The organism is Lutibacter sp. TH_r2, from assembly GCF_033101135.1.
In the GTDB taxonomy this organism is placed as follows: Bacteria; Bacteroidota; Bacteroidia; order Flavobacteriales; family Flavobacteriaceae; genus Lutibacter.
In genome coordinates this window covers 287,536-331,515 of the sequence record NZ_JAWMPV010000004.1, presented here as the reverse complement: position 1 = coordinate 331,515, position 43,980 = coordinate 287,536, and the positions used below count along the sequence as shown (strand labels likewise).

Here is a 43,980-nt window from a genome sequence, read left to right as displayed (position 1 = left end):
ATTAAAATATTTATTTAGTTAGTTTTGTGTTTATTAAGTTATGAACAAATATTTTATTAAAAATATTTTGTTTTATTAAACGTTTTAGAAATAATTAGTTTTATTTTGCACTTATTAATGAAAAAAATAATTTACTTCATACTTTTAAATTCATGTTTACTTTCAGCTCAAGTAGGAGGAGAAAGTATATATAATTTTTTAAATTTATCTACTTCTGCACGTCAAGCTGCGTTAGGAGGGAAAGCAATCACTTTACTAGATGATGTCAATCAGCCATTATGGAATCCAGCGACCATAAGTAATAAAATTGACAATAAAATTGGATTGAATTATATGAACTTTTTAGCGGATGTGAACTTAATAACAGTTTCTTATGCGCATATGATAAATCGGAATGTTGGAACTTTTCATACAGGAATTTCATATTTAAGTTATGGAAAATTTATTGGTGCAGATGAAAATGGTACAGAAACGGGTACATTTAAAGCTTACGATCTAGCCTTTTCTTTAGGATATGCTTATAACATTTTATATTCAGATTTTTATGTTGGAGCAAATTTAAAAATGATTAATTCTGTTATAGATAACTATTCTTCTTTTGGTGTAGGTGCTGATTTGGGTTTACTTTTTTATAATGAACATTTACCATATTCTTTATCATTGGCTTTACGAAATATTGGCTATCAAGTTACTTTGTATGATGAAGAAAGAGAAAATTTACCTTTTGAAATTCAATTAGGTGCTTCATATAAATTAGAGAATGTTCCTATCACTTGGCATGTTACTATAGATAATTTACAGCAATGGAAAGTTGCTTATGCTAATCCATCTAATACTACTACAACTATAGATGGCGAAGAAAATGAAGAAAGTATAAATTTTTTAGATAATGCTTTTAGGCATTTATCTGTAGGTGCAGAAATATTTCCAGAAGGTTTATTTAATCTTCGAGTAGGATATAATTTTAGAAGAGCAAAGGAATTGCTGTTGAATGATAAACGTACTTTTTCTGGTTTTACAGCTGGGTTCGGTCTTCAAATGAGACGAATAAAGTTCAATTATGCTTTTGCTAAATATCATCCTGCTTCTAACTCAAGTACATTTAGTCTTATTATTGATTTAAATTAAAAAATGAAAAAAATTGTAATCGCTATTGATGGATTTTCATCAACTGGTAAAAGCACTATTGCAAAACAATTGGCTAAAAAATTAGGCTATATATATGTAGATACTGGTGCCATGTATAGAGCAGTAACATTGTTTTCCATGCAAAAAGGTTTTATTACTGAAACTAAATTTGATAAAGAGTTGTTAATAGCTTCATTAAATACTATTGAAATTGGTTTTATGTTTAATGAGGAACTAGGATTTTCTGAAGTAATTTTAAATGGACTAAATGTTGAAAAAATGATAAGATCTCTTGAAGTTTCAAATTTTGTGAGTCAGGTTGCTGAAGTTTCTGAAGTGCGAAGAAAATTGGTGGAACAACAGCAAAAAATGGGAGAGGAGAAAGGTATTGTAATGGATGGTAGAGATATAGGTACTGTTGTATTTCCAAATGCAGAATTAAAATTTTTTATAAATGCTTCTGCAGAAACTAGAGCTTTACGTAGATATGATGAACTTACTAAAAGAGGAGATGATGTAACATATAAATCTATTTTAGAAAATGTTCAAATGCGCGATTATATTGATTCTACAAGAGAAGATTCTCCTTTAATAAAAGCAGATGACGCTATTGAAATTGATAATTCAGATTTAGATTTAAACGAGCAGTTTCAATTAATTTATAGAATAGTCCAAAAAAAAATAGAAGTAGCTTAAGGTATATTTAAATACTTATGTGTTTGTTGTGAAATTTTCCATTGTGGATTTTCCATCACATACTCAACTATTTTAGAAGTCATTTTTTCGCGTTTACTCCATTCTGGTTGTAAATATAATTCACAGTTTTCAGAAACTTTAGAAGCTTGTTCTTCTGCAAATTTAAAATCGTGATTGTTAGAAATAATAACTTTTAATTCATGCGCTTTTTTATAAATAGGTGCTAAAGGAAGTTTTGTTTTTTTTGGAGATAGGCAAATCCAATCCCAAGTTCCTGATAACGGATACGCTCCAGAAGTTTCAATATGCGTTTTTAAACCTTCTTGTTGTAACTTTTTAGTTAAAAAATCTAATTGCCACATTAAAGGTTCACCACCAGTTACTACAACAGTTTTAGCATATTGTTTAGCGTTTTCAATAATTTTTTCAGCTAGTGTTGGTGGATGTAAATCTGCGTTCCAACTTTCTTTAACATCGCACCAATGGCACCCAACATCACAACCACCTATACGTATAAAATAAGCTGCTTTTCCAGTATGAAATCCTTCTCCTTGAATAGTATAAAATTCTTCCATTAAAGGTAGCATTTCACCTTTATTTATAAGTTTTTGTATTTGTGTGTCAATCATCGTGCAAATATACATAAACACAATTATTTTAAATAATTCAAACTAATTATCTGTTGAAATTTTTAATTTGAGTTTTATATACTATTTTTAACAAAAATTACAACTAATGAGTAGAAAGGAAACTTTTTTTAAGCATATTACTGAAGGGTATAAAACAAAGGGTAAAAGTTTAATTTTTGGTTCTGCTATTTTAGATGGCGAAACTATAAAAGATGCTTTTGTAAAAGTACCACTTAAAACACTGAACCGACATGGTTTAATTGCTGGAGCAACAGGTACTGGTAAAACAAAGTCGTTACAAGTAATGGCGGAGAACCTTTCAGAAAATGGTATTCCTGTTTTATTAATGGATATAAAAGGAGATTTAAGTGGATTAGCTAAAGCAAGTCCTGGACATCCAAAAATTGATGAACGTCATGCAGCTATTGGTTTACCTTTTGATGCAAAAAAGTTTCCTGTAGAAATTTTAACAATTTCAGAACAAGAAGGTACAAGGTTAAGAGCTACTATTTCAGAATTTGGTCCTGTTTTGTTATCTAGAATTATGGATTTAACAGAAGCGCAAAGTGGTATTGTTTCTATTATTTTTAAATACTGTGATGATAATAAATTACCATTACTTGATTTAAAAGATTTTAAAAAAATTCTTCAATTTGCTACTGATGAAGGTAAAGAAGAATTGCAACGTGAATATGGTAGAATTTCAAGTATGAGTACCGGAGCTATTTTACGAAAATTAGTTGAACTTGAGCAACAAGGTGGAGATTTGTTTTTTGGAGAGCGCTCTTTTGATGTACAAGATTTGGTTAGACAAGATGAAGATGGAAAAGGAATAATTTCAATTTTAAGGTTAACAGATATACAAGATAGACCTAAAATGTTTTCAACTTTTATGCTTCAATTGTTAGCCGAAGTCTATTCTACGTTTCCAGAGCAAGGTGATAGCGGACAACCTGAATTGGTAATTTTTATTGATGAAGCACATTTAATTTTTAAAGAAGCTTCAAAAGCATTGTTATCACAAATAGAGAGTATTGTTAAGTTAATTAGGTCTAAAGGTGTAGGATTGTTTTTTGTAACTCAAAATCCTAAAGATGTACCAGAAGATGTGTTAGCACAATTAGGTTTAAAAGTTCAGCATGCGTTAAGAGCATTTACAGCAAAAGATAGAAAAGCCATTAAATTAGCTTCAGAAAACTATCCAGATTCTGAATATTATGATGTTGATGAAACACTAACTCAATTAGGAATTGGTGAAGCATTTGTATCAGCTTTAAATGAAAAAGGAATTCCAACACCATTGGCTGCAACTATGATGCGAGCTCCAATGAGTAGAATGGACGTACTTTCACCAACAGAATTAAAATCTCAAATAGAAAATTCTAGATTGTATTACAAATACAATGAAACCATTGATAGAGAAAGTGCTTATGAAATTTTGAATGATAAGATTGAACAAATAAACGATAAAGAGGAAGTTGAAAAGAAAAAGAAAGCAGTTTCAAAATCAAAAAGTTCATCATCTAGAAGCAGTAGTACTCGTATGAACCCTATTTTAAAGGTAGTAACAAGTGCAACCTTTATTAGAGGTGTGTTAGGAATTTTAAAAAGAGTTATATAATAAACCACCTAGTTTTAAATAAATTTGAGAAGATTTCGTTAAAATTAGGTACGTTTAAACAAATAGAATTTATGTTGATGTTAAAAAGAATTGTTTATTTATTAGTTGTTGTATTATTAGTTGTTCAATGCACAAATACTAATCAGTATTTAATAGAGAAAGGTAAAGTTGGTTTACTAACTAAAGATACAAAAGTAAGTGAACTTGCTTTAATTTTTAAAAGTGATTCTTTAGTAGCTATTATGAATTCTGAAAAAGATGCCAAATTGTTTTCTAGTGAAAATGATGAGTATATTGTATATTCTAAAAATGGTAAAAAGGTTTTAGAAATTGAACCAGAAAATCAACAAGATTCTTTATCAAAAATTAAAAGTATTCAAATTTTTGATTCAAATTATATAACTGATAAAGGTGTTTCTTTAAAATCTACTTTTAGTGAGATTAATAAAAATTATAGAGTAAATAAAGTTGAAACAACATTAACTTCTGCAACACTATTTATTGATGAATTAAATGCAACTATTGCTATTGATAAAAAAGAATTAGGTCTTAATCAGTTTAGTAGAGAAGAAGTGAGTTTAGATCAAATTCCTGAAATAGCAAAAGTTAAATTTTTCACTATTTGGTTTAATTAATAATTTTTGAAACTCTATTTAATATATTTAGAATTAAACTAACGTATATGTTTTGTTCATTTTTGCTACAGTACAATTCCAATTTAAAGTAGTTCTAATTTTTGTTTTTAATGCCTGACTTTGATGAGGCTCTCCATGATTAATAAAGGTTAATTTAGGTGGAGACTTAAAATGTTGTAACCAATCGATTAATTCGCTTTGATCTGCATGACCCGAAAATGCATTTATTTTAAATACTTCAGCTTTAATTTTGTAATATTTACCAAAAAATTTAAGTTCAGAATCTCCTGAAAGTAATGCTTTTCCACGTGTACCTTCTGCTTGGAAACCGACAATTAGAATGCTGTTTTTTTTATGTTCAATATACTTATCTAAATAATGTAATATTCTACCTCCAGTAATCATTCCGCTTCCAGCCATTATAATTTTAGGGTTATTATCACTAACAACAGTTTTAGAAGCTCTAACATCACTAATAAGTTGTACAGTATCAATCATACTTTTAATATCTTCAGATGTAAGTTTATGATTGTTTTTATGTGAGAAGTAAACTTCAGTAGCATTAACTCCCATTGGACTGTCCAAATAAATTGGAATGTTTGGTAGTTTATTTTCTCGTTTTAATATACTTAATAAATAAATAATTTCTTGAGCTCTTTCAACTGAAAACGTAGGTATCATCAAAACTCCTCCTTTGGCGTAAGTTTGCTCAATACACTCTAATAATTTGTTATTAATAGAAGTTTTTTTGTGTAGTCTATTTCCATAAGTAGATTCTATAACTAGGTAATCTGCTTTATCAACATATTCATATTTAGGAAGAAGTATTGGATTTTTTCTTCCAATATCGCCAGAGAACACTAAAATTTCTCCGTTTATTTTTAATATTACAAAAACACTACCTAAAATATGTCCACTATTCAATAATTTTAATTCAATTTCATCATTAATTTTCAGCCATTTATTAGATTCAATAATTTTAAAATGTTCTAAAGTTTTTTTTACATCTGAAACAGTATATAAAGGAACAGGTTTTGTATGTTTAGAATAATTATATTTAGCGGCTCTTCTAGCATCTTCTTCTTGTATTTTTGCACTATCTAATAAAATTATTTTGGTTAAATCTCTTGTAGCTGAAGTGCAATAAATTTTTCCTCTATAACCATTTTTTATTAGAATAGGTAAATATCCAGAATGATCCAAATGCGCATGTGTTAATAACACTAAATCTAATTCATTTAAATCTAGAGGAAGTGGCTCCCAGTTTTTTAATCTTAAATCCTTTAATCCTTGAAATAATCCGCAATCAATTAAAATTTTTGTATAATTAACTTCTAGTAAAATTTTTGATCCTGTAACTGTGCCAGCGCCACCATAAAAAGTAAGTTTCATTTTTATAGTTTTTAGTGAATAAATTAACTGATGTAAGTATTGTATCTAATTTACAAAAATAAAATGAGATGAAATAATTGTTTAAGTTTGAAAACTTAATTTTATTTTTGAATAAATTAAAATTTTTATGATGAAAAAATATATAATTCAAAAATCACCTTTTGTGGTTCCAACAACCGATGGGAAGTTAATTGAAGAACATTTTGGTTTAGCAAGTATAGATTCTGAATTGAGTATAGCACATATGGTAGCTCCTGCAAAATGGAGTGAACCTTTTCAAACTCCTGAATTTGATGAATATACTTATATTATTAAAGGAAAAAAACAATTTAATTTTGATGGAGAAATAGTAGTTTTAGAAGCCGGACAGTCTATTAAAATTTTAAAAGGAACAAGAATTCAGTATTCAAATCCTTTTAATGAAGAATGTGAATATTTAGCAGTTTGTTTACCAGCATTTTCAATGGATTTGGTAAATAGAGAAGAATAAAAAAAGGCTTCAAATTTTGAAGCCTTTTTAAGTATATAATTTTAGTTTAATTAGTATTTACGTTCACAAGCTAATAATGTGTTTTTCATAAGCATTGCAATAGTCATTGGGCCAACACCACCAGGAACTGGAGTAATAAAAGCAGATTTTTGACTAACACTTGAGAATTCTACATCACCAGCTAAACGATAACCACGTTTTTTTGTTTCATCTTTAACTCTAGTAATACCCACATCAATAACAGTTACTCCGTCCTTTACCATATCTCCAGTTAAAAATTCTGGAATACCTAAAGCAGCAACTATTATATCAGCTTGTAAACAAAGTTCTTTTAAGTTTTTTGTTCTACTATGAGCAACAGTAACTGTTGCATTACCAGCTGGTCTTTTTTGACTCATTAAAATACTCATTGGTCGGCCAACAATATGACTTCTACCAATAACAACAACATGTTTTCCTGAAGTTTCAACTTTATAACGTTCTAATAATTCTAGTATTCCAAATGGTGTAGCTGGTAAAAAAGAAGGTAAATCTAACGTCATTCTACCAACATTTGTTGGGTGAAAACCATCAACATCTTTATCTGGATTTACCGCCATTAAAACTTTTTGTTCATCAATATGTTTTGGCAACGGTAATTGAACAATAAATCCATCAATATCGTTATTTGAATTTAATTTTTCAATTTCATTTAATAATACTTCTTCTGAAGTTTCTTCAGGTAAGTCAACTAATGTAGAATTAAATCCAACTAATTCACAAGCTTTAACTTTAGCATTTACATATGTCATACTTGCACCATCAGTTCCAACTAAAATAGCAGCTAAATGAGGTGTTTTTTTTCCTTGAGCTTTTATTTTTTTTACAGATTCAGCAATTTCAATTTTTAAATCTGCTGAAGTTTTTTTTCCGTCTAGTAGTATCATTTATAGAGTTGTTAGTATATAAAAAAAGCAAGCGTATTTAGCTTGCTTTATAATTTATTTTCCCATTCCTTTCATCATTTGCATCATTTTACGGCTACCGCCACCTTGCATCATCTTCATCATTTTGCTCATTTGAGTAAATTGTTTTAGTAATTGATTTACTTCTTGTATAGTAGTTCCAGAACCTTTAGCAATACGTTTTTTTCTACTTGCGTTGATTGTTCTTGGTTCTTCTCTTTCTCCAGGAGTCATAGAATGAATAATGGCTTCAATTCCTTTAAAAGCATCATCATCAATATCAACATCTTTCATCATTTTTCCAGCACCAGGAATCATTCCCATCAAATCTTTCATGTTACCCATTTTTTTGATTTGTTGAATTTGCTTCAAAAAGTCATCAAAACCGAATTGGTTTTTGGCAATTTTTTTCTGGATTTTTCTAGCTTCTTCTTCATCATATTGTTCTTGGGCGCGTTCAACTAAAGAAACAACATCTCCCATTCCCAATATTCTATCTGCCATTCGGTCTGGGTGAAAAACGTCAATAGCTTCCATTTTCTCTCCAGTACCAATAAATTTAATTGGTTTATCAACTACAGATTTAATTGATAAAGCTGCACCACCTCTTGTATCACCATCTAATTTTGTAAGTACAACACCTTCAAAATTCAAAATATCATTAAAAGCTTTAGCTGTATTTACAGCATCTTGTCCTGTCATAGAATCTACAACAAACAGCGTTTCTTGTGGATTTACCGCTTTATGAATATTAGAAATCTCGGTCATCATTTCCTCATCAACTGCTAATCGACCAGCGGTATCAATAATAACTACATTTTTACCTGTTTCTTTTGCATGTTTAAGGGCGTTTAATGATATTTCTACAGGGTTTTGGTTTCCAACTTCAGCATAAACTTCTACACCAACTTGCTCACCAACAACTTGCAACTGATTAATTGCAGCAGGTCTGTATACATCACAACCAACTAATAAAACTTGTTTAGTTTTTTTAGTTTTTAAGTAATTAGCTAATTTTCCTGAAAAAGTGGTTTTACCAGAACCTTGTAGACCAGACATTAAAATTACCGTTGGAGTACCAGATAAATTTACACCAACTGTTTCTCCACCCATTAGCTCTGTTAATTCATCCTTAACAATTTTAACCATTAATTGGCTAGGGTTTAATGATGTTAAAACATCTTGCCCAAGAGCTTTTTCTTTAACGGTATTGGTGAAATTTTTAGCAATTTTAAAGTTAACATCAGCATCTAAAAGAGCTCTACGAACTTCTTTTAAGGTTTCAGCAACATTAACTTCTGTAATTTTTCCGTGTCCCTTTAAAACGTGTAGGGCTTTATCTAACTTATCACTTAAATTATTAAACATATTCTGGCTTCAATTTTGAGAAATGCAAAGATAATAAAAATGTGCTAAAATGGTTTTTTTTAGACGTCATTTTATTTCATTCTTAATTTCAAAATTTAGGTGTTTTTAAACTAAATACTAATGTAATTCAACTAGATGTACTTTTAAAAACTATATTAATTTTGTTATTAATGTTACATAAGCAAGCTATAACGTTATAGTGATATTTATTACAATTTAACTCAAATTATTAGGTGAAATTTGCACAGAAATTTTAAGAAAATGAAAAAAATTATAGTTATAGGTGGTTTGTCGGCAGGTCCTTCTGCTGCTGCAAAAGCAAGAAGAGAAAATGAACAAGCTGAAATAATTTTGTTTGAAAAAGGAGCAAATATTAGTTACGCAACTTGTGGAATGCCGTATGCATTTTCCGGAGTTATAGAAAGTAGAGATAATTTAATGGTTGTGAAACCTGAATTATTACAGAACAGATTTAATATTGATGTTCATTTAAATGAAGAAATTGTTAAAATTGATACTCAAAATAAGTTAGTTTATTCTAATAAAGGCGATTATAAATATGATAAGTTAATTTTTGCTACTGGAGCAAGTTCAATTGTTCCACCAATTGGAAACATTAAGTTAGCAAATAATTGGTCTACATGCCGTTCAATGCCAGATTTTGACAAAATAATGTCTGAAGGTATGGCTACAAGCTCTAAACATGTAACTGTTATTGGTGCAGGTTTAATTGGTGTTGAAGTTGCTGAAAATTTAAAGGAAGCAGGTAAAAATGTTACTTTAATTGAAGGCTCTACACATGTTTTAAATATGTGGCAACAAAAATTTGGAAATTTTGCAGGTAATGTATTGTCTTCTGAAGGAATAGAAGTTTTAACTGAAAGTTTAGTATCAAAATTTGATATAGATGAAAATGGTAAAATTAAAGCAGTTGTAACTAAAGATGGTGGAAGTATACCAACTGATTTTGTTATTTTAAGTGTTGGAATTAGACCAAACACTCAATTATTACTTGAAGAAGGAGCTGAAGCTATTGGTAATGGAGCATTAAAAGTAAACGAGTTATTAGAAACATCAATTAGAGATGTATATGCAGCAGGTGATAATGTTTCTATTAAAAATTTACAAACTAATGAGTATGATTATTTTCCTTTAGGAACACATTCAAATAAGGCTGGTAGAGCAGCAGGAGCAAATGCAGTTGGAAGAAATATAGAGTTTAAAGGAGCGTATAAAACAGCTATTGTAAAAGTGTTTGATTATACGTTGGCTAGAACAGGTATGAATGGAACAGCATTAACGGAAAAAGGAATTCCATTTAAAACGGTATTAACAATTGCTGGTTCAACACCAGGTTATTACCCAGATCAAAAAGATTTAATTACTGAAATTTATTACAATCCAGATACTGAAGAAATTTATGGAGCAGAGTTATTTGGAGAGGTTGGAGTTGATAAACGTGTTGATGTTTTAAGTACTGCAATTTACGCTAAACTTAAAATAACAGATTTAGCACAGTTAGATTTAGCATACGCACCTCCATTTTCCCCAGCTAAAGATCCTGTTGTTGTTTCAAGTTATGTAACTGAAAATGTTTTAAATAATAGAAGTAAGCAAATTTCAGTTGAAGAGTTAGCAGAGCTTATTAAAGAGACTTCTAAAGATAATTATTTGCTAATTGATTCAAGAACAGTTGAAGAATATGAACAAGGTACAATTCCTGGAGCTATAAATTATCCTTTAGATCAATTAAGACAACATGTTGATTTTATTAAAAGTCAAGATAAAAAAGTAGTTATTTTCTGTCAGAAAGGATTAAGAGGTTATTTAGCTGAATTGATTTTAAGAAATAATAACTTAACTAATATAGTTAATGTAGCAGGTGGTTTTAAATTATGGTCAATGTTTAGTAAAGATATTGAAATTCCAGAATTAGTTTTAATCAAAAAATAAAGAATACAATTTAATTTTTAGAAATATAACAAGGAACTGTAAAATATACTACAGTTCCTTTTTCTTTTTCACTTTTAATCCAAATTTTTCCTTTATGAATTGTAATAAATTCTTTACAAAGTAAAAGTCCTAAACCACTTCCTTTTTCATTATTTGTGCCTAATTCTGTTATATTATTAATAAAAACAGAATCAATTTTATCAGGTTTAATTCCAGTACCATAATCTTTAATTGAAATTTGAATAAATTGATCTATACATTTATTTGCATTTATTTCAATCCTACTATTTTTATAAGAAAATTTGATACTATTAGTAATTAAATTTCTAAAAATTATTTGCATTAAATTAAAATCTATAAAAACATTAATATCAGAATTAATATTATTAATTATAGTTATTTCTTTTTGTAAGGCAATTGTATAAAAACTATCAATAATTGTGTTAACAATATTTGAAAGGTTATAAATTTTAAAATCTGGCTCTATTGAGTTTAATTGAGATTTAGACCAATACAGTAAATTATCAATAAGAGTTAATGTGTTTTTTGAACTCTGTTGAATTATTTCAGAGTATTTACGTTGTTTATCGTCTAAATTAGGCGATTCTACTAATAAATCTGAAAAGCCTATAATATTATTAAATGGGCTTCTTAAATCATGCGAAATAATTGAAAACAATTTATCTTTTGATTTATTTATATTTCTAATGTTTTTATTTTTTAACTTTAATTTATTTGAAAATTGTATTACTTGCTCTTTTGCAATTACTTGCTCTTTATAAATTAAATATACAACTGCGGTGTTAAATAAAATTAAAAAACTAAAAGAAAGAGATTTTATTAAAAGCTGATCATGTTTTTCTAATAAGTCAATGTTTAAAAAATAAATTTCTGGAATTATATAGTATACTAGTTGAAAAGCAATAATTTGTGAAACTGCTATTAAAAAATGCTTAAAAATATTCAAATCAAATAATGCAGCAATAGCTGGATAGGTTACTACAACAAGTAACGCATAAGACCAAACAAAATAATGTGTAGAGTGCGTTGAAAATAAAATGGCTGTGATAAAAAGTTGAATTTCAAAATAATAAATTCCTAAATTTTGAGCCACTTTTAATTTTTTGTTGGCTAATAACTTATATACATAAAAACAGACTAAAATGTTTATTGCTTCTAAAATTACAGCAAAATAAGTTTGGTAATAAAAGGATAAAATTAAACATGAAAATGCGATAATATTTGAGAAAACTGTTATTCCAGTAATCTGTCTATATTTTCGTTTTTCATCAATATCCCATTTAGAATCAACAAAAAAGTTTAATTTTTTATGAAAATAATTTTCTAGCAACACTATACATTATGTTTAAAATATTAAACGAATGGTATAGATTTTTTTAGTTATAAGCTAATATAGTGATTTAAAAATAAAATTAAAATATAATTATTATTGATTCTTAAATTTATGGTTTTATGTTTTTTTTAAATTTAAAAACTAATTATAGTTTAATTTTTAGCTTTAATAAATTTAATAGAAGAGGTATTTACACAATATCTTTTTCCAGTAGTATCTTTTGGTCCATCATCAAAAATATGCCCTAAATGGCTATCACAAGAAGCACAAACAATTTCAGTTCTAATCATTCCATGGCTAATATCTCTAATATAATTTACAGTTCCTTCAATAGCATCATCAAAAGAAGGCCAACCACAGTGAGATTCATATTTACTTCCAGATTTAAAAAGTTGTAAACCACAAGCGCCACATAAGTATGTGCCTTTTTCAAAATGATTTGTATATCCGTGTTCTCCAGGAGCATCAGTTCCTTTTTGTCTTAACACAAAATATTCTTGAGGTGTTAATTCCTTTTTCCATTCCGCTTCACTTTTTTCTACTTTTTTTATCATAATTGGATTCTTTTTTTGTTGAGAAAAAACACTAGTCGAAAGCAGTGTTACTATAATTAAAGTTTTAAATAATTTCATTTTTAGGTACTCTTTTAATAAACTCAATAACTCTATTAATAACTTGGTCATCTTTTAAAATTCTAGTATGCCCAAGTCCATTGGTGATCAGCAGTTCACCATTTATTAGTTTTTGACGAATATTTTGAGCACAACTTACAGCAACTTCTTTATCTTCTGTATCATGAATAATTAAAGTAGGAATTTTAACATCTTTTGCGGCAATATGTGCAGAGTAATTATCAATACTTTCTTTAAATTTCTTTAGATAAAATAATTTCATTTTATCAACAATAACTGGTTTCAATTTTAATTTTTTTATAAAATTTATAATAATGTCAGTTATAATATCACCAGCACCAATAGAAATTAATTTTTTAACTTTTAAGTTTTGCTTTACAGCATTTAATACAGCCATACCACCTAATGAGTGCCCAATGGCAATTTCAAAAGGTCCCAACTTTTTTTCTAATTGATGAATAGTAGCAATAAAATCTGGCATCATAGTAGCTTTTCCAGAAGATTTACCATGAGCAGGAGCATCAAAACTAATTGTCATATAACCATTTTCTAAAAGTTTATCGGCAATTTTATACAATTGAGTTCCTCTACCTGACCAACCATGAACTAAAAGCACTTTCTTTTTAGAATAGCCATAGGTATAAACCATAACATCTCTTTGAATACTATTGATATGGTGTATACTTTTTTGAGCACTTTTAGCCATTATTTTTTCCCTTTCAGGAGTTTTAAATCTAATAGGAGTTTTAAAAAGTTTTACTGCAAATTTTGTAGCCAAATTGTGACTGAAAAACTGTAATATGTGTCCTATAAATATTAAAACCTTTGGAACTTTAACTCCATTATTAATAGGTTTTTGTGAACTTTTTGCTTTATGCATTAAAAAATGTTTATTTTGTGCGTAAATATAGAATTTGTATTTTAGAAAACATTCAACCAATTAAAAAAACTGAATAATGAAAAATTTTATCGCTTTAGCACTACTAACACTATTTTTAGTAAGTTGTAGTACCGTACCAATTACAGGAAGAAAACGAATAAATTTAGTGAGTGATGCCCAAGTGTTACCTACTAGCTTTGCACAATATGATGCCTTTTTAAAAGAAAACAATATTTCTAGAGATGTAAAACAATCTTCTGAAATTCAAAATGTTGGGATGAAAATTTCAAAAGCCGTAGATAAGTTTATGCGAGCTAATGATATGGTAAGTGAAGCAAATAGCTACCGTTGGGAATTTAATTTAATAGAAGATGAAACGGTAAACGCTTGGTGTATGCCAGGAGGTAAAGTAGTTTTTTATACAGGTATTTTACCAATATGTGCAAATACTGATGGAATAGCTGCTGTTATGGGGCATGAGGTTGCTCATGCATTTGCTAAACATGGTCAAGAGCGTATGACTTCATCTTATGCTCAACAATTAGGTGGAGTAGCGGTTGCAATAGGTACAGCTAATAAGGATCCTAAAAGTAGTGAATTATGGAATTTAGCGTATGGAGTAGGTTCTACATTAGGAATGCTAGCATATAGTAGAACTCATGAAACTGAAGCAGATAAATTAGGAATGGTATTTATGATTATGGCTGGTTATCAACCACAAGAAGCAGTTAACGTTTGGATAAGAATGAGTGAGCGAGCAGGATCTAGTAGTCAGCCAGAATTTTTAAGTACACATCCATCAAACCAAACACGTATTAAAAATTTAAAAGCGTTTATGCCTGAAGCTATACAATTAGCAAAAAAATACAGTGCAGAATAGATTACTACTAGGTAAACAAATTAGAACTTAAAAAAAATGTATATTGAACCGTTCAAATTTTTGAACGGTTTTTTTATTTTAAAATATGTTACAAAAAGGTGATAAGAAATTAATTAATGCTTGGGCATTTTACGATTGGGCAAATTCAGTTTATTCTTTAGTAATTAGCACTGCAGTTTTTCCAATTTATTATAGTAGTTTAACTGAAGCCTTTGCTAATATTGAAGGAAAAATTACTTTTTTAGGCACGCAATGGAATCCAACAACTTTATATAATTACACACTTGCATTTTCCTTTTTAATTGTTGCATTTCTGTCTCCAATTCTTTCTGGAATAGCAGATTATACCGGTAATAAATTAAAATTTTTGAAAGCATTTTGTTTGTTTGGGTCTATTTCGGTAGCTAGTTTATATTTTTTTGAAGGAAAAGACACCTTATGGGTAGGTATTGTTGGAACTATTTTTGCAAGTATAGGTTTTTGGGGAAGCATTGTTTTTTACAATGCCTATTTACCAGAAGTAGCATATCCAGAAGATCAAGATAGAGTTAGTGCAAAAGGATTTATGTTAGGTTATTCAGGATCAATACTGTTATTATTGGTTAGTTTAATTGCAATTAATAAACCTGAAGTATTTGGTTTGGCTAATGCAGGTATTGCTTCTAGATTAACGTTTGTTCTTGTTGGAATTTGGTGGTTTGGATTTGCACAAATAACTTACAGAAGATTGCCTAATAATGTGTTTAAAAGAAAACCAGAAAAAGATTTTATTTGGAAAGGTTTACATGAATTAAAAATTGTAGCTGCAGAATTAAAACATCATCCAGAACTAAAATTCTTTTTATCTTCTTTTTTTATGTTCAGTGTTGGTGTTCAAACAATTGTTTTAATGGCTGGAATATTTGGTAGTAAAGAGCTTGGTTTACCTACACTTGATTTAATAGCAGTAATATTATTAGTTCAAGTTGTTGGAATATTTGGAGCGTTTGCATTTTCAAGGTTGTCAAAAAAAATAGGAAATTTAAGTTCATTAAAAATTACAATATCAATTTGGGCAGTAATATGTTTTATAGCATTTTTGTTAGATAAAAATCAAGAAAACGTACAATATTATTTTTATGCTTTAGGAGCATTAATCGGTTTGGTAATGGGAGCAATTCAATCATTATCACGTTCAACATATTCTAAATTATTACCAGAAACTAAAGATCATGCAACTTATTTTAGTTTTTACGATGTTGTTGAAAAAGTAGCCATAGTAGTTGGTATGTTTTTATTTGGTTTGTTAAATTCTATTACTAAATCCATGCAATGGAGTGTATTGTTTTTAGCAATTTTCTTTTTAATATCAGTTGTTTTGTTGAAATTTGTTGGAAAAACAAAGTATGTCCAATAAATCAGATTATATTGTTGTTGGAGGAGGAGTTGTTGGTTTAGCAACAGCCTATAAATTACAAGAAAAATTCCCAAATAAAACAATTACAATTTTAGAAAAAGAAGCCGAGGTTGGAATGCATCAAACAGGACGAAATTCTGGTGTAATGCATTCAGGTATTTATTACAAACCAGGAAGTTACAAAGCTAAAAATTGTAGAAATGGTCATGCTCAATTAGTTAAATTTTCAAAACAAAATAATGTAAATTTTGATGTTTGTGGTAAAATTATTGTTGCAACTTCAAATGAAGAAATTCCAGGTTTAGAAAATATTTTTCAACGAGGATTAAAAAACAAAACAGAAGGAATATGTTATTTAACTTCAGAAGAATTAAAAGAAAAAGAACCTTTTATTAAAGGTGTTAAAGCTATTTATGTGCCTACTGCAGGAATTATAGATTATGTTGGTTTATGTAAAACGTTTGTTGAAAAAGTTAGAGCTATAAACCTTAAAAGTCAATTTATTCCAAATTGTGAAGTAAACGAAGTTATTTCAGAAAAAAACAATTCAATTTTAAAAACAAGCATTGGTGATTTTTCAGCCGAAAAAGTTGTGTTTTGTACAGGTTTACAATCAGATAGAGTAGCTGAAAAAGATAATTTAGAATTAGATATGCACATTGTTGGTTTTAGAGGTGATTATTACGAATTAACTGCTGAAGCAAAACACAAAATAAAAAATTTAGTATATCCAGTTCCTGACCCAAAGTTTCCTTTTTTAGGTGTCCATTTTACACGAATGGTTGATGGTAGTATTGAATGTGGACCTAATGCTGTTTTTACTTTTAAGCGTGAAGGTTATAACAAAACTAGTTTCAGTTTAAAAGATACATACGAAGCGTTAAAGTTTAAAGGAACTTGGAAATTGTTTGGTAAGCATTGGCGCAAGGGAATTGGAGAGTATAAAAGAGCATTTTCAAAAAGGTTATTTATTAAAGAACTTCAAAAATTAATGCCTTCTATAACTGTTAATGATGTAAAAGTAGCTAGATCTGGCGTACGTGCACAAGCTATAGATTATGGAGGAAATATGGTGGACGATTTTAAAATAATGAAGCATAATGGAAATATTCATGTAATAAATGCTCCTTCACCAGCAGCTACTGCTTGTTTAGCTATTGCTGATGAAATTATAAAAGTAGTTGTAGAATAATATCAATGATATTCCTGCGGAGGTAGGATTTTAAATACCTATTTATTGTGAAATTTTTTCAAAAAGAAATAAAATTAAGTCCATATAAAAGAGGTTTTCATTTAATTACTTCTAAAATTGAAGATGCATTTCCAGAAATTAAACATATAAAAGTTGGACAGCTTCAAGTTTTTATAAAACACACATCAGCAAGTTTAACTATTAATGAAAATGCAGATCCTTCAGTTAGAGTAGATTTTGAAAGTCATATAAATAAAATGATTCCTGAAAATATGCCCTATTATATTCATACTTATGAAGGACCTGATGATATGCCTGCACACATTAAAGCTTCCCTTTTAGGACCTTCAATTCAAATTCCAATTACTAACGGAAACCTAAATTTAGGTACTTGGCAAGGAATTTATTTATGCGAACATAGAGATTATGGTGGTTCAAGAAAATTAATAATTACTGCTTTTGGTGTTTAGATTATGGAATAATTTAAAATATTCTATTTAAGCGGAATATTTATTATTATTCCTTTTAAAGGGAATAAATTTGCTTTATGTAGTTTAAACTATTATATTTGAATTATAAAATAGTTTAAAGTGTATGACTAGTATAATAACTGGCGATATAATTAATTCAAAAATGATAGCGCCTAGCATTTGGATGCCTTTATTAAAACAGGCGTTAAGTTGGTATGGTTCAGAACCAATGCAATGGGAAATTTATAGAGGAGATAGTTTTCAATTAGAAATAAACCCAGAAAAAGCTTTAGAAGCGGCTATTTTAATTAAAGCAACTGTAAAAAATGTGAAAGAATTAGATGTTAGATTAGCCATTGGAGTTGGGGATAAAATATATAATTCTGAAAAAATTACTACTTCTAACGGTACTGCTTTTGTAAATTCTGGCGAATGTTTTGAAAACTTAAAAAAAAGTACTTTAGGTTTTAAATCTGCAGATGAAAATTTAAATATTCAACTTAATTTATTGTTTGATTTAGCGCAGTTAACTATGAATAGTTGGACACAAAAATCTTCTGAAATAGTTAAAACAGTAATAGAAAATCCAAATTTGAATCAAAAAGAATTGGCTAAAATTTTGAATAAAACACAAAGTGCAATTAGTAAAAATTTAAAAATTGCTGGTTTTGATGAAATTATGAGAATGGAAACGTATTATAGAAAATTAATAACCACATTATGATTGCTTTAGTTTTAAAATTATTAATAGCTCATACAATTGGAGATTTTGTTTTTCAACCACGTAAATGGGTGAAAAGTAAAGAAAAAAAGAAACATAAATCTCCTTATTTATATTGGCATATTTTAGTTCACTTTATAGCTTTACTTACCGTTTTTCAATTTAAAACTGACTATTGGTTAGGAATATTAGTAATTATAATTTCACACTATATAATAGATTTAGTAAAACTAAATTTAAAAAAGAAATTAAACAGTAGATGGTTGTTTTTATGGGATCAATTAGCTCACATAGTGGTAATTGCATTTGTGGTTAATTTATACAAACCCTTTGTAATAGATGTAAATGTTTTGTTTTCTTCAAAAGTGCTATTGTTTGTTTTATCAATTTTAATGGTAACAGTTGTTTCATCTATTAGTATGAAAGTAATAATTTCTAAATGGGAAATTAAAAGTAATTCAACTAAAAAATCGTTAGAAGATGCAGGTATGTATATTGGAATTATAGAGCGTTTATTAACATTTGTATTTATAATTACCAATAACTGGAGCGCAATAGGTTTTTTGTTGGCTGCAAAATCTATATTTAGATTTGGTGATTTAACAAATTCTGATGATAGAAAACTAACCGAGTATATTTTAATTGGTACTTTAATAAGCTTTGGATTGGCAATATTTACTGGGTTAGCTTATAATTACGTTTTAAAAATACTTTAGTGTTAATTTACTAATTCAGAAAAAAAATACTGCTCAAAATGGTTTAAAGCATTGTTTAAATTTTGTGTTGCTTGTTCGCTTAACCCTATTTCAATATTCCATTTAAATCCTTCTATTTTTATTACGTAGGCTTTTGGAGTTTTATTGTAAATAGTTTCACATAAATTTAAAATCTGATTTGGTGGAACAGCATGTGTTGAAAATGTAACTTGTTCAGCAGGAAATATTTCTTCAATTAAAAACCCATTTTTAAGCTGATTTTTACAGGCATCAATAAATATAACCGTATTGTAATCTGCTATTATTTCGGCATCTTCAACCATTAATTGGTATTTGCAAAGTAAATTGTCTGAATTATAACCTTTCTCTTCTAATATATCTAAAAAGCACCAACCAAGTCCATCATCTTTACGTGTATTGTTTCCAATACCTATAATAAGTGTTTTATCTAACTTTTTCATCTATAATATTTCCTTTTGAATCTTCTAGTTGAACAATTAAAGGCATTTGACCTAAAGCGTGTGTGGCGCAACTTAAACATGGGTCATAAGCTCTAATAGCAATTTCTATTTGATTTAACATTGGCTCTGTAATTTCTGGCTTATTATTTAGAACATTTTGAGCAACCGATCTAACTCCTCGGTTCATAGCTTCATTATTATGCGTAGTAGAAACAATTAAATTACATTTTGTAATTAAACCTTTGTCATCGGTATGGTATTCATGAATAAGCGTTCCTCTTGGAGCTTCAATAATTCCAATACCTTTATTTCTTGGAGTACCTTCTCTAACTAAATCATCTCCCATTAATTCATCATCTAATAATAATTCTTTCATTAATTCAGCACAATGTAGCATTTCAATTAAACGTGCCCAATGCGTATGCATAGTCATATTATTAGGTTTGTTTTGAGTGTACAATTTGAAAATTTGTCGTTCTATTTCAGCTAAAGGTGTGTTTATATGCGAGCATGTATTTAATCTTGCTAATGGTCCAACTCTGTTCCAACCTTTTTCACGGCCATATTTGGTCATATAAGGGAATTTTAAATAGGACCAAGGTTCAACAGCTTCTTTAAAATGATAACTATATTCAATATCTTCAATATTTAATAATTCATTTCCTTCTGAATCTACAGAACGTAAGCGACCATCGTATAATTCTAAAGCTCCAGTTTCTTGATCTACTAAACCTAGATGATTTGAAGGATATTTAGCAAAATTATCAATCCATTCAGCATTATCAGTATGATAGGTTTTCATGAAATCTATAATTTCTTTAGACCATTCAATCATGGTATCTACATTTGGAATTTGTTTACCATCCAAAAAGTATTCGCGTTCTTCTTTTGTAAATGTTTTATGAACTCCACCAGGAACAGCCAAAATTCCATGAATTTTTTTACCAGCTAAAGCTTTGATAATTTCTTGACCAAATTTTCGCATTAAAATTCCTTTTTTTGCGAGTTCTTGATTAGATTCAGCAACAGCAACAATATTTCTTTTTTCAGCAGGAGCATTTATTCCAAATAACAAATCTGGTGAAGCTAAATAGAAAAAATGTAGAGAATGTGATTGAAAAACTTGACCGTAATGCAGTAATTTACGCAATTTTGTAGCTGTTGGAGATAAATTTTCTGGATCTACACCAACCAATTGATCAATGGCTTTTGCTGCAGCTATATGGTGACTTACAGGGCAAATACCACACAAACGTTGCACTAACACTGGAGCTTCCCAATAAGGATGACCTTGTATAAATTTTTCAAAACCTCTAAATTCAACAATGTGTAAAAAAGCATCGTCAACTTCACCGTTTTCATTCATTTTAATGGTTACTTTTCCGTGTCCTTCAACACGAGTAACAGGTTCTATAACTATTTTTCTTTTGTTCATTTGCTCAATTTTAAAGGTTAATCGTATTTAAATTCAGGATATGAAATAGAATATTCTTCTTCAAACAGAATATTTTTTACTACATTCCAAATATGATTAGCGTTTGGTGGGCAACCAGGAATGTGGTAATCTATTTTAACAACCTCATGATTGGCATATACTTTATTTAAAATTTTAGGAATATCTTCGTGATTAGGTATTAACGTTTCGCCTTCTTCGCTTGTAATAGAGTTTAAATACGCTTCACGTAAACATTCTTCTAAAGGAACAGTATTTCTAATAGCTGGAACTCCGCCCCAAATTGCACATTCGCCAACAGATACTAAAATATCGCAATTTTTACGGAATTCACGTAAAACTTCAATATTGTCGGTATTACAACAACCACCTTCAATTAGACCAATATCGCAACGCTTTGAAAATTTTTTAATATCGGTTATTGGTGATTTGTTAAATTCAACTAATTCTATAACATCTAAAATACCTAAATCAATATCTAATAGAGACATATGGCAACCAAAACAACCTGCTAATGATGTGGTAGCCACAACTTTTTTTTGTTGGTTGGTTGTTTTATGTTTTTTAATATCATGTAAAGGAATGTTTTTTCCTGCGTTTGAATTATCGAATTGGCGATCTCCAAAAGGTTTACCAAACGATTTTCCTTTGACTAAAATGGAGCCTGTTGGGCAAATTTGCATGGCATGTTCGGCTTGTGCTTCAGAAAGTTTAGCTTCTTGTTCATAATCTACTGAAACCAAAGTTTCGTTACCTCTATTGGTAAAGTTAAATACTTTAAATCCATCATTAGTTATTACTTCTTCAATACAGCGTTTACACTTTATACAACGGTTTTGATTTACAACAATACGTTCTGGGCGTGCATCTACAATTCTATCAACAAATAAATGTGGAAAACGTGTGTAACGTATTCCGGTTTCGTATCCTAAATTTTGCATTTGGCAATCACCACTTTTTTCACAAGAAGGGCAGAAGTGGTTTCCTTCAACAAACATCATTTCTAAAATAGCTTTTCTAGCATCTAATAATTCGGGTGTGTTTACTTCAATATCCATTCCATCATCAATAGAAACTGTACAACCTGCAATTGTTTTACCATTTTGTTTTACGGTACAAACTCTGCAACTACCAAGTGGATTTAAGTGTTTGAAGTAACACAATGTTGGAATAAAAATTCCGTTCTGTTTTGCTGCTTCAATAAGGTTTGCGCCTTTTTCTGCTTTACAATCTCTACCGTCTATTTTAAATGATACTTCTTTCATTTTTATTGTTTTACAGTTGTGTATCTTTAATTATACTATCAAATTCATGAATGGCATCTTCCATATCAAATTCTACATTTTGAAATTCGTTTGAAGGCGCAATTTTTAAATTGAAATAATCTTTAAATTTATCTATGGAATAGATTAGTGAATTTGGCGAAGATTTTCCTAAACCACATCTGCTTGCTAGTTTAATAACTTTTCCCCATTCTTTAATTTCATTTACATCGTCTTGTGAAGCTAAACCACGTTGCATTTTTTTAACTTTTTCGTTTAAAATAAAGTTTCCAGCTCTACATGGTGTACAAACGCCACAAGATTCTTCTTTAAAAAATTCCATAAAATTTCGAAGTATATGTAAAATATCTCTTGTGCGATTGAAAACCATAAAACTTCCACCACACATTATATCTTCCATACAGATTTTACGATCAAACTCGGCTGGGGAAATACACTCGCCTGAAGGTCCGCTAACTTGTATATAATATGGTGCTGTTGCTTGACTAAATTCTATTCCTAATAATTCTCGAATTGAAGTTCCGTATTCAATTTCATAAATACCTGGTTTTGCTACATCTCCAGAAATACTTATAAGTTTTGTGCCAGGAGTTTCTTTAGTTCCCATGCTTAAAAAGAAATCTTCACCTAGCTCAATTATACGAGAGGCATATGCTAAAGATTCCACATTGTTTACAACTGTTGGTTTATGGCGAAAACCATGTTTAGTTGCACTCCACATACGTACAGGTGGTTCGCCTCGGCGACCTTCCATAGATTCTATTAAAGCTGAAGCTGCTCCACAAACGTAAGAACCTGCACCTAATTGAATGCGTATATCAAAGTCAAAATCTTTAACACCTTGAATGTTTTTACCTAATAAATTTTGATTGTAAAACTCTTGAATTAAATCTTCTAATTTTTGTTTGAAGTATTGATATTCAGCACGTAAATAAATAATTCCTTCTTTTGCTCCGGTGGCATAACCAGCCAAAATCATACCTTCAATAACTAAACCTGGAGTATGTTGGAAAATTGCACGATCTTTAAAAGTTCCCGGTTCACCTTCATCTGCATTACATATAATATATTTTTCAGTGTCTTCGTTTCGTTTACAAGCTTGCCATTTGTAACCAACATCAAAAAATGCTCCACCACAACCTTTTAATTTAGATTTATAGATTTTATCAATTATTTGTTGAGAAGAGAATTTTAAACCTTCTTTTATACTTTTTCCTAATTCATAATTTCTAAAAATAACATTTTTGTCTTCTGGTGAATAGTGTATTTTACTAATTGTTTTACTAGCAAAGTCTTTTACATTTTCACCATTTCTAATTTTTTGAATAATATTTTTAACTTTAGTAGGCGTTAAATCTGTAAAAGGTTGAAAATTAATTAAAGCGGCTGGTTCTTGATCACTCATTCCAATGCATGAAGTTTCAAATAATGAAAATTCTTTATTTCCGTATTCTCCAAAAGTACAGCCTGTTTGTTTTTCAAAAGTTGCTTTTACATCTTCAAAACCTTTTAGGTCTGAAATAATGCTATTATTTAAGTAAATTACGTGTTTTCCCGTAGGTTTGCTATGGTAAAAATGATAGAAAGAAATAACACTTTTAATTTCTACTTTTGAAACATTTAATTCTTTAGAAATTTTTGAAATTGCTTCATCTGAAACATAGCCAAATTTATGTTGATATTCCCATAGTTTATTTAACAAAAATGTTCTGTCCATTTTTAATGAAATTAGATGTAACTAAAGTTACGAAGAAATTAAACGTTTTTTAACTATTTCAAACGTTTTCGAGCGATTTATTTAAAATAAAATAAAACCTAGTAACCATTTTTTATTTGTTAATATTTTTTTAATTAATTGATTTAGAATTGATAAAATTTTCTTTTTTTTTAGATATTACATTTATTAAAAAATTAATAATTGTACTATTTGAATAATATTTATGTAAAAAAATGTTTAAACATAGATTGTTTTTTAATTTTTATTTAAATTTTCTAACGTTTTTGTAAAGTGTTAAAATTGAGTGTTATGGATTAAATCATCATATTCAGTAACGGCTTTTTCCATATCAAATTCAATGTTACAATCTTCTCCACAAACAGAAACTTTAAGGTTAAAATAGTCTCTAAATTTATCTATTGCTGTTATAAAAGTAGTTGAAGCGTATTGACCAAGTCCACATCTACTTGTTAGTTTCATTAATTGTCCCCATTGTTTAATGTCTTCTAAATCTTTAGAGGTAGCAATTCCACTTTTAATTTTTTTAATTTTTTCAAGAAGTAGTTGATTTCCAGCTCTACATGGCGTACAGCTACCGCAAGATTCAATTTTAAAGAAATTTATAAAGTTTTCTAATATTTGAATAATACTTCTATATCTATTAAAAACCATTATACAACCACCACAAATTAAATCTTCTTTAGAAATTTTTCTATTAAATTCTGTTTTGTTGATACACTCACCAGATGGACCCGTAATTTGAACATAATGTGGGGCAGTTGCTTGACACATTTCTGCGCTTAAAATCTGGTTTATTGTTGTTCCCCATTCTATTTCATAAATACCTGGTTTTCCAATATCTCCAGAAATACTTAATAATTTAGTTCCTTTACTTTTAATTGTTCCAATGTTTTGGAAAAAGTCGCTTCCTAATTCAATAACTCTAGCAGCCATTGCTAGTGTTTCAACATTATTAACTACGGTAGACATGCCTAAATATCCAATTTGAGTTGGAAAATGTTTTCGTATACGTGGTTCTCCACGTTTACCTTCCATACTTTCAATAAGTGCAGTTTCAGCTCCGCAAACATAAGCTCCTGCGCCTAATTGTATTTCAATATCAAAATTGAAATTGGCAATCCCTAAAATATTTTTGCCGAGTAAATTTTCCTCGTACATTTTTTGAATTTGTTTTTCAATTATTTTAATTAAGTATTTATATTCTGCACGTAGATAAATAAAACCTTGTTCCGCACCAGTTACATAACCAGCAGTTACCATTCCTTCTATAACTAAACCAGGTAAATTATTTAGCAAAGCTTTATCTTTAAATGTTCCAGGCTCACCCTCGTCGGCATTACAAATAATATATTTTTTTGCAGTTTTAGCATTTTTAGAAAAATTCCATTTATTAGCGGTAGGGAAAAATGCACCACCTCGTCCCGATACATTAACCTTTTCAATTTCGTCTAATACCTCATAAGGTGATAAGTATTTTAATTTTTTTATACTATTACCTGTTGTATACTCTCTGAAAAAAACGGTTTTATTTTCTGGAGGTGTATATTGAATGGTACTTTTAGGATTGTCTTCAATTTCTGTTATGTCTTTACCATTTTTTAGATGCAGTATAATTTTTGAGACTTTTTTAGGAGTGAGTTTTGTAATTGGATAAAAATTTATTAAAGCTGCAGGCTCTTGATCGCTTAAACCAATACATGAAGTTTCAAATAGTGAGAATAATGAATTTTCAGAATATTTTCCAAAGCTACACCCAGTTTCTTTTTCAAAAGCATTTTTAACTTCTGAAAAGCCTTTAAACTCTGATACAATACTATTGTTGAGGTAAACAATGTATTTACCAGTTGGTTGCATGTGAAAGAAATGGTAGAAAGAAACTACACTTTCTATTTCAATTTTCGAAACTCTTAATCTTTGAGCAATCTCCGTAATAGCTTCATTAGAAATGTATCCAAATTTATTTTGAAATTCCCAAAGACGAGTCATTAGTTTTGCTCGTTCCATTAGAAATTAGATTAAAGTTTAACATTAGCTTCTTAAAGTTACAATATAAATGATTGATAATCAATTAGTTTTAATGGAATTGCGAATAAAAATAAAAAGCTAGGAGTGAATTATTATTTATTTAATAAAAATCTTATATAGCATTTAATATTTGATGAAATATGTTTTTTATTATGAATAATTTAAATTATTGATGTTTGTAGTGTGAATTTTAAAACTAAAAAATAGTTAATTTCTTGTTAATAATTCAATTACAAAAAAAGATAAAATGGTTTTATTAATTGTAAATTTGACGCTTAATTTTTTAAACAAACAACAACACAATGAAAAAACTAATTACACTTTTAACAATTTTAGTGACAGTTTCGGTTACTGCACAAAACTTTCAATTACACAGAGATTTGGAACGAGGACATTTTACAACAACGTTCGAAATGTTTAAACCAGATAAGTATGGTAATACATTTACTTTTGTGGATTTTGATTACAACACTGCAAATGGAATAAGTGGAGCTTATTATGAAATTGCTCGTGTTTTAAAAACTGAAAAAATGCCAGTAGGTGTCCATGTTGAGTACAACGGAGGTTTAGGAACTTTTGATTTAGGTGAAGGTTTTTCTGGAGGTTATACTATTAATGAGGCTTGGATTTTTGGTGCAAATTATGGTAAATCAAATGCTAAATGGGGATTTTCAACATATGCAGGTTATAAAGCTTTTACTGGAGCTGATGGAGAAGCAAATTTTCAAGTTACAGGAACTTGGTATTGGAATTTAATTGCAGATAAATTAACATTCACAGGTTTTGCTGATTTATGGACAGAAAATGGTTTAACCGATAATACAGTATTTTTAGCTGAACCACAATTATGGTATCATTTAAACAAAACTTTTTCAGTAGGTGGAGAGCTTGAAATTTCTTCCAACTTTGCAGTTGATAACGATGCTATTAAAGGAAGACCAACTTTAGCAATTAAATGGAACCTTTAAAAACTGAATTATGTTAGATAAATTTTTTAAAATAAGAGAGAATAAATCGACCTTAAAAACAGAGGTAATTGCAGGTATTACAACATTTATGACAATGGTGTATATTTTAGCAGTTAACCCAGGTATTTTAAGTGCAGCAGGCATGGATAAAGATGCTGTATTTACTGCAACGGCTTTATCTGCAGTAATTGCTACATTGGTAATGGCTTTAGTAGCTAAATTACCTTTTGCTTTGGCTCCAGGAATGGGATTAAATGCATTTTTTGCATTTACAGTAGTATTGGGAATGGGCTACTCTTGGGAATTTGCTTTAACAGCAGTGTTTTTGGAAGGTATCATATTTATAATTCTTACAGCTTTCAATATTAGAGAGCTAATTGTAAACTCCATTCCATTAAATCTAAAACATGCTGTATCAGTAGGTATTGGTTTGTTTATTGCTTTTATTGGTTTAAAAGGAACCGGTTTAATTACAGATAATCCAGCAACTTTAGTGCAGTTGGGAGATATGAAAAACCCAGCAGTTTATGTTGGTTTAGTAGGCGTTTTAATTATTGGTGTATTATTAACCAAAAAAATTAAGGGAGCTATTTTAATAGGTATTTTAGTGTCAACAATATTAGGTTTATTTGTTGGGGTTACTGTAATTCCTGAAGATTTTACATTTGTTAGTTTACCTCCATCTATAGAACCTATATTTTTTAAATTCGATTTTTCACAAGTATTTACTTTAGATATGTTAATTGTATTATTTACATTTTTATTTGTAGATATGTTTGATACCGTTGGAACACTTGTAGGTGTTTCTTCAAAATCGGGAATGTTAGATGAAAAAGGGAGAGTTCCTAGAGTAAAACAAGCTTTATTTGCCGATTCTATTGGAACTTTTGTTGGTGCAATTTTAGGTACTTCTACAGTTACAACGTATGTTGAAAGTGCTGCAGGAGTTGCTGAAGGTGGAAAAACAGGTATGACAGCCTTAACGGTTGCTATAATGTTTGCTTTATCGCTTTTCTTTGCTCCATTATTTATGATAATTCCTGCTGCCGCAACGGCTCCAGCGTTAATAATTGTTGGTTTGTTTATGATTTCACCAATTATGAAAATTGATTTGAATGATTATACTGAAGCAATTCCGGCATTTTTTACTATTGTTATGATGCCTTTAACTTATAGTATTGCTGAAGGAATAGTATTTGGAATGCTATCGTATGTTCTTTTAAAACTATTAACAGGTAAATTCAAAGAAATTAAACCTATAATGGTAATTATTGCTATTCTATTTATTATTAAGTTTTTTGTTTAAATAGAATAAAAATCATAAAAATAAAAAGGTGTACAAATTTGTACACCTTTTTATTTTTAAATTAGTAGAAAAAAATGAATAAAGTTCAAATTATATTTTTAATAGCAATTTTACTTATGAGTTGTAAAGAAAATTCAAAGCAAAAAAACACATTTGAAAAAGATTTAGAAATACTTCAAAATATTGAAGACTTAATTATTCTGAAAAATAATGAAGCTATGATAGCTGTTTCAGGTGCTTACCAAGGGAGAGTGTTTACAAGTTCATCAAATGGTTTAAAAGGGAAGAGTTATGGATATTTCAATAAAGCGTTAATTAAACAAGGTAATTCAAATAACAATTTAGCTGGTTTAGGTGGGGAAAGTAGAATGTGGTTTGGACCTCAATTTGGAAAGTTTTCTGTGTTTTTTGAACTAAATTCTCCACAAACGGATGAAAATATTATTATTTCTCCCGATCTGAATTCGGTATTATTTGAATTAATTGAAAAAGATGATGAATCTATTACTTATGGTAGTAACTTAAAAATTAGAAATTCGAATTCTTATGTTTTTGATTTAAAAGCAAAACGAAAAATCACAATTAAATCTACTGAAAAAATAAAAAAAGAATTAGACATAAATTTAAATGAATATATAAAATCTGTTGCTTTTAGTGCTGAAACTTGGATTCAAAATATTGGTAAAACACAATGGAGTAAAGAACAAGGGTTACTTTCAATTTGGGATTTAGGTTGTCAAAATACTTCACCAAATACTGTAGTTATTATTCCAACTAGAAACAATTTAAAAACTGTAACTAATTATTTTACGCCTTTAGAAAAGGATAGAATTAAAATTCAAAACAATGTAGTTTTCTACAAAGCTGATGCTTTATATATGAATAAAATAGGTATTTTACCTGAAAATTGCATGGATATGTATGGCAGCTATTCCCCTGAACTAAACCTACTCACTGTAGTTAAGTTTAATTTTGAAAATGAAGAAATGTATGTTAATTCTGAAAAATTTCAATCTAACCCATACAAAGGTGATGTAATAAATATTTTTAATGGTGAAGTAAATGAAGAATTAGATAGAAACTGGCCTTTTTATGAACTTGAATTTTCTTCTTCGGCAAAAGAGTTAAAGCCTAACCAGATAATGTATCATAATCAAACTATTTATCATTTTGAAGGAGCTTTAGAATATTTAAATGATATTTCAATTAAAGTTTTTGGTGTAAACATTGATGAAATAAAGATTTAACAAAAAAGACCTTTTAAAATTTTTTAAAAGGTCTTTTTTATTATTTATAAGGTAATTTTATTCTTCAATATGACTTCCTTTTATAGGAGTTGATTTGTTTGGTAAAATTAAGTTTAAAATTACACCAACTATAGAAGCTAATCCAATTCCAGCTAAAGAAAAATTTCCATAACTAATTTGCGCTCCACCAATTCCAATTGTTAAAATAATTGATACAATTACTTGGTTACGAGTTTTAGAAAAATCTGTTTTTGCATCTACTAATGTTTTAATACCAATACTAGCAATCATTCCAAAAAGTAATAGCATAATTCCACCTAAAACAGCTGAAGGGATAGTTTTTAATAGGGCGCTAATTTTTCCAACTAAAGAAAATACAATTGCAGTAACAGCCGCAATACGTAAAACTCTAGGGTCTACAATTTTTGTTAGAGCAACAGCACCAGTAACTTCAGAATATGTTGTGTTTGGTGGTCCTCCTAAAAATCCAGCGAATGCAGTTGCAACACCATCTCCTAATAAAGTTCTATGTAAACCAGGATCTTTTACAAATTCTTTTTCTGCTACACCACCAATGGCATACATGTCTCCAATATGTTCAATAATTGGAGCAACTGCAACAGGAATCATATAAATTATAGCTGCCCAATTAAATTCTGGAGTTGTAAAATCTGGTAAAGCAAACCAAGCAGCTTCATTTACAGATGAAAAATCAACCAAACCAATTATTATTGAAATAATATATCCAACAGCAATAGCTATAAAAATTGGAATTAACTTAATTAAACCTTTAGAGAAAACTACAATTACTATTGCTGTAGCAAGTACAGTTAAAGCAATTGGCCAATTACTTTTTGCCATATCAACTCCTACTGAAGCTAAAGACAAACCAATAATCATAATTACTGGTCCAACAACTATGGATGGAAATATTTTTTCAATAACTTTTAATCCCCAAAGTTTTATTATTGCTGAAACAATTCCATAAACTAGTCCAACAGCAATTAGTCCACCAAGAGTTCCGGGATAACCATAAAGTTTTGTGGCAGCTACAATTGGAGCTATAAATGCAAAACTACTTCCCAAAAATACAGGGACTTTTCCTTTAGTTATAATGTGGAAAATAAGTGTACCTACACCAGCGGTAAATAATGCTACAGCAGGATCAATATCAATTAATAAAGGAACTAGAACAGTTGCTCCAAAGGCAACAAATAGAAACTGGATTCCTACTAGTGTCCTTTTATAAGGGTTAGTAAAACTCTTTATAAGAGTTTTGTTTTCAGTTGATTTCATTTGGGTGTTTGTTTAAAAATTACGCTAAATTAATTATAAAAATAAAGCAACCTAAAATTTTACTTTTAGATTGCTTTAAAAACTGTAATTTATAATAATTCTATTTAGAATTTTACATGTACGCTTGCAATAAAGTTTCTTCCAATGTTTTGTATACCGTCTGATTTTAAACGAGATAAATGAGAAATATAGGCTTTATCTAAAGCGTTATTCATATTAAAATTAAAATCTAAATCAATTTTATTTAATGAAATAGAACTTCCAATTCCTAAATTTAATAAGTTGTAACTTTTTGAAGCTGTTTCAAATAAGCCAACATTGTCTTGTTCAAAAGTGTTTTCATACGTTAAAGAAATAAAACTATTCTTAAAATTCCCCATTGAATTAAATTCAGCTCTTAAAGTATTTGTTAGTTTATTAGCAGGGATTAAAGGTAAATACTCACCGTTATCTTGTTTTCCAATAACCATTTCAAAGTTACTGTATAAATGTAGCCAATCTAGTGGGTGAGGATGTATATGCAATCCAAATTCACCTCCATACAATTTTGCATCGTCTTGTACATATGAGTATACATTATAACCATCTTCAACTTCACCAGTTGGATTGATAAAAATATAATCTGATATAAAATTGTAGAAACCATTTACTGAAATTTCAACATGATCTGTTTTATATTCTAAAGCTAAATCACTTTGATAATTGCGTTCGCTGTCTAAATCATTATTTCCTAATTCAAAACGATTTGTTCCGTGATGAACTCCATTTGAAGTTAATTCAGATAGGTTAGGAGCTTTAAATCCAGAAGCTATGTTTAATCTAGTTTCAATAGTGTTAAATAATGTTGTTTTATAGCCTAATGAAGCTGAAATATTTTCAAAGCTTTTGTCTATAGCATTAAAAATATGTTCTTCGTCTTCGTGCGCAATAATATGTTGTTTGGTATCTAAATTTCTATAATCAAAGCGCACACCACCTTGTAAACTATGTATTCCACTTGTGTAAATAGCAGTTGCCATTACACCAATATCATTAATTTTAGCATCTGGTATTAAAATTTCTTCGCCATTATTTTTGTTTGTTTGGTGCATTCCTTGAACGCCAACAATAGCTTCAAATTTTTCAGATTTTGGTAAATGCCATTTTACATCATAATTATATGTTTTTAGTTTTAAAAGAATTGAAGGATCTAAAGCTTCTTCATGTTCATCATGCTCGTCATGTTCTTCATCTTCATCGTGATCTTCATCTTCATGTTCTTCTCCTTCTTCATGCTCATCATGGTCGTGTTCTTCAAATTCTTTTCGAGTATTAACTGTATAACCACCAATTGCAGTAATTTTAGACTTTCCTAAAAATATAGTATTGTCAAAACTTACTATTTTTGTTGTTAAATCTTGATAAGGTATTTCTAAATGTTTTTCGGTAGTTTGCTCTCCAATTTCTTCTGGAATACCAATTTTACTGTGATTGTATGAAAAACGTACTATACTTGATATAAACTTATTGTTATATCCAATTGCTGAATTAAAATTAGTTTCATTAAATCTAGTATTACTCACTCTGTAATCATCTCCAGTTTTGTAATCACTATGTTCACTTCTAGAACCATTTGCTAAAAATTTAAATGAATTAAATGTTTTTTTAAATCCGAATTGTGTTTTTCTTCCTTCAGTATTTGAATAAAAAGTATGACCAGCATTCACATCTAAAGCATCAGTTTTTGCAAATTTTGTTGGGTTAAAATACAAAACACCTCCCAAAGCATCAGAACCATATAGTAAGGAAGCAGGACCTTTAATTACTTCTAAACTTTCAATACTAGATTCATCAACGCCTAAACCATGTTCATCTCCCCATTGTTGGTTTTCTAATCTTATTCCTGCATTGTAAACTAAAACTCTGTTTCCTCGTAAACCTCTAATTACAGGTTTTCCAATTCCAACTCCGGTTGAAACTGTTTCAACACCAGGAATGGTATTTACACCATCACTTAATGTTACAGCACCTTGGTTTTGAATTTGTTGTAATGTAACTTTTTCAACCTTCATTACATTTTGACTTTGTAATTTGTTGAATGGTGTTGCTATAATTACTTCGTCCATTTTAAAAACAGACTCTTCCATTAAAAAGTTTAAAACTGTTTTTGTATTTGTTAAAGTAATTGTTTTTTGAATTGTTTTATAACCTAAATAAGCTACAGTAATTTCAATAGGTGTTGATGGTAAGTTATTTAATTCATAACTTCCATCTTGTTCTGTTGAAGTTCCTATTTGTAAATCTTCAATATAAATTTCAACATCAGCTAATAGATTGTTGTTAGCATCAGTAACAATACCAGACAGCGATTGACTGTTTATAATAGTTGTAAATCCTAAAAAAAGGATAAAAATTATTTTTTTCATGTTGTAGTTTGTTTAATTTTTTTAGTTCTATTTAATGGTAAATGGAATTTTTATTGTTGCCACAATATTTCTTCCAATATTATTATAGTTTAAATCTTTTAGAGTAGATAAATGATCTATATAGGTTTCATTTAATAAGTTATTTGCTTGAATGGAAACATTAATCATTTCATCTCCAATTTTAAGTTGAGTACCAATACCTGCATTTAAAAGGAAGTAGCCATCTGTTTCAGTTTCATAAATTGAAGGATTATTTTGATCTTCAGCTAATAAACCTCCAATTTTAAAATACGAATTGTATAATTTCCCTATTTTTTCTTTCTGAAGTTTTACATCAAAACGCACTTTATTTTGCGGAATGTAGGGTAAATAATTGCCGCTATCTTCTTTTCCTATTAAATACGAATATGTTGTGTTAATATTTAACCATTCAATAGGCGTATAGTTAACAATAAATTCTCCACCATACAATTTAGAATCAGTTTGAGAATATTGGTAAACAGTATCTCCATTATCTAAACTTTCACTGGTAGGAGCAATATAAATATAGTCGTTTATACGGTTGTAAAAACCTGATACATCTATCATTAATTGTTTTGTATGATAATGGAAACTCAAATCAGCTTCATAACTTCGTTGCGTATCCAAATCAGGGTTTCCAACTTCAAATCTAGTTCCGTGATATCCATTTTGCGTTAATTCTGCAATATTTGGAGTTCTATATGCTGAAGCTAAATTAGCGCGCAATAAAAAGTTATCGTTAATTGGATATGTTGCACCTAGAGAACCGCTAATGTTTCCATAATCATTATCAATTGCTTCTTTATTGGTTTCTTCTTCCGATGAAATTGAACGGTAATCGTATCTTAAACCAACTTGAGTTTTTAACTTTTCAAGAAACGTATGTTGTAACAATCCAAATACCGAGATATCGTTTACATCGGCATCAGGTATTACATGATTTGGCGCTTCGTGGTTTCTATTTGTTTGACTTGAACCTTGTAAACCAAAAACATATTCTGTTTTCTCTGTTGAAGGAAAATGAGTTTTAACTTCGTAAGAGAATGTGTTTAAATCCATATCAACCATTTCAAAAGCAGGTGTATTTTCATCAGTTTGTAACTTTCTGTTGTTTAATTGATATGCTAGGTTTACATCTACCTTATAATCACTTAAAAAAAGCGTATTTCTTGATGAAATTAAATGACTTGTTAAATCTTGATACCAGAAATCTATACCTCTACCTTTTTCAAAATTTTTAACATTTCCAACACTCATACCTAATTGCGGACGATTAAAATCGTAATACATATTAAAAACCCCAAACGATTTTCTCAAACCAATATTTGCTTTTAAAGATTTTTCTTGAAAACGTGTGTTAGGAATATAATCACCATTTCCATCTTCATAATCTGCATGATTTTTATACCCAGTTCTAATTCCCCAGTTTACTTGGTTAGAATTTCCTTTTACGCCAGCATTTAAAGAAAAACCATCGGTATTTGTATGGTATTTTGTGTTAAAATCGCCCGTAATTTTTCCATCTAAAGCTGGTTTCTCCTTAATTATATTAATAACACCACCAACGGCATCAGAACCATATAATAAGGATGCAGGACCTTTAATAACTTCAATATGATCAACACCAAATTCATCAACTATAAATGGGTGGTTTTCTGAAAATTGAAAATTTTCCATTTTAACACCATTATTTAACATTAAAACATTGGTAGCAGATAAACCTCTAATTACTGGTTTTGCAACACCAGTTCCTTTGGCAATCATATCTACACCTGGAATACTTGAAATAGCTTCGGTTAATGTTGTAGAACCACTGTTTTCAATTTCATTTAATTTTATTGACACAACTTTTATGGCGTTTTCAGATTGTAATTTGTTAAATGGAGTAGAAATTACAATTTCATCTATTTGATACGAAAATTCTTTTAATACAAAGTTTAGTTCAATTTCAGGCTTTGTAAAATTCACAGTTTTAACCTGTGTTTTATAGCCCATATAATGTGCTGTTACTTTTAATGTTGAGTTTGGAATGTTTGAGAGTTCAAAATATCCATTTTCATCAGTAGCAGTTCCTTTTTTAAATTTTTCAACATAAACTTCAACTCCTGTTAAAGGCTCATTATTTATGTCAGTTATAGTACCTGTTATTTTGTTTTGACCATAACTATAAAGGTTTAATCCTATAAATAGGATTACTAATATTTTTTTCATTCAAAATTTATTATTGTATAAATATTAATGGCTTATCCATTTTTAGAACAGAAGAAATATCTCTATATAATATAGTTTTTACATTATAATGAAAAGATTTTTCCATGATTTTTTGTTCAAAAAGGCAAGCGATTTTAAATTGCTTTTATTTATTACAATAATGTAGGCGGAGCTCTTGAAGATTTGTGTGTAAATTGAAATGAAGCTATTTGTGCTTCAGAAGATATAATTTTATCGTTTAATGAAGTTTTTTCTATTAAATGAACTTCAGAAGGAAAATCAATAGCATTTTGATCTACTTTAAAATGAAATACATCACAATCATGCTCATGATTGCCAATATGTAAATCAGATAGCAAACAAGCATGCTCATGATGGTGTTCAATATCATGAGCTAACTGTACCGCAAAAGGAAGCAGTACAGCAATAACTAATACATACGAGATTATATGTTTGCTAATGTTTTTAATATTCGAAAATTTTGAGCAAATCTAAATAATTAATCTTTAACTCCAAGTTTTCCTAGTATAATTTCTAGTAAACACCATTTTGTAAAACCACGTTGAAATAAGTTTGCACCTACAAATGCTGTAAACCATAGCCAATTCATATTAATTTTTAATGCTAATACTAAACTAATTAGTATAAAAGCACCCGGAATTATGTTCATTAATCTTGATTTCATTTTTTTAGTTTTTTAGTTAATTATATGTATTTTTCAATATCTACTACAACAGCTTTAATTGGGTTTGTAGTTGTTTTTTCTTTATTAAACTCTTCAATGTAATGTAGCATAGTATCTATTTTTTCTTCTAGCGCAAATGAGAAATATAATTTTGAATTATAGGTGTCTCTTTGTGCTGAAAACCAATTATCTTGAATATTTGTAGCTGAATAAAATTTATGACCTTGAACATCATTTGAGCTGTAGACTTCAATTTCAGATTTTTTAAAAAGCTGACAAATTTCTTTTTCAAATTCTAATATGCTTGTGACTAGTATAAGTTTCATTGTATTTAGTTTTTAGGTTTTTTAAGTGATGTTTTTTTTAAAATTCGTCATTGCGAAATTTTAGTAAAAGTTGAAGCAATCTATTTTTCAATAAGCAGATTACTTCAGTCGCTCTAGCTCCTTTGTAATGACGAATTAAAATTTATTACTCTCTGTCTTTGTATTTATGTTTTTCTGTCATATAATACACTAAAGGCACAACCAATAATGTTAATACTGTTGCTGTTATAGTTCCTCCCATTAAAGAGATTGCTAAACCTTGAAAAATAGGGTCAAATAGAATTACAAATGCTCCAATAACAACGGTTCCAGCAGTTAGCAGAATAGGAGTGGTTCTAACAGCTCCAGCTTCAATAGCCGCTTGTTTAATTGGAATACCTTCATCTAAACGCAATTCAATAAAGTCAATTAATAATACAGAGTTACGTACCATAATTCCTGCAAGTGCAATCATACCAATCATAGAAGTTGCTGTAAAGAACGCTCCCATAATCCAGTGACCTAAAATAATACCAACTAAAGAAAGTGGAATTGCAACCAACATAACTAATGGCGCTTTAAAGTTTTGGAACCAACCTACAATTAATAAGTAAATAACAAATATTGCTACTGCAAATGCAGCACCTAAATCTCTAAATACTTCAAAAGTAATTTGCCATTCACCGTCCCATTTTACGGTATAATCATCTTCGTGTGTTGGTTGTTGGTTAAATTCTTCGTTTAAAGTATAACCAGCAGGTACTTTAATTTCATTTAATCGATCGCTCATATTCAAAATTCCATACACAGGGCTTTCTAATTCTCCAGCCATATCTGCCAATACGTAAACCACACGTTTTTGGTTTTTTCTATAAATAGCTTTGGCTCTTGTTTTTTCTTCAACTTTTATTAAATCTCCAACAGGTACAGCAATACCCATTTGTGATATTACTTTTAGTTGCTTAATATCGCTTATTGAAGATTTTTCTTTTTCGTCTAAAGCCAACACAACACCAACTTGCTCATTTGCAGTTTCTTTATATAATTTTGAAATTGGATTTTCAGACAATGCCATATTCAATGTTTGCACAATTTGTTGAGGTGCTACACCATTTAACATTGCTTTTTCTTTATCAATAACAAAGTTATATTCTGTTTGGTTTGCTTCAACCATATCATCTACATCTACAACATCAGGTGTGGTTTCAATAATACCGCGTAGTTGTTTAGCAATATCCATTTGAGTTTCATAATCTGGACCGTAAACTTCAGCAACAATAGTTGAAAGTACTGGAGGTCCTGGCGGAACTTCAACTAATTTTACATTGGCATTGAATTTTTTTCCAATAGTTTGAATATCGGCACGTAATTTTCTAGCAACATCGTGGCTTTGTTCTGAACGTTTTGACTTATCAACTAAATTTACTTGAATATCGGCCATATTAGAGCCTCCACGTAAATCGTAATGTCTAACTAAACCATTAAATGTAATAGGAGCAGAGGTTCCAACAAACGTTTGGTAATTGTCCACTTCAGGTCTTTGAGATAAATAATTTGCAATTTCACCAGCTACTGCCGAAGTATTTTCTAAAGTACTTCCTTCAGGCATATCAATTACAACCTGAAATTCATTTTTATTATCAAAAGGTAACATTTTTACAGCTACACCTTTTGTATAAAATAATGCCATTGAAGCTAATAATAAAATAGAAGTAAAGCCTAAAAATGCCCAACGTTTCTTTTTATTTTCAATTAATGGTTTCTCAAATTTATTGTAAAGTTTGTAAATTTTTGAAGTCTCTAAACCTTGAGTTTCTTTATCTTCTTGAGTTTCTTTTTCACGTAAAATATAGTACCCTAAATAAGGTGTAATTGTTAAAGCTACAAACAATGAAATTAGCATTGCAATAGAAGCTCCAATTGGCATTGGACTCATATAAGGTCCCATTAAACCAGATACAAACGCCATTGGTAATACCGATGCAATTACAGTAAATGTTGCTAAAATAGTTGGGTTTCCAACCTCATTAATTGCATACAAGGCAGCTTGTTTAAACGGTAAGCGTTTCATTTTAAAATGCCTGTGCATATTTTCGGCAATAATAATGGAGTCATCCACCACAATTCCGGTTACAAATACTAAAGCAAATAATGTGATTCTGTTCAATGTGTAATCTAGCATATAGTAGCTAAACAAGGTCATAGCAAACGTAATTGGTACCGATAAAAACACTACCAATCCACCACGCCAGCCCATTGCTAACATAACTACAACGGTTACCGCTAAAATAGAACCAATTAAGTGCATTAATAATTCTGATACTTTATGAGATGCTGTTTCACCGTAGTTTCTTGTAGTAGTAATATGTACATCATCAGGAACTAAATCTTGACGTAAGTGTTCTACTTTAGCCAATATTTTTTCTGAAATTTTCATTGCATCAGCACCTTTTCTTTTTCCTATTGAAATAGTTACTGCTGGATATTCAGAATTGTAAGTATTTGAAGCTACGTTAGCTTTTCCATAACCAAATGACACGTATTCTTTTGGAATTTCTGGACCTTCTACAACCGAAGCAATTTGTTTTAAATATACAGGCTGATTTTGTTGTACACCAACTACTAAATTTTCTACATCTTCAACAGTTTGTAAAAAATTACCTGTATTTACTAAATATTCGGTGTTATTATTATCAAAACTTCCTGAAGTTAATTGCTGATTGTTTGCTTGTACTTTTTGAGTAATACTTAACAAATCAACACCACTTTCGGCCATTTTATCTTTGTCTAAAACAACTCTAACTTGACTATTTCTTCCACCAATTTGTTTGGTAATAGCAACATCGTTTATTTTTTCAATTTCGCTTGTTAACTCGCTTGCTATTTGCTTTAATTGATAATCGTCGTAATTTTCACTCCACAATGTTAAAGCCAGCATTGGAACATCATCAATTGCACGTGTTTTTACCAATGGAATAGAAACACCTTGCGGCATTTGATCCATATGTTTCATAATTTCGTTGTATAACTTTACAAACGAACGTTCAATATCTTCACCAACATAAAATTGTACAATTAGCATTGCTTGTTCATTCATTGAAGTTGAATACACGTATTCTATACCTTTAATGTTTGAAACAATTTTTTCTAATGGTTTAATTACTCTAGATTCCACTTCCTGTGGACTTGCCCCAGGATAACTCACAAAAATATCAGCAATTGGAACATCAATTTGAGGTTCTTCTTCACGTGGAATTAAAAATGAGCTTCCTACACCAATTACCATAAACATTATCATTAATAAAATGGTAAGTTTAGAATTGATGAATACTTTAGCTATACTTCCTGCTAATCCTTCTTTCATAATTATTGAATGTTTAGTTTAGCACCGTTTATTAATTTTTCTTCTGAAGAAAGAATAAATTGTTCATCAGCATTTAATCCTGAAAGTACTTCTATTTTATCTCCAAATGTTTTTCCTAATCGTAACCATCTCAATAAAGCTGTATTACTGCTGCTTACTACGTAAACACCAATTAGTTCACCTCTTTTTACCAACGCTGAAGTAGGAATTAAAGTGCTGTTTGATACAGCTTTAGCAACAGGAAATTGAACCGATGTAAACATACCCGATAATAATTTAACGTCGGTTTTGTCTAAAACAACTTTTACTAAATATTGTCCGCCAGTATTTTTTGCAGATGTGCTTACTTCTGTAACTTTTCCTTTTACAACTTTACCAGTAGATTTTATAGTTACATTTACGTTAGTTCCGCTTTTAATTTGTGTAATTTCAGATTCTGGAACCATAGCAACTACTTGATATTTTCCAGGAGCTTCTACACTAATTAAAGGCATTCCTGGGTTTGCCATATCACCTTTATTTATAAATTTTCCTGTTACAACTCCGCTAAAAGGTGCTGTAATGTTTGAGTAAGATAATTGTGCGTTTACTTGGTTTTTCATTTGATTAGCAGCTTCTAAACGTGCTTTTGCCATTTGGTAATTGGCAGTCATATCATCCATTTCTTTTTGCGAAGCACTTGCATCATTAAATAAAGCCTTAAAACGGTTGTAATCTTTTTCGGCATTTGTGTATGCTGCAGTAGCTTCTGTTATTGAAGCATTAACTTGTGCTTTTTGAGCGTTTATATCTGCACTGTTAATGCTTATCAATAACTGTCCTTTTCTAACTTTATCACCAACTTTAACAGGTATGTTGTTTACAAAACCCATCATTCTTGTACTTAAATTGGCATTTTGTACTGCTTCAACTTTACCACTTGCATTTAAAAAGTTTCCATCTAAAGCTGAAGGAGAACTTACTTTAACTGTTACAGTTGGTCTGTTATCTTGAGTTTCAGTTTTTTCTTTTCCACAACTTACTGTGAAAATTAGTATTGAAATTATTAATAGTTTACTAATTGCTTTCATATCTTTTTGTGTTAGTGTCTTATTTTGTTAGAAATTCAACAGTTGCTTTTGTAAAGTTGTAGTTGAATACAGTTTGTAAATAGGTTAATTGTTTTTGTAAATATTGGGTTTCAGAAATTAATAAATCTGAAGATTTTTCTAATCCTTGTTTAAATCTGTTGGTTCTAATTCTTAACGCTTCTTTAGATTGTTCAACAGCTAAATTTGTTAAATTTAAGGTGTTTTCAGCATCTTTTAATTGTCTTTTAGCTTGGTTAAATTGTAATTGACTTTGATTTTTATATTGTTGTAAGTTTAATTGTGCTTTTTCAAAATCGGCTTTTGATTTTTGGGTTTTACCTATGCGTTTAAAACCGTCAAACAAATTCCAAGAAAGTTGCGCGCCAACTATATAACCATTTGCGTCACCACTAAAAGCTTTGTCATCGTACAACTCATAACTTCCAAAAGCATTTAATCTTGGTAAGTAAGTCATTTTTGTGGCTTGATGCATATTTTTATACGCATCGGCACTATTTTCTAAAGCTTCAATATCTGCTCTTGAAGTAGATATTTGGTTGTTGTAAATATTTAAATCTAAATTTGGGTTTAAATCTTCAGAAGGTTTTAAAATATTTGTTGAAGTTTCGCCCATTAAAAATTGAATATAGTCTGAAGCATTTTGAACATTACTTTTTGCATTTAGTAATTGGTTTTTAACTTCAGTTACATAAACTTCAACAGATAATACATCAGATTTTTGCATATAACCTAGTTCAAAGTTTTTATCGGCTATTTTTTTGTTTTCTAAAGCAGCTTCTTGTGCTTTTTCTAATACTTCAACAGCTTTATAAGCCAATTGCAATTGCATATATGCTTTGGTAACTTCTAATTCCATTGCTTTTTTAGTACGATTTGTTTGCAACTCCATTGCATTCATTTTTGCTTTGGCAGCTTTACGCATAAAAATTCCATCAACATTAATTAATGGTTGAACAACTTCAATTTTTGTAGTAAAGTTTTCAATGTTATCTGGATCGTTTAGTAGATCAGGATTAAAGTCGTTAGCAGTTAGTATTTCTTGATTTAATTTTGAACCAAAAGCCATTAAAGGATTGTTGGTTGAAATACCAGAATGTGAAACTGAAATTGATGGTAATAAAATGGAATTAGTTTGATTAAATTCTGCTTTGGCAGCGTTAAAATCTTGTTCCGAAATTTTTACGGTATAGTTCTGTTCATTCACTTTTTGTATAACTTCATTTAAAGTAATTGAAGTATTGTTTTGAGCAAATGAAAATGCTATAGGTAAAAATAATGTAACAAATACTAAATAAATTCTTTGCATAGTTAGCTTTTTTAATTTGTGACAAAAATAGATGAGGTGTAGTGTTTACTATGTAATCATATATACAGACTTATGTAACTTTATTAACATAGTGTAAAAAATATTAATTATTAAAATTATAAATACATGCATTGAATTAACATGATTTATATCAGTTCTAGGAATTTATATTAGGTTTTAGAAAAAATTATATTAAAAAGAGGCAGTATAAAAAAGCTGAATTTTTGTGAATAAGGACTTGTTTTAGGCTCTCATAACAATTGACTATTTGTATGATGAGATATTTAAACAAGTTTAATATAACAAATTCCTAGACTTTTATACCGCCTCTTTTTAACAATAAAATAGAATAGTCTAAATTTTATTATTTATCTAATATATTAGTGTCTTTGAGTTTTTCATCAACAATTGTTGAATTGCGTAATTGTACTGGTTTTTTGCCTTTTTTCATTTTTAAATTGATAAATTCAACAAATAATGAGAAGAAAATAGCAAAATATAAATAGCCTTTAGGTATACTATGAACCGCATTTCCAAAGAATTCAAAATGTGCTAAATGTGAACCTTCGGCTAATAACATTACACCTATTAATAGTAAAAATGATAGTCCTAATATTTGTATAGTTGGGTGTTCATTCACAAATTTACTTACTGGTCCAGCAAACACGAGCATTATAATAATTGATACTATAATTGCAATAATAATTATAGTCATTCCACCAAAATAACCAAAGCCAGCAGGTGCAGCGTCAAAGCTTACCAATCCAATTGCGGTTAAAATACTATCAAACGAAAAAACTAAATCTAAAACTACAATTTGTAAAATTGCATTTGCTACAGTTTTACTTGCTTTTGCTTTAGCGTTATCTTCTTCACCTTCTAATTTGTGGTGAATTTCGGCAACACTTTTATACAATAGAAAAATACCTCCAGCAATAATTATTAAACTTTGTCCAGTTACCCCAGCTTGAAGCCAACTTGTATCTATACTAAAAATAACTGTTTGTAATTTTAACACCCATGAAATTCCAAATAGTAAAGCAATTCTAAAAACCATAGCTAATAAAAGACCTATAGTTCTTGCTTTTGGCCTGTCTTTTTCTTCTAATTTGTTCGAAACTATTGATATAAAAACAATATTATCTATACCTAAAACAATTTCTAAAAAAATTAATGTTAATAAAGCTATCCACGTAGAGGCTTGTAAAAAAATTTCCATAATTTATTTTGAAGTTTTAATTATTTCTCCTTTTTGAACATAGTTAGAAAAACCAATTACAGCTTCAAACTCGTATGAGTTTTTTTCTAAATTGGTAATTTTAACATGAATAGGATCTTCATCAATTGCAGTTTTTGGATTGATCATTTTTAATGTGTAATTAAAATTGTTTTTCCATGAAATGGATAAAGTGTCTATTCTGTCAACGTATTTTTCAATTTGTATTGAATCTTGTCTAATTATAATAGTTTTTTCATATCCTTTACCTTCAGGAATTTCAAAAGTTCCAGATTTAAATCTATCAGCATCCAAAGGTTCGTTTTTACAACTTAAAATAAGTGTAAATACAGCAATAATTAGAACAATTTTTTTCATTATATATTATTTTAAATTCCAGTGTAGTTACTTGGAGTAATTGCTTTTAATTCGGCTTTAATTTCGTTTGAAACTTCTAAAGTGTCAATAAAATCAGCCATTGATTTTTGAGTAATTTTTTCAT

At 29.2% G+C, this 43,980-nt stretch carries 39 protein-coding genes (1 of these 39 only partly in view); 15 read left to right on the top strand and 24 right to left on the bottom strand.

Features of this window, described 5'->3' with window-relative positions; all coding sequences use genetic code 11:
* Positions 1-117: 117 nt before the first annotated feature.
* A complete protein-coding gene (gene porQ, locus R3X25_RS13250; RefSeq protein ID WP_317675402.1) occupies positions 118-1,128 on the top strand; it encodes a type IX secretion system protein PorQ in 1,011 nt (336 codons plus the stop codon).
* A 3-nt stretch (positions 1,129-1,131) separates the two neighbouring features.
* On the top strand, positions 1,132-1,824 hold the full coding sequence (cmk, locus tag R3X25_RS13245) for a (d)CMP kinase (RefSeq protein ID WP_317675401.1): 693 nt from the start codon (positions 1,132-1,134) through the stop codon (positions 1,822-1,824).
* Here cmk and R3X25_RS13240 read toward each other — a convergent pair.
* Entirely contained in the window at positions 1,821-2,468 is a 648-nt protein-coding gene (locus tag R3X25_RS13240) for a 7-carboxy-7-deazaguanine synthase QueE (protein ID WP_317675400.1), read from the bottom strand. The genes cmk and R3X25_RS13240 overlap by 4 nt on opposite strands.
* Positions 2,469-2,559: 91 nt before the next feature.
* On the opposite strand from R3X25_RS13240, the gene R3X25_RS13235 reads away from it, so the two are divergent.
* Both R3X25_RS13235 and R3X25_RS13230 read left to right on the top strand, forming a co-directional pair.
* Complete coding sequence (locus tag R3X25_RS13235; RefSeq protein ID WP_317675399.1) at positions 2,560-4,074, top strand: helicase HerA-like domain-containing protein; 1,515 nt, start codon at positions 2,560-2,562, stop codon at positions 4,072-4,074.
* 77 nt (positions 4,075-4,151) lie between these two features.
* The gene (locus tag R3X25_RS13230; protein WP_317675398.1) at positions 4,152-4,709 is read left to right on the top strand and encodes a hypothetical protein; all 558 of its coding nucleotides are present in this window, start codon (positions 4,152-4,154) and stop codon (positions 4,707-4,709) included.
* Positions 4,710-4,742: 33 nt separating this feature from the next.
* On the opposite strand, the gene R3X25_RS13225 is transcribed toward R3X25_RS13230, so the two are convergent.
* Entirely contained in the window at positions 4,743-6,101 is a 1,359-nt protein-coding gene (locus tag R3X25_RS13225) for an MBL fold metallo-hydrolase (RefSeq protein ID WP_317675397.1), read from the bottom strand.
* A gap of 130 nt (positions 6,102-6,231) precedes the next feature.
* Between R3X25_RS13225 and R3X25_RS13220 the strand changes: the two genes are divergently transcribed.
* Positions 6,232-6,591 carry a cupin domain-containing protein gene (locus tag R3X25_RS13220; protein WP_317675396.1) on the top strand — a complete coding sequence of 120 codons (360 nt, stop codon included), beginning with the start codon at positions 6,232-6,234 and terminating at the stop codon, positions 6,589-6,591.
* A gap of 50 nt (positions 6,592-6,641) precedes the next feature.
* Here R3X25_RS13220 and R3X25_RS13215 read toward each other — a convergent pair whose 3' ends face one another.
* Together R3X25_RS13215 and ffh are read right to left on the bottom strand one after the other, a co-directional pair.
* On the bottom strand, positions 6,642-7,517 hold the full coding sequence (locus tag R3X25_RS13215; RefSeq protein WP_317675395.1) for a bifunctional 5,10-methylenetetrahydrofolate dehydrogenase/5,10-methenyltetrahydrofolate cyclohydrolase: 876 nt from the start codon (positions 7,515-7,517) through the stop codon (positions 6,642-6,644).
* 54 nt (positions 7,518-7,571) lie between these two features.
* Positions 7,572-8,903: a signal recognition particle protein gene (gene ffh / locus R3X25_RS13210; protein ID WP_317675394.1), complete on the bottom strand. Its 1,332-nt coding sequence runs from the start codon at positions 8,901-8,903 to the stop codon at positions 7,572-7,574.
* A 261-nt stretch (positions 8,904-9,164) separates the two neighbouring features.
* Between ffh and R3X25_RS13205 the strand changes: the two genes are divergently transcribed.
* A complete protein-coding gene (locus R3X25_RS13205; protein WP_317675393.1) occupies positions 9,165-10,856 on the top strand; it encodes an FAD-dependent oxidoreductase in 1,692 nt (563 codons plus the stop codon).
* A 10-nt stretch (positions 10,857-10,866) separates the two neighbouring features.
* On the opposite strand, the gene R3X25_RS13200 is transcribed toward R3X25_RS13205, so the two are convergent.
* The 3 genes from R3X25_RS13200 to R3X25_RS13190 form a co-directional block, all read right to left on the bottom strand.
* Positions 10,867-12,210, bottom strand: coding sequence for a HAMP domain-containing sensor histidine kinase (locus R3X25_RS13200; RefSeq protein WP_317675392.1), 1,344 nt, complete (start codon positions 12,208-12,210; stop codon positions 10,867-10,869).
* A 152-nt stretch (positions 12,211-12,362) separates the two neighbouring features.
* On the bottom strand, positions 12,363-12,842 hold the full coding sequence (gene msrB / locus R3X25_RS13195; RefSeq protein ID WP_317675391.1) for a peptide-methionine (R)-S-oxide reductase MsrB: 480 nt from the start codon (positions 12,840-12,842) through the stop codon (positions 12,363-12,365).
* On the bottom strand, positions 12,829-13,722 hold the full coding sequence (locus R3X25_RS13190) for an alpha/beta hydrolase (protein ID WP_317675390.1): 894 nt from the start codon (positions 13,720-13,722) through the stop codon (positions 12,829-12,831). The genes msrB and R3X25_RS13190 overlap by 14 nt, the downstream gene beginning before the upstream one ends.
* Before the next feature lie 76 nt (positions 13,723-13,798).
* Between R3X25_RS13190 and R3X25_RS13185 the strand changes: the two genes are divergently transcribed.
* The 6 genes from R3X25_RS13185 to R3X25_RS13160 all read left to right on the top strand — a co-directional run bounded on the left by R3X25_RS13185 (position 13,799) and on the right by R3X25_RS13160 (position 19,097).
* Positions 13,799-14,602 carry a M48 family metallopeptidase gene (locus tag R3X25_RS13185; RefSeq protein ID WP_317675389.1) on the top strand — a complete coding sequence of 268 codons (804 nt, stop codon included), beginning with the start codon at positions 13,799-13,801 and terminating at the stop codon, positions 14,600-14,602.
* Positions 14,603-14,687: 85 nt separating this feature from the next.
* Entirely contained in the window at positions 14,688-15,998 is a 1,311-nt protein-coding gene (locus R3X25_RS13180) for an MFS transporter (protein WP_317675388.1), read from the top strand.
* The gene (gene lhgO, locus R3X25_RS13175; RefSeq protein WP_317675387.1) at positions 15,988-17,190 is read left to right on the top strand and encodes an L-2-hydroxyglutarate oxidase; all 1,203 of its coding nucleotides are present in this window, start codon (positions 15,988-15,990) and stop codon (positions 17,188-17,190) included. Before R3X25_RS13180 ends, lhgO begins: the two co-directional genes overlap by 11 nt.
* A gap of 47 nt (positions 17,191-17,237) precedes the next feature.
* A complete protein-coding gene (locus tag R3X25_RS13170) occupies positions 17,238-17,660 on the top strand; it encodes a secondary thiamine-phosphate synthase enzyme YjbQ (protein WP_317675386.1) in 423 nt (140 codons plus the stop codon).
* Positions 17,661-17,784: 124 nt separating this feature from the next.
* On the top strand, positions 17,785-18,384 hold the full coding sequence (locus tag R3X25_RS13165; RefSeq protein ID WP_317675385.1) for a SatD family protein: 600 nt from the start codon (positions 17,785-17,787) through the stop codon (positions 18,382-18,384).
* Entirely contained in the window at positions 18,381-19,097 is a 717-nt protein-coding gene (locus R3X25_RS13160; protein WP_317675384.1) for a DUF3307 domain-containing protein, read from the top strand. Before R3X25_RS13165 ends, R3X25_RS13160 begins: the two co-directional genes overlap by 4 nt.
* Positions 19,098-19,099: 2 nt before the next feature.
* On the opposite strand, the gene R3X25_RS13155 is transcribed toward R3X25_RS13160, so the two are convergent.
* The 5 genes from R3X25_RS13155 to R3X25_RS13135 form a co-directional block, all read right to left on the bottom strand.
* A complete protein-coding gene (locus R3X25_RS13155) occupies positions 19,100-19,558 on the bottom strand; it encodes a hydrogenase maturation protease (protein ID WP_317675383.1) in 459 nt (152 codons plus the stop codon).
* Positions 19,542-20,993 (bottom strand): Ni/Fe hydrogenase subunit alpha, encoded by a 1,452-nt coding sequence (locus R3X25_RS13150; RefSeq protein WP_317675382.1) that lies wholly within the window; start codon positions 20,991-20,993, stop codon positions 19,542-19,544. Before R3X25_RS13150 ends, R3X25_RS13155 begins: the two co-directional genes overlap by 17 nt.
* A 17-nt stretch (positions 20,994-21,010) precedes the next feature.
* Positions 21,011-22,276: a 2Fe-2S iron-sulfur cluster-binding protein gene (locus R3X25_RS13145; protein ID WP_317675381.1), complete on the bottom strand. Its 1,266-nt coding sequence runs from the start codon at positions 22,274-22,276 to the stop codon at positions 21,011-21,013.
* 10 nt (positions 22,277-22,286) lie between these two features.
* Entirely contained in the window at positions 22,287-24,011 is a 1,725-nt protein-coding gene (locus R3X25_RS13140; protein WP_317675380.1) for an NAD(P)H-dependent oxidoreductase subunit E, read from the bottom strand.
* A gap of 294 nt (positions 24,012-24,305) precedes the next feature.
* A complete protein-coding gene (locus R3X25_RS13135; protein WP_317675379.1) occupies positions 24,306-26,036 on the bottom strand; it encodes an NAD(P)H-dependent oxidoreductase subunit E in 1,731 nt (576 codons plus the stop codon).
* Between the two features lie 323 nt (positions 26,037-26,359).
* On the opposite strand from R3X25_RS13135, the gene R3X25_RS13130 reads away from it, so the two are divergent.
* The 3 genes from R3X25_RS13130 (at position 26,360) to R3X25_RS13120 (ending at position 29,578) form a co-directional block, all read left to right on the top strand.
* Positions 26,360-27,025, top strand: a complete 666-nt coding sequence (locus R3X25_RS13130; protein WP_317675378.1) for a DUF5020 family protein — start codon at positions 26,360-26,362, stop codon at positions 27,023-27,025.
* Positions 27,026-27,035: 10 nt separating this feature from the next.
* On the top strand, positions 27,036-28,331 hold the full coding sequence (locus R3X25_RS13125; protein ID WP_317675377.1) for an NCS2 family permease: 1,296 nt from the start codon (positions 27,036-27,038) through the stop codon (positions 28,329-28,331).
* 74 nt (positions 28,332-28,405) lie between these two features.
* The gene (locus tag R3X25_RS13120) at positions 28,406-29,578 is read left to right on the top strand and encodes a DUF6786 family protein (RefSeq protein ID WP_317675376.1); all 1,173 of its coding nucleotides are present in this window, start codon (positions 28,406-28,408) and stop codon (positions 29,576-29,578) included.
* 57 nt (positions 29,579-29,635) lie between these two features.
* Here R3X25_RS13120 and R3X25_RS13115 read toward each other — a convergent pair whose 3' ends face one another.
* The 12 genes from R3X25_RS13115 to purB form a co-directional block, all read right to left on the bottom strand.
* Positions 29,636-30,874, bottom strand: coding sequence for a uracil-xanthine permease family protein (locus R3X25_RS13115; RefSeq protein ID WP_317675375.1), 1,239 nt, complete (start codon positions 30,872-30,874; stop codon positions 29,636-29,638).
* A gap of 104 nt (positions 30,875-30,978) precedes the next feature.
* The gene (locus tag R3X25_RS13110; RefSeq protein ID WP_317675374.1) at positions 30,979-33,279 is read right to left on the bottom strand and encodes a TonB-dependent receptor; all 2,301 of its coding nucleotides are present in this window, start codon (positions 33,277-33,279) and stop codon (positions 30,979-30,981) included.
* Between the two features lie 27 nt (positions 33,280-33,306).
* Entirely contained in the window at positions 33,307-35,511 is a 2,205-nt protein-coding gene (locus tag R3X25_RS13105; protein WP_317675373.1) for a TonB-dependent receptor, read from the bottom strand.
* A gap of 152 nt (positions 35,512-35,663) precedes the next feature.
* Positions 35,664-35,870, bottom strand: a complete 207-nt coding sequence (locus tag R3X25_RS13100; protein WP_317675372.1) for a hypothetical protein — start codon at positions 35,868-35,870, stop codon at positions 35,664-35,666.
* A 140-nt stretch (positions 35,871-36,010) separates the two neighbouring features.
* A complete protein-coding gene (locus R3X25_RS13095; protein ID WP_317675371.1) occupies positions 36,011-36,196 on the bottom strand; it encodes a DUF2892 domain-containing protein in 186 nt (61 codons plus the stop codon).
* Positions 36,197-36,216: 20 nt separating this feature from the next.
* Positions 36,217-36,522, bottom strand: a complete 306-nt coding sequence (locus tag R3X25_RS13090; RefSeq protein ID WP_317675370.1) for a hypothetical protein — start codon at positions 36,520-36,522, stop codon at positions 36,217-36,219.
* A 145-nt stretch (positions 36,523-36,667) separates the two neighbouring features.
* Positions 36,668-39,865: an efflux RND transporter permease subunit gene (locus tag R3X25_RS13085; protein ID WP_317675369.1), complete on the bottom strand. Its 3,198-nt coding sequence runs from the start codon at positions 39,863-39,865 to the stop codon at positions 36,668-36,670.
* A gap of 2 nt (positions 39,866-39,867) precedes the next feature.
* A complete protein-coding gene (locus R3X25_RS13080; RefSeq protein WP_317675368.1) occupies positions 39,868-40,935 on the bottom strand; it encodes an efflux RND transporter periplasmic adaptor subunit in 1,068 nt (355 codons plus the stop codon).
* Between the two features lie 19 nt (positions 40,936-40,954).
* Positions 40,955-42,262, bottom strand: coding sequence for a TolC family protein (locus tag R3X25_RS13075; RefSeq protein WP_317675367.1), 1,308 nt, complete (start codon positions 42,260-42,262; stop codon positions 40,955-40,957).
* A 364-nt stretch (positions 42,263-42,626) separates the two neighbouring features.
* On the bottom strand, positions 42,627-43,481 hold the full coding sequence (locus tag R3X25_RS13070; protein WP_317675366.1) for a TerC family protein: 855 nt from the start codon (positions 43,479-43,481) through the stop codon (positions 42,627-42,629).
* A 3-nt stretch (positions 43,482-43,484) separates the two neighbouring features.
* The gene (locus R3X25_RS13065; RefSeq protein WP_317675365.1) at positions 43,485-43,856 is read right to left on the bottom strand and encodes a hypothetical protein; all 372 of its coding nucleotides are present in this window, start codon (positions 43,854-43,856) and stop codon (positions 43,485-43,487) included.
* An 11-nt stretch (positions 43,857-43,867) separates the two neighbouring features.
* A protein-coding gene (gene purB, locus R3X25_RS13060) for an adenylosuccinate lyase (RefSeq protein ID WP_317675364.1) crosses the window boundary here: on the bottom strand, positions 43,868-43,980 show its 3' end. 1,231 nt of this gene lie beyond the right edge of the window; the window shows 113 of its 1,344 coding nt (coding positions 1,232-1,344); its start codon lies beyond the right edge, outside the window — the gene reads right to left on this strand; the stop codon is at positions 43,868-43,870.

Excerpts from the sequence above, each read along its gene's own strand:
- R3X25_RS13180 (WP_317675388.1), top strand. The coding sequence starts at position 14,688 with ATGTTACAAAAAGGTGATAAGAAATTAATTAATGCTTGGGCATTTTAC.
- R3X25_RS13115 (WP_317675375.1), bottom strand. The coding sequence starts at position 30,874 with ATGAAATCAACTGAAAACAAAACTCTTATAAAGAGTTTTACTAACCCT.
- R3X25_RS13160 (WP_317675384.1), top strand. The coding sequence starts at position 18,381 with ATGATTGCTTTAGTTTTAAAATTATTAATAGCTCATACAATTGGAGAT.
- R3X25_RS13080 (WP_317675368.1), bottom strand. The coding sequence starts at position 40,935 with ATGAAAGCAATTAGTAAACTATTAATAATTTCAATACTAATTTTCACA.
- msrB (WP_317675391.1), bottom strand. The coding sequence starts at position 12,842 with ATGAAATTATTTAAAACTTTAATTATAGTAACACTGCTTTCGACTAGT.
- R3X25_RS13225 (WP_317675397.1), bottom strand. The coding sequence starts at position 6,101 with ATGAAACTTACTTTTTATGGTGGCGCTGGCACAGTTACAGGATCAAAA.
- R3X25_RS13065 (WP_317675365.1), bottom strand. The coding sequence starts at position 43,856 with ATGAAAAAAATTGTTCTAATTATTGCTGTATTTACACTTATTTTAAGT.
- lhgO (WP_317675387.1), top strand. The coding sequence starts at position 15,988 with ATGTCCAATAAATCAGATTATATTGTTGTTGGAGGAGGAGTTGTTGGT.
- R3X25_RS13085 (WP_317675369.1), bottom strand. The coding sequence starts at position 39,865 with ATGAAAGAAGGATTAGCAGGAAGTATAGCTAAAGTATTCATCAATTCT.
- R3X25_RS13110 (WP_317675374.1), bottom strand. The coding sequence starts at position 33,279 with ATGAAAAAAATAATTTTTATCCTTTTTTTAGGATTTACAACTATTATA.
- R3X25_RS13075 (WP_317675367.1), bottom strand. The coding sequence starts at position 42,262 with ATGCAAAGAATTTATTTAGTATTTGTTACATTATTTTTACCTATAGCA.
- R3X25_RS13090 (WP_317675370.1), bottom strand. The coding sequence starts at position 36,522 with ATGAAACTTATACTAGTCACAAGCATATTAGAATTTGAAAAAGAAATT.
- R3X25_RS13235 (WP_317675399.1), top strand. The coding sequence starts at position 2,560 with ATGAGTAGAAAGGAAACTTTTTTTAAGCATATTACTGAAGGGTATAAA.
- R3X25_RS13215 (WP_317675395.1), bottom strand. The coding sequence starts at position 7,517 with ATGATACTACTAGACGGAAAAAAAACTTCAGCAGATTTAAAAATTGAA.
- R3X25_RS13240 (WP_317675400.1), bottom strand. The coding sequence starts at position 2,468 with ATGTATATTTGCACGATGATTGACACACAAATACAAAAACTTATAAAT.
- R3X25_RS13120 (WP_317675376.1), top strand. The coding sequence starts at position 28,406 with ATGAATAAAGTTCAAATTATATTTTTAATAGCAATTTTACTTATGAGT.
- R3X25_RS13095 (WP_317675371.1), bottom strand. The coding sequence starts at position 36,196 with ATGAAATCAAGATTAATGAACATAATTCCGGGTGCTTTTATACTAATT.
- R3X25_RS13070 (WP_317675366.1), bottom strand. The coding sequence starts at position 43,481 with ATGGAAATTTTTTTACAAGCCTCTACGTGGATAGCTTTATTAACATTA.
- R3X25_RS13135 (WP_317675379.1), bottom strand. The coding sequence starts at position 26,036 with ATGGAACGAGCAAAACTAATGACTCGTCTTTGGGAATTTCAAAATAAA.
- R3X25_RS13145 (WP_317675381.1), bottom strand. The coding sequence starts at position 22,276 with ATGAAAGAAGTATCATTTAAAATAGACGGTAGAGATTGTAAAGCAGAA.
- R3X25_RS13165 (WP_317675385.1), top strand. The coding sequence starts at position 17,785 with ATGACTAGTATAATAACTGGCGATATAATTAATTCAAAAATGATAGCG.
- R3X25_RS13205 (WP_317675393.1), top strand. The coding sequence starts at position 9,165 with ATGAAAAAAATTATAGTTATAGGTGGTTTGTCGGCAGGTCCTTCTGCT.
- porQ (WP_317675402.1), top strand. The coding sequence starts at position 118 with ATGAAAAAAATAATTTACTTCATACTTTTAAATTCATGTTTACTTTCA.
- R3X25_RS13125 (WP_317675377.1), top strand. The coding sequence starts at position 27,036 with ATGTTAGATAAATTTTTTAAAATAAGAGAGAATAAATCGACCTTAAAA.
- R3X25_RS13130 (WP_317675378.1), top strand. The coding sequence starts at position 26,360 with ATGAAAAAACTAATTACACTTTTAACAATTTTAGTGACAGTTTCGGTT.
- R3X25_RS13230 (WP_317675398.1), top strand. The coding sequence starts at position 4,152 with ATGTTAAAAAGAATTGTTTATTTATTAGTTGTTGTATTATTAGTTGTT.
- R3X25_RS13190 (WP_317675390.1), bottom strand. The coding sequence starts at position 13,722 with ATGCATAAAGCAAAAAGTTCACAAAAACCTATTAATAATGGAGTTAAA.
- cmk (WP_317675401.1), top strand. The coding sequence starts at position 1,132 with ATGAAAAAAATTGTAATCGCTATTGATGGATTTTCATCAACTGGTAAA.
- ffh (WP_317675394.1), bottom strand. The coding sequence starts at position 8,903 with ATGTTTAATAATTTAAGTGATAAGTTAGATAAAGCCCTACACGTTTTA.
- R3X25_RS13185 (WP_317675389.1), top strand. The coding sequence starts at position 13,799 with ATGAAAAATTTTATCGCTTTAGCACTACTAACACTATTTTTAGTAAGT.
- R3X25_RS13155 (WP_317675383.1), bottom strand. The coding sequence starts at position 19,558 with ATGAAAAAGTTAGATAAAACACTTATTATAGGTATTGGAAACAATACA.
- R3X25_RS13150 (WP_317675382.1), bottom strand. The coding sequence starts at position 20,993 with ATGAACAAAAGAAAAATAGTTATAGAACCTGTTACTCGTGTTGAAGGA.
- R3X25_RS13140 (WP_317675380.1), bottom strand. The coding sequence starts at position 24,011 with ATGGACAGAACATTTTTGTTAAATAAACTATGGGAATATCAACATAAA.
- R3X25_RS13105 (WP_317675373.1), bottom strand. The coding sequence starts at position 35,511 with ATGAAAAAAATATTAGTAATCCTATTTATAGGATTAAACCTTTATAGT.
- R3X25_RS13220 (WP_317675396.1), top strand. The coding sequence starts at position 6,232 with ATGAAAAAATATATAATTCAAAAATCACCTTTTGTGGTTCCAACAACC.